Annotated in this window: 55 protein-coding genes, 1 rRNA gene and 3 pseudogenes; 27 read left to right on the top strand and 32 right to left on the bottom strand. The window is 56.5% G+C overall.

Annotation, left to right across the window (positions count from 1 at the left end):
- Positions 1 to 50: 50 nt before the first annotated feature.
- Both N5098_RS00295 and hemE read right to left on the bottom strand, forming a co-directional pair.
- Positions 51 to 1,100, bottom strand: coding sequence for a PAS domain-containing sensor histidine kinase (locus tag N5098_RS00295; protein WP_267635674.1), 1,050 nt, complete (start codon positions 1,098 to 1,100; stop codon positions 51 to 53).
- A gap of 95 nt (positions 1,101 to 1,195) precedes the next feature.
- Positions 1,196 to 2,203 carry a uroporphyrinogen decarboxylase gene (hemE, locus tag N5098_RS00290; protein ID WP_267635673.1) on the bottom strand — a complete coding sequence of 336 codons (1,008 nt, stop codon included), beginning with the start codon at positions 2,201 to 2,203 and terminating at the stop codon, positions 1,196 to 1,198.
- Positions 2,204 to 2,367: 164 nt separating this feature from the next.
- Between hemE and N5098_RS00285 the strand changes: the two genes are divergently transcribed.
- The 6 genes from N5098_RS00285 (at position 2,368) to N5098_RS00260 (ending at position 7,442) form a co-directional block, all read left to right on the top strand.
- Positions 2,368 to 2,796: a universal stress protein gene (locus N5098_RS00285; protein WP_267635672.1), complete on the top strand. Its 429-nt coding sequence runs from the start codon at positions 2,368 to 2,370 to the stop codon at positions 2,794 to 2,796.
- A gap of 62 nt (positions 2,797 to 2,858) precedes the next feature.
- The gene (locus tag N5098_RS00280; RefSeq protein WP_267635671.1) at positions 2,859 to 3,710 is read left to right on the top strand and encodes a CBS domain-containing protein; all 852 of its coding nucleotides are present in this window, start codon (positions 2,859 to 2,861) and stop codon (positions 3,708 to 3,710) included.
- Positions 3,707 to 5,452 carry a glycine--tRNA ligase gene (glyS, locus tag N5098_RS00275; protein WP_267635670.1) on the top strand — a complete coding sequence of 582 codons (1,746 nt, stop codon included), beginning with the start codon at positions 3,707 to 3,709 and terminating at the stop codon, positions 5,450 to 5,452. Before N5098_RS00280 ends, glyS begins: the two co-directional genes overlap by 4 nt.
- Positions 5,424 to 6,074, top strand: coding sequence for a dolichol kinase (locus tag N5098_RS00270; protein WP_368407975.1), 651 nt, complete (start codon positions 5,424 to 5,426; stop codon positions 6,072 to 6,074). Before glyS ends, N5098_RS00270 begins: the two co-directional genes overlap by 29 nt.
- Positions 6,075 to 6,186: 112 nt before the next feature.
- Positions 6,187 to 6,531 (top strand): hypothetical protein, encoded by a 345-nt coding sequence (locus N5098_RS00265; RefSeq protein ID WP_267635669.1) that lies wholly within the window; start codon positions 6,187 to 6,189, stop codon positions 6,529 to 6,531.
- Between the two features lie 113 nt (positions 6,532 to 6,644).
- Positions 6,645 to 7,442, top strand: coding sequence for a M14 family metallopeptidase (locus N5098_RS00260; RefSeq protein WP_267635668.1), 798 nt, complete (start codon positions 6,645 to 6,647; stop codon positions 7,440 to 7,442).
- 127 nt (positions 7,443 to 7,569) lie between these two features.
- On the opposite strand, the gene N5098_RS00255 is transcribed toward N5098_RS00260, so the two are convergent.
- The 3 genes from N5098_RS00255 to N5098_RS00245 all read right to left on the bottom strand — a co-directional run bounded on the left by N5098_RS00255 (position 7,570) and on the right by N5098_RS00245 (position 9,540).
- On the bottom strand, positions 7,570 to 7,701 hold the full coding sequence (locus N5098_RS00255) for a hypothetical protein (RefSeq protein WP_267635667.1): 132 nt from the start codon (positions 7,699 to 7,701) through the stop codon (positions 7,570 to 7,572).
- 203 nt (positions 7,702 to 7,904) lie between these two features.
- Positions 7,905 to 8,498: a DJ-1/PfpI family protein gene (locus N5098_RS00250; protein WP_267635666.1), complete on the bottom strand. Its 594-nt coding sequence runs from the start codon at positions 8,496 to 8,498 to the stop codon at positions 7,905 to 7,907.
- 76 nt (positions 8,499 to 8,574) lie between these two features.
- Positions 8,575 to 9,540 (bottom strand): PLP-dependent cysteine synthase family protein, encoded by a 966-nt coding sequence (locus N5098_RS00245; protein ID WP_267635665.1) that lies wholly within the window; start codon positions 9,538 to 9,540, stop codon positions 8,575 to 8,577.
- Between the two features lie 93 nt (positions 9,541 to 9,633).
- Here N5098_RS00245 and N5098_RS00240 point away from each other — a divergent pair, with 93 nt between their 5' ends.
- Both N5098_RS00240 and N5098_RS00235 read left to right on the top strand, forming a co-directional pair.
- Complete coding sequence (locus N5098_RS00240; protein WP_267635664.1) at positions 9,634 to 10,155, top strand: hypothetical protein; 522 nt, start codon at positions 9,634 to 9,636, stop codon at positions 10,153 to 10,155.
- A gap of 61 nt (positions 10,156 to 10,216) precedes the next feature.
- Positions 10,217 to 12,745, top strand: coding sequence for a DEAD/DEAH box helicase (locus N5098_RS00235; RefSeq protein WP_267635663.1), 2,529 nt, complete (start codon positions 10,217 to 10,219; stop codon positions 12,743 to 12,745).
- A gap of 180 nt (positions 12,746 to 12,925) precedes the next feature.
- Here N5098_RS00235 and N5098_RS00230 read toward each other — a convergent pair whose 3' ends face one another.
- Positions 12,926 to 13,126 carry a hypothetical protein gene (locus N5098_RS00230; RefSeq protein ID WP_267635662.1) on the bottom strand — a complete coding sequence of 67 codons (201 nt, stop codon included), beginning with the start codon at positions 13,124 to 13,126 and terminating at the stop codon, positions 12,926 to 12,928.
- Positions 13,127 to 13,518: 392 nt separating this feature from the next.
- Here N5098_RS00230 and N5098_RS00225 point away from each other — a divergent pair, with 392 nt between their 5' ends.
- From N5098_RS00225 to N5098_RS00215, 3 genes are all read left to right on the top strand, one after another.
- Entirely contained in the window at positions 13,519 to 14,574 is a 1,056-nt protein-coding gene (locus tag N5098_RS00225; RefSeq protein WP_382230442.1) for a complex I subunit 1/NuoH family protein, read from the top strand.
- A 64-nt stretch (positions 14,575 to 14,638) separates the two neighbouring features.
- A complete protein-coding gene (locus N5098_RS00220) occupies positions 14,639 to 15,295 on the top strand; it encodes a helix-turn-helix domain-containing protein (protein ID WP_267635660.1) in 657 nt (218 codons plus the stop codon).
- 232 nt (positions 15,296 to 15,527) lie between these two features.
- On the top strand, positions 15,528 to 17,318 hold the full coding sequence (locus tag N5098_RS00215) for a M3 family oligoendopeptidase (RefSeq protein WP_267635659.1): 1,791 nt from the start codon (positions 15,528 to 15,530) through the stop codon (positions 17,316 to 17,318).
- Here N5098_RS00215 and N5098_RS00210 read toward each other — a convergent pair.
- Positions 17,315 to 18,085 carry an Sjogren's syndrome/scleroderma autoantigen 1 family protein gene (locus N5098_RS00210; RefSeq protein ID WP_267635658.1) on the bottom strand — a complete coding sequence of 257 codons (771 nt, stop codon included), beginning with the start codon at positions 18,083 to 18,085 and terminating at the stop codon, positions 17,315 to 17,317. The genes N5098_RS00215 and N5098_RS00210 overlap by 4 nt on opposite strands.
- Before the next feature lie 127 nt (positions 18,086 to 18,212).
- On the opposite strand from N5098_RS00210, the gene N5098_RS00205 reads away from it, so the two are divergent.
- Both N5098_RS00205 and mdh read left to right on the top strand, forming a co-directional pair.
- Entirely contained in the window at positions 18,213 to 18,500 is a 288-nt protein-coding gene (locus N5098_RS00205; protein WP_267635657.1) for a hypothetical protein, read from the top strand.
- On the top strand, positions 18,488 to 19,402 hold the full coding sequence (gene mdh / locus N5098_RS00200) for a malate dehydrogenase (protein ID WP_267635656.1): 915 nt from the start codon (positions 18,488 to 18,490) through the stop codon (positions 19,400 to 19,402). The genes N5098_RS00205 and mdh overlap by 13 nt, the downstream gene beginning before the upstream one ends.
- 11 nt (positions 19,403 to 19,413) lie before the next feature.
- On the opposite strand, the gene N5098_RS00195 is transcribed toward mdh, so the two are convergent.
- The 4 genes from N5098_RS00195 to N5098_RS00180 form a co-directional block, all read right to left on the bottom strand.
- Positions 19,414 to 19,920, bottom strand: a complete 507-nt coding sequence (locus N5098_RS00195; protein ID WP_267635655.1) for an NUDIX hydrolase — start codon at positions 19,918 to 19,920, stop codon at positions 19,414 to 19,416.
- 342 nt (positions 19,921 to 20,262) lie between these two features.
- Positions 20,263 to 20,961: a Zn-ribbon domain-containing protein gene (locus N5098_RS00190; protein ID WP_267635654.1), complete on the bottom strand. Its 699-nt coding sequence runs from the start codon at positions 20,959 to 20,961 to the stop codon at positions 20,263 to 20,265.
- 2 nt (positions 20,962 to 20,963) lie between these two features.
- The gene (locus N5098_RS00185) at positions 20,964 to 21,344 is read right to left on the bottom strand and encodes a DUF2073 domain-containing protein (RefSeq protein ID WP_267635653.1); all 381 of its coding nucleotides are present in this window, start codon (positions 21,342 to 21,344) and stop codon (positions 20,964 to 20,966) included.
- 4 nt (positions 21,345 to 21,348) lie between these two features.
- Positions 21,349 to 21,996: an Era-like GTP-binding protein gene (locus tag N5098_RS00180; RefSeq protein WP_267635652.1), complete on the bottom strand. Its 648-nt coding sequence runs from the start codon at positions 21,994 to 21,996 to the stop codon at positions 21,349 to 21,351.
- 1,015 nt (positions 21,997 to 23,011) lie between these two features.
- Here N5098_RS00180 and N5098_RS00175 point away from each other — a divergent pair.
- On the top strand, positions 23,012 to 24,595 hold the full coding sequence (locus tag N5098_RS00175) for a Cdc6/Cdc18 family protein (protein ID WP_267635651.1): 1,584 nt from the start codon (positions 23,012 to 23,014) through the stop codon (positions 24,593 to 24,595).
- Positions 24,596 to 24,619: 24 nt separating this feature from the next.
- Here N5098_RS00175 and N5098_RS00170 read toward each other — a convergent pair whose 3' ends face one another.
- The 5 genes from N5098_RS00170 to N5098_RS00150 all read right to left on the bottom strand — a co-directional run bounded on the left by N5098_RS00170 (position 24,620) and on the right by N5098_RS00150 (position 28,146).
- A complete protein-coding gene (locus tag N5098_RS00170; RefSeq protein ID WP_267635650.1) occupies positions 24,620 to 24,754 on the bottom strand; it encodes a hypothetical protein in 135 nt (44 codons plus the stop codon).
- A gap of 74 nt (positions 24,755 to 24,828) precedes the next feature.
- Positions 24,829 to 25,881 carry a M42 family metallopeptidase gene (locus N5098_RS00165; protein WP_267635649.1) on the bottom strand — a complete coding sequence of 351 codons (1,053 nt, stop codon included), beginning with the start codon at positions 25,879 to 25,881 and terminating at the stop codon, positions 24,829 to 24,831.
- Between the two features lie 94 nt (positions 25,882 to 25,975).
- Positions 25,976 to 27,085 (bottom strand): guanosine monophosphate reductase, encoded by a 1,110-nt coding sequence (locus tag N5098_RS00160; RefSeq protein WP_267635648.1) that lies wholly within the window; start codon positions 27,083 to 27,085, stop codon positions 25,976 to 25,978.
- A gap of 196 nt (positions 27,086 to 27,281) precedes the next feature.
- On the bottom strand, positions 27,282 to 27,488 hold the full coding sequence (locus tag N5098_RS00155) for a hypothetical protein (RefSeq protein ID WP_267635647.1): 207 nt from the start codon (positions 27,486 to 27,488) through the stop codon (positions 27,282 to 27,284).
- Positions 27,489 to 27,624: 136 nt separating this feature from the next.
- The gene (locus N5098_RS00150) at positions 27,625 to 28,146 is read right to left on the bottom strand and encodes an archaemetzincin family Zn-dependent metalloprotease (protein ID WP_267635646.1); all 522 of its coding nucleotides are present in this window, start codon (positions 28,144 to 28,146) and stop codon (positions 27,625 to 27,627) included.
- A 36-nt stretch (positions 28,147 to 28,182) separates the two neighbouring features.
- Here N5098_RS00150 and N5098_RS00145 point away from each other — a divergent pair, with 36 nt between their 5' ends.
- The 3 genes from N5098_RS00145 (at position 28,183) to endA (ending at position 30,753) form a co-directional block, all read left to right on the top strand.
- Entirely contained in the window at positions 28,183 to 28,575 is a 393-nt protein-coding gene (locus N5098_RS00145; protein WP_267635645.1) for a UPF0146 family protein, read from the top strand.
- Between the two features lie 78 nt (positions 28,576 to 28,653).
- Positions 28,654 to 29,613, top strand: a complete 960-nt coding sequence (locus tag N5098_RS00140) for a nucleotidyltransferase family protein (RefSeq protein WP_267635644.1) — start codon at positions 28,654 to 28,656, stop codon at positions 29,611 to 29,613.
- 48 nt (positions 29,614 to 29,661) lie between these two features.
- A complete protein-coding gene (gene endA / locus N5098_RS00135; protein WP_267635643.1) occupies positions 29,662 to 30,753 on the top strand; it encodes a tRNA-intron lyase in 1,092 nt (363 codons plus the stop codon).
- Between the two features lie 9 nt (positions 30,754 to 30,762).
- On the opposite strand, the gene N5098_RS00130 is transcribed toward endA, so the two are convergent.
- The 13 genes and pseudogenes from N5098_RS00130 to N5098_RS00070 form a co-directional block, all read right to left on the bottom strand.
- Positions 30,763 to 31,257 carry a GNAT family N-acetyltransferase gene (locus tag N5098_RS00130; protein WP_267635642.1) on the bottom strand — a complete coding sequence of 165 codons (495 nt, stop codon included), beginning with the start codon at positions 31,255 to 31,257 and terminating at the stop codon, positions 30,763 to 30,765.
- A gap of 84 nt (positions 31,258 to 31,341) precedes the next feature.
- Positions 31,342 to 31,500: a hypothetical protein gene (locus tag N5098_RS00125; protein WP_267635641.1), complete on the bottom strand. Its 159-nt coding sequence runs from the start codon at positions 31,498 to 31,500 to the stop codon at positions 31,342 to 31,344.
- A gap of 151 nt (positions 31,501 to 31,651) precedes the next feature.
- On the bottom strand, positions 31,652 to 32,263 hold the full coding sequence (locus N5098_RS00120) for a class I SAM-dependent methyltransferase (protein ID WP_267635640.1): 612 nt from the start codon (positions 32,261 to 32,263) through the stop codon (positions 31,652 to 31,654).
- Between the two features lie 83 nt (positions 32,264 to 32,346).
- A pseudogene (locus tag N5098_RS00115) lies at positions 32,347 to 32,666 on the bottom strand (2Fe-2S iron-sulfur cluster-binding protein).
- 75 nt (positions 32,667 to 32,741) lie between these two features.
- On the bottom strand, positions 32,742 to 34,364 hold the full coding sequence (locus N5098_RS00110; RefSeq protein WP_267635638.1) for a tryptophan--tRNA ligase: 1,623 nt from the start codon (positions 34,362 to 34,364) through the stop codon (positions 32,742 to 32,744).
- 61 nt (positions 34,365 to 34,425) lie between these two features.
- The gene (gene htpX, locus N5098_RS00105) at positions 34,426 to 35,292 is read right to left on the bottom strand and encodes a zinc metalloprotease HtpX (RefSeq protein WP_267635637.1); all 867 of its coding nucleotides are present in this window, start codon (positions 35,290 to 35,292) and stop codon (positions 34,426 to 34,428) included.
- A gap of 137 nt (positions 35,293 to 35,429) precedes the next feature.
- On the bottom strand, positions 35,430 to 36,350 hold the full coding sequence (locus N5098_RS00100) for a cobalamin-binding protein (RefSeq protein ID WP_267635636.1): 921 nt from the start codon (positions 36,348 to 36,350) through the stop codon (positions 35,430 to 35,432).
- 47 nt (positions 36,351 to 36,397) lie between these two features.
- Positions 36,398 to 37,087, bottom strand: a complete 690-nt coding sequence (locus tag N5098_RS00095; protein ID WP_267635635.1) for a YqjF family protein — start codon at positions 37,085 to 37,087, stop codon at positions 36,398 to 36,400.
- A 48-nt stretch (positions 37,088 to 37,135) separates the two neighbouring features.
- Positions 37,136 to 37,270: pseudogene (locus N5098_RS00090) on the bottom strand (IS5/IS1182 family transposase); the annotation flags it as partial.
- Between the two features lie 167 nt (positions 37,271 to 37,437).
- On the bottom strand, positions 37,438 to 37,671 hold the full coding sequence (locus N5098_RS00085; RefSeq protein ID WP_464379767.1) for a DUF8028 family protein: 234 nt from the start codon (positions 37,669 to 37,671) through the stop codon (positions 37,438 to 37,440).
- A 243-nt stretch (positions 37,672 to 37,914) separates the two neighbouring features.
- Positions 37,915 to 40,287, bottom strand: a complete 2,373-nt coding sequence (locus tag N5098_RS00080; protein ID WP_267636066.1) for a DEAD/DEAH box helicase — start codon at positions 40,285 to 40,287, stop codon at positions 37,915 to 37,917.
- A gap of 112 nt (positions 40,288 to 40,399) precedes the next feature.
- Positions 40,400 to 40,852 (bottom strand): hypothetical protein, encoded by a 453-nt coding sequence (locus N5098_RS00075; RefSeq protein ID WP_267635633.1) that lies wholly within the window; start codon positions 40,850 to 40,852, stop codon positions 40,400 to 40,402.
- Between the two features lie 93 nt (positions 40,853 to 40,945).
- Positions 40,946 to 41,926, bottom strand: a complete 981-nt coding sequence (locus N5098_RS00070; RefSeq protein WP_267635632.1) for a hypothetical protein — start codon at positions 41,924 to 41,926, stop codon at positions 40,946 to 40,948.
- A gap of 142 nt (positions 41,927 to 42,068) precedes the next feature.
- On the opposite strand from N5098_RS00070, the pseudogene lipA reads away from it, so the two are divergent.
- Both lipA and N5098_RS00060 read left to right on the top strand, forming a co-directional pair.
- Positions 42,069 to 43,004: pseudogene (lipA, locus tag N5098_RS00065) on the top strand (lipoyl synthase); the annotation flags it as partial.
- 150 nt (positions 43,005 to 43,154) lie between these two features.
- Positions 43,155 to 44,528: a UDP-N-acetyl glucosamine 2-epimerase gene (locus N5098_RS00060; protein ID WP_267635631.1), complete on the top strand. Its 1,374-nt coding sequence runs from the start codon at positions 43,155 to 43,157 to the stop codon at positions 44,526 to 44,528.
- Here N5098_RS00060 and N5098_RS00055 read toward each other — a convergent pair.
- Entirely contained in the window at positions 44,519 to 44,686 is a 168-nt protein-coding gene (locus N5098_RS00055) for a hypothetical protein (protein WP_267635630.1), read from the bottom strand. The two genes, N5098_RS00060 and N5098_RS00055, sit on opposite strands and share 10 nt — an antisense overlap.
- Before the next feature lie 176 nt (positions 44,687 to 44,862).
- On the opposite strand from N5098_RS00055, the gene pdhA reads away from it, so the two are divergent.
- The 5 genes from pdhA (at position 44,863) to N5098_RS00030 (ending at position 50,568) form a co-directional block, all read left to right on the top strand.
- Positions 44,863 to 45,987, top strand: coding sequence for a pyruvate dehydrogenase (acetyl-transferring) E1 component subunit alpha (pdhA, locus tag N5098_RS00050; protein ID WP_267635629.1), 1,125 nt, complete (start codon positions 44,863 to 44,865; stop codon positions 45,985 to 45,987).
- Positions 45,984 to 46,994 carry an alpha-ketoacid dehydrogenase subunit beta gene (locus N5098_RS00045; RefSeq protein ID WP_267635628.1) on the top strand — a complete coding sequence of 337 codons (1,011 nt, stop codon included), beginning with the start codon at positions 45,984 to 45,986 and terminating at the stop codon, positions 46,992 to 46,994. Before pdhA ends, N5098_RS00045 begins: the two co-directional genes overlap by 4 nt.
- Before the next feature lie 2 nt (positions 46,995 to 46,996).
- Positions 46,997 to 48,580, top strand: coding sequence for a dihydrolipoamide acetyltransferase family protein (locus N5098_RS00040; RefSeq protein WP_267635626.1), 1,584 nt, complete (start codon positions 46,997 to 46,999; stop codon positions 48,578 to 48,580).
- 2 nt (positions 48,581 to 48,582) lie between these two features.
- Entirely contained in the window at positions 48,583 to 49,998 is a 1,416-nt protein-coding gene (gene lpdA / locus N5098_RS00035; RefSeq protein ID WP_267635625.1) for a dihydrolipoyl dehydrogenase, read from the top strand.
- A gap of 132 nt (positions 49,999 to 50,130) precedes the next feature.
- Complete coding sequence (locus tag N5098_RS00030; RefSeq protein WP_267635624.1) at positions 50,131 to 50,568, top strand: hypothetical protein; 438 nt, start codon at positions 50,131 to 50,133, stop codon at positions 50,566 to 50,568.
- A gap of 40 nt (positions 50,569 to 50,608) precedes the next feature.
- Here the strand turns inward: N5098_RS00030 and N5098_RS00025 are convergent, their stop codons facing one another.
- Complete coding sequence (locus N5098_RS00025; RefSeq protein ID WP_267635623.1) at positions 50,609 to 51,796, bottom strand: redox-regulated ATPase YchF; 1,188 nt, start codon at positions 51,794 to 51,796, stop codon at positions 50,609 to 50,611.
- Between the two features lie 155 nt (positions 51,797 to 51,951).
- Between N5098_RS00025 and N5098_RS00020 the strand changes: the two genes are divergently transcribed.
- A complete protein-coding gene (locus N5098_RS00020; RefSeq protein ID WP_267635622.1) occupies positions 51,952 to 52,323 on the top strand; it encodes a hypothetical protein in 372 nt (123 codons plus the stop codon).
- A 68-nt stretch (positions 52,324 to 52,391) separates the two neighbouring features.
- On the opposite strand, the gene N5098_RS00015 is transcribed toward N5098_RS00020, so the two are convergent.
- Complete coding sequence (locus N5098_RS00015) at positions 52,392 to 53,927, bottom strand: oligosaccharide flippase family protein (protein WP_267635620.1); 1,536 nt, start codon at positions 53,925 to 53,927, stop codon at positions 52,392 to 52,394.
- 180 nt (positions 53,928 to 54,107) lie between these two features.
- Here N5098_RS00015 and N5098_RS00010 point away from each other — a divergent pair, with 180 nt between their 5' ends.
- Entirely contained in the window at positions 54,108 to 55,427 is a 1,320-nt protein-coding gene (locus N5098_RS00010; protein WP_267635619.1) for a metallophosphoesterase, read from the top strand.
- 811 nt (positions 55,428 to 56,238) lie between these two features.
- Positions 56,239 to 56,415, top strand: a 16S ribosomal RNA gene (locus tag N5098_RS00005); the annotation flags it as partial.

Here is a 56,415-nt window from a genome sequence, read left to right as displayed (position 1 = left end):
CGCTCAGACACTCATGTTGTCACTCACCGTGAGCTCAAGGCGCGGGTCGGTCACGTCACGTCGGCTGGCGGGTCCTTTGGTGGCAGATACAGACGGACGACGTTTCCCGGGTCACATCGCTCGAATTCGAGTTCGCCCCCAAGCGATTCGATACACCACTTCATCACGAACAGTCCGACACCAGTTCCGTGAGACGTACTCGACACCTCCGCAAACTCGTCAAGCGCATCGGTTTCAACCTCCGGAATGGAGTCGTTTTGGTCGGCAATAGAAATTTCGACACGCCCGGTGTTCGGTGATGGCCCGACGATGATATCGACTCGTGGCGACTGGTCGTCACTGTGGCGAACGGCGTTCTCGACGGCGTGGCTGAGCGCGTGGTCGAACGCAGTATCGACGTGTACCCACATCGGTTCACGCTCCTCGACAGTGATTGTAGCCTGTGGATACTCGGTCTGGATATCGGCGACGACATCACGGACGGCAGCTGTTGTCTGTCTGTACGAGCGTTGTCGTGTGGACTCGGTTGCTGCCTGCTGAATCTCTTTGACTGATTTCGCAACGTTACCCAGCTCCATTGCTGTGGACTGGACAGCCTCAGCTGCCTCCCGTATGTCGGTTCTATTGGCACCCGATAAGATAGTCTGGGCGTAGCCGGCGATTTTCGTTGTCTCGTTTCGCAAGTTGTGTCGAAGTACGCGCCAGAACAGCGCCTCTCTCCGGCTGGCTGTATAATACTCAGTAACGTCACGTACCTCCCCAAGAACGTACCCTTCGCCGTCATCGGGGCGACACGAGAGGTGGATGCGTACCCAGACAAGCGACCCGTCAGACCGCTTAATCCGCCACGCAAACTGCTGTGGAGTGCCGTCATCGGTCGCACGTAACCGGTTGACAAAGTCAGCTTCTGAAAAGCGGTACGTGTTTGCGGTGTACCGGTCAATTGGCATCCCACGTAGTTCCTTGTTAGAGTAACCAAGCAACTCCACCAGTCGCTCGTTTGCGCTCACCACCGTCGCTGTCGCAGGGTCGAAAAGAGCGATACCGACCTGCAGTGTATCGTATTGGGGCGACAGCTCAGGGGAGTCTTTCCGCGACATTTCAAATTAATATACGTTCGATTACCCAAAAAAGCCTAGTAATAGTGATATATAGCCCTACATGGTCGTCAGTGCTCTCTGGTCGGGGCGTCCCGTCACCACTCCCAATCCTTGGCCGTCTCGACAAACGCCTCAACCGATTCGACGGGCGTGTCCTTGTGAACACCGTGGCCGAGGTTCAGGATGTGTCCCTCGGGTCCTGCCGCCTCGATAATGTTACGAGTTTGGTCTCGTACAAACGCGGGGTCACTGTACAGGTAAGAGGGGTCGAGGTTGCCTTGGACCGGCGTCTCGCCCAGTTGGTCACGGGCCGCATCCATCTCGACAGTCCAGTCCAGTCCCACCACGTTTGCCCCGCTCTTTTCGAGCAGGTTGAGGCGACCGTTCATCTTGCGAGCGAAGACGATTGTCGGCACGTCAAGGTCGGCGAGAATCTCTTGATGAAGTGGGAGCAGGAACTCGCGGTAGTCTTCGGTTGTCAGCGTCCCGGCGTAGGTGTCAAACAGTTGGAGCACGTCCGCGCCGTTATCGACTTGGAACTGGAGATACTCACGCACGACTTCGGCAAACGACGAAAGCAGGTCACGGAACGCTTCGGGATGGCGGGCACGCAGTTTTCGAAGGGGGAGATGTGTCCGGCTGGGTTCCCCTGCAACCGCATAAGAGGCGAGCGTGAACGGCCCGCCAGCGAAGCCGATAAGTGCAGTCTCGTCGCCGACACTATCGTCGAGTCGGCGGAGCAACGCGCCGACGTACTCAAGCTCTTCGCGGACGTCGTCGAACGTCCGGTCAGTGTCCTCAGGCCCGTTGACTGGGTTCTCGACGACGGGACCGACGCCGCTTTCGATGTGGTAGGAGAACCCAAGTGGCTCCAACACTGTCAGGATATCTGAGAACATCACCAGCCCGTCGGGCTGATAATACTTCCAGGGAAGAAGCGTAATCTCTGTGGCCACTTCCGGCGTCTTGATGGCTTCGAGAAAGCTGTACTCCTCGCGAATGTCACGGTACTCGGGGATATGTCGGCCAGCCTGTCGCATCAGCCAGACGGGGGGCCGTTCTGTTCGCTCCCCGCGGGCCGCACGAGCGAGCAGTGTGTCCATTGTACCTGTGTTCGGCCAGCAGGCGTTAAGCGTTTGCGAACCGCGCCTAGGCGGATACCGGTCTTCGAGTGTAGCGCCACGGCGGGTGATTTACTCTCACCCAATACGAGCGGAAGGGTTTGCTAGCCCGAAGCTTCAAACAATAGTGTGTGTAAATAACAAACATGGTTGAACGGGTACTACTGCCACTTGATGGTAATGAACACGGCAGGCGTGCCTACAAATCAGGGGCGTCGCTGTTTCCGGAGAGTACGTTTGTACTGTTACACGTCATCAACCCCGCCGACGCGAGCGTCTCACTCGACGGCGCCATGCCCAGCTTTCCCGATAGCTGGTACGAACAACAGCAAGCCCACGCAGAGAAATCCTTTGTCGAGATCGAAAAAATGGCTGCTGAGGACGGTATTGAGACCGAACAGGTCGTCGAAATCGGCAAGCCGGCTCGGAAGATAACCGATAGTATCGAAGAAGTAGACATCGACCATATCGTGATGGCGACCCACGGGAGACAGGGGTTTTCGCGTCTGTTACTGGGGAGTACCGCCGAAACAGTCGTTCGCTGCTCATCGGTTCCAGTTACAATTGCGCCGTGAGAGGAGACGACAGGGCGAAATGTGTAAGGACTTAGTAGATGGGCAGCGGAACTTATGTCAATATGAACGTTGAAGACGTCATGACGAGCAGCGAAGATGTCGTCACCGTCGAGGTGCCGGGTACGCGCGATGATGCTCTTGAATACCTACAGGAGCGAGAATTTTCTTCGGTTCCAGCCGTTAAAGATACTGACAACGGCGAACAGTTCCGTGGTATCGTCTCGCGGAGCTCGCTTATCAAGCGGCCAGACGAAGACCAGCTTGCGCTTCTCGCCGAAGATGTCCCGTCGGCGGCAGCCGAGGAATCGGTCTCGACTGTCGCCGACCGCATGCTCAGTGAGTCCGAGCGTCGAGTTCCGGTCCTTGACGACGAAGCATTCGTCGGTATCGTAACGATAACCGATATCGTCCGCGCAATCGCTCGTGGTGCGGTCGATGACGGTATCGAAGTCAGCTCCGTCGCCGGGGAAACGGTCAACTGTGTCTACAGCGAAACGCCGCTCCACGTCGCCGAGCGCGAACTCGCTCATGCAAGTGTCCCCTATGGGGTTGTTCTCGATGATGACGGCGAGATGACGGGGATGCTCACCGAAGTCGACATCATCGAAGTTGCACGTGTTGTCGAAGGCGAGGAAGATGTCGGCGAATCTATCGCCAATCAAGACGATGAGTGGGCCTGGGAGGGCATCAAGGCCGTCGGCAACAGCTACATGCCCACGCGAAATGTCGAGATTCCAAACGGTCCCGTTGAGGCGTTCATGACTGATGATATCATCTCCGTCAGTAACAGACGCCCAGTCTGTGAGGCAGCACAGCTCATGATCGAACACGATATCGAACAGATACCCATCGCCAGCGGCGGCCGTCTGGCAGGCATCGTACAGGATATGGACCTGCTGGAGGCGATACGATGACCAGCGAGGGTGACCGTCTCGCAGAACTCGCAAAGCGGCGTGGGTTTTTCAACCAGAGCGCCGAGGCGTACGGCGGCGTCGCTGGCTTCTATACGTTTGGCCCACAAGGAGCGGCTCTCAAAGATAACGTCGAAGCTGCGTGGCGTGACCGCTATGTCACCCGTGAGGGCCATATGGAAATCGACGCTCCAACCATCCTTCCTGAGTCGGTTTTCGAGGCGTCAGGCCACCTCGAAACGTTTAACGACATGCTCGTCGAGTGCGCGGAGTGTGAAGAAAGTCACCGTGCCGACCATCTTGTTGAGGACCACCCCGACGCAGACATCGAGGACGCCGAAGCGCTTCCAAACGAAGAAGTAGGCACTCTCATCGGGAAATTCGATATTGCCTGCCCGAACTGTGGGACTGCGCTGGCAGAGGAGCCGGTCGACGATTTCAACCTCATGTTCGGGACAAACATCGGTCCCGGTAGTTCTTCGCCGGGCTATCTGCGACCGGAGACAGCACAGGGCATCTTCGTCGACTTTCCGCAGTGGGCTGAGTACGCCCGTAACCAGCTCCCGTTCGGCGTCGCACAGATTGGGACAGCCTACCGAAACGAGATTAGCCCCCGAAAATCAATTATCCGCGTTCGAGAGTTTACGCAGGCAGAACTCGAACACTTCATCGATCCCGACACAGACGAGCCGCCACTGGAGCGTGTCGAAGACGTGGTGATTCCGCTGTATTCGGTGACAGAACAGCAGTCCGACGACGGCGGCGTTCAGGAGATGACGGTGCGTGAGGCTGTCGACGAGGGCATCATCGAGACGGACTGGCTGGCCTACTACCTCGGCCTCTCCAAACGGTGGTACGAACGCATCGGCGTCGACATGGACCGCTTTCGCTACCGACAGCACCTCTCTGGCGAACTCTCACATTATGCATCAGAGTGTTGGGATGCCGAGGGCGAACTCGGTGGTGACTGGGCCGAGCTAACTGGCTTTGCCACGCGTGGGTCGTATGACCTCGATAAGCACGCTGAGTACACCGGCGAAGAATTCTCCGTGTTCCAGCAGTACGACGAGCCTGTGACGGTCGAACGGCCGACTGTCGACCCGGAGATGAGCTTCTTCGGGCCGGAGTTTGGCGGCGCAGCCGGCGATATCGTCGACGAGCTTGCGTCGCTGGCCGAGCGCAACCCCGACGCCTTCGACAGCAGTACGGTTACTCTCGACGTCGACGGTGAGACCTACGAGGTGCCGACAGAGAAAACTGGCTTTACAATCGAGGAAGTGACCGAGTCCGGTGAGCAGGTAACGCCTCACATCATTGAACCGTCATTCGGCGTCGGTCGGCTCGTCTACACGGTGCTGGCTCACAGCTACCAACAAGACAAAATCGACGGCGAAGAACGCACGCGGCTGGCACTCCCGCCCGAAGTCGCCCCGACAACAGTCGGCGTCTTCCCACTCATGGACAAGGACGGTCTCGGTGAACGAGCCCGCGAGTTGGCCAACGATCTCCGAGAGGCCGGGCTAGAGGTAACCTACGACGACTCAGGAGCCATCGGCCGACGGTACCGCCGACAGGACGAAGTTGGGACGCCATTCTGTGTTACGGTCGACTACGACACACTCGACGAATCGACAGTGACAGTTCGAGAGCGGGACAGCACAGAGCAGGTACGAGTCCCCATTTCGGAGTTGGCGGAGACGCTTTGCACACTCCGTGATGGCAACGTTGCCTTTAGAGAACTCTGAACGAATGGGGGCAGCTAGCGCCGAACAAGGAGAATCGCTGTTACTGAAAGGCGAGATTGCTCGACGGATTGTCCATGCTAGTGGAAGCACCGTCCCGGCTCCGTATCTCATCGGTATCGCGACATGGCTCCAGACACAGGCGTTGTTCGTCCTCGGCGCGGCCATCGCACTTTCGTTGGAAGGACTCAGACACACTGGGATAATTGACTGGCGGATATACGACTACCTCACCCGTGAGTACGAGCAAGACAATATTGCCGGCTATGCGCTGTACATGTTATCGAGTGCGGCCGTTGTCCTTATTTTCGAGCCACGGGTTGCAGTTCCGGCGGTACTGATGCTTACAATCGGCGACCCGATAAGCGGGCTCGTGGCTTCAGATGAGTTTCGACAGGTGAAACGGCCCCGTGCCCTCGCTACGATGTTCCTTATCAGCGCCACACTCGCGTGGCCATTTCTCCACGAGTATCCCCTCGCCGTCATCCTCGGGGCTGTCGCTGCGACTGTCGCTGACGGTTACACGCTCGTGGTGTGGACATACGTTATCGACGATAATCTCACCATCACGACAGCAGGGGCTACGGCGATGGTGATTGGAATCGAGCTAACTGCTTTCATCTGAAAGCAGTTTTATCTCTGTGCCTCCGTCGTGTCTCAGACCCAACAACCAAACGAACTGCCGACTTGGATATATCTCAGATAGCCAGACATGAAGACGACGCGCCGTTCTCGTTTTGGTCGAGACAGCAAGCGCTGGTGTCCTTGCCGGTTGTCTTGGTAACAGAACAGACAACGACCAATCAGACAGCACAACGAAGTCATCACCTGTGGAAGCTGCCGACTCGCCGACCGCTGCTCTGTCGACAATGGAGACGCCCGGGTCGGACGACGACGTGGCGACGCTGCCAAGCTCATCGAGTAGCGACTCTGAGACAGGCGAGAAGTCACAGACACAACGGACAGAGGACCAGCCAGTCACCGACGAGTTACGTACCGAACTCGAACAGGTTGGCGGAAACAGCGAGTCGCCAGTTGACGGCCAGTACATCCGAATTAACGGCACAGTCGAGCTAGAGTGACTGCCGAACCGCCTCGACAACCAAACAGTTCCCCCAACACAAGTACTGTCTCAACAGCGACGAGAGAGGGAGACGCTGAGGCTTATATATCGTCGGATACGCTAGGGTGATATATGAGGCTGATAGAGCGCGGGTCAGGGTACCCCCGAATTGCCGTTATTGGCGGAATCCATGGCGATGAGCCGGCCGGTGAGCGTATTGTCGAGCGGCTCAGCGAGACAGTAACCGTCGAAAGCGGAACACTCCAGTTGATTGTTGCAAACGAGCCGGCACTTGCCGCAGAGACACGATATACAGACGCGGACCTCAACAGGACATTTCCCGGCGACGTGACGGCAAACGATTACGAGACTGCCCTTGCACCACGAATCAGCGCTGTACTCGAGGGCGCAGACGCAATTCTCGCACTCCATACATCACATAGCGCCCCGCCACCGTTTGCCATCTACAGCAACTGTACGGAGACAGTCCGAAAGAGCATCACCGGGATGCCAGTTGACTACGTTGTTGATTCAAGCAACCTTCGGGGGTCAACACTCGACTCGACACATCCCAACACCATTAGCCTCGAAACCGGAAAGCAAGGGAGCGACGAGGCCGTCGAGTTCGGGCTAGATGCAGCCCGTGATTTCCTTGGTGTCCACGGAATCCTTGGGGAGCGAAACCCAGCCTATACTGAAACTACCGTCGTCACTGCCGAAGAAGAAGTCCCGAAAGGGGACGGTGAACCCGAAGTCTTCTACCGAAACTTTGAGGAAATTCCTGCGGGTGAAATCTTTGCCCGGGACGACGAGTACACCCATCGGGTGACAACTGCGGGGAAAGTGCCTGTCCTTGCCAGTGAACACGGTTACGACGATATTTTCGGCCTCTACGGACGAATCACGGGCAGTATTGAGCCGCCAGCGTAGCTCGTGCTTTGCATCGTTTCGCCGTACTGGGTGGTCGACGGAGAGTTAGCCCTGGCGGTACTTCCTCGGCTTATGAATCCCCATTCAGCCACGAACAAACCGGCCAACTCGACAGGGCCGTCTCCAGTCAGGCAGTCTCGTGCCAGTAATCGACAGTGCGATAGAGAAGATAGAGGAGCACATTGAGAATCCCCGTCAGCGCAAAGAGACCGCCAAGCTGTGGCCAAACCCGTTCAAACGGAAGATCGAACTCGGTCACACCGTATGTCAAAAGTGCAGCAATTACTCCCCAAACAAGGAGGATTGCCGCGATACGTGCGCCGTCTGCGATGTAATCTGTTACCGACTAGGTTTCTGGGGTAGAGGGCATTGTGGATACAGATGTATCTGTGACAACAGAATCGTAAAATACCATTGATACATGGCTTGCCTGTAGTGGACGGTCCAAAAGCGGTGGCTCGGTCAGTCGTCAGCGGCGACGACCGGTTCGCCGTGGCTTACGTCATCGCCAAGCAGGTCCATGAACTCCGCGAGCCACTCTGGGTGGTCGGGCCAGGCCTGGCCGGTGACGAGGTTGCCGTCCCGGACCACGCCGTCGACCCACGAACAGCCAGCGGCCTCAACCTCCGCGCGGCAGGCGGGATAGGCGGTCATCTCGTAGCCCTGCAGTACGTCCGCAGCGGCGAGAATCTGTGGCCCGTGACACAGCGCCGCGACGGGCTTTTCGGCCTCGAAGAAATGTTGTACTGCCTCGATAACGTCGTCATAGGTCCGGAGATACTCTGGTGCCCGACCGCCGGGGACGACAAGGGCGTCGTACTCTGTCGAGTCAATCTTGTCCATCGTCGCCGTCAATTCGAAGTTGTGGCCGCGCTCTTCGAGGTACGTCTGGTCACCCCGGAAGTCATGGATGGCAGTCTTGATTGTCTCACCGGCTTCTTTCTCCGGGCATACTGCGTCAACGCTGTGGCCCACCATCTCAAGGGCCTGGAACGGGACCATTATCTCGTAGTCTTCCCCGAAGTCACCGACTATCATCAGGATGTCTTTTCCCATATGGTAACACCACTCTAGGGTATGACCCTCTCGGCAATAAAACAGTAGGCTGAGTGGTTGGTTCGGGCTACTCGACCTAGCAGAGACAGAACGTCGAGCCTTCGAGCCCTTCGTAGAGGCCGTCCGAGAGATATTTCAGACCAGTGTCACAGGCAATCGTGACGACCGTGTCGTCAGGGTCACGTTCGGCCGCAATCCGCTTGGCTGCAGCGACATTCATTCCAGTACTGGTCCCGACAAGCAGTCCCTCAGTTTGTGCAATCTCACGGACACACTCGATACCCTCTTCGCTTGGGATGGTGAACACCCGGTCGTAAGCGTCGTCATCGACGAGTGGCGGAGATTCAACAATCGCCGTTCCCTGCACGCTGTGTTCGCCGGCTGTCCCGTCCGTGAGCACCGGCGACTCTGCTGGTTCGACAACCGAGATGGTCACGTCAGTGTCGGCCTCACGGAGCACGCGTGCGGTCCCCATGGCACAGCCGCCGGTCCCGACAATCATGACGAACTCATCGACCTCGGGTTGCTGGTCGAGAATCTCCTCGGCAAGGGGCCGGTACCCCTCAAGTTGGTCGGGGTTCTCGAACTGGTTGGTGAAGTACGCACCCGTCTCGTCACGGACCTGTAGCGCTCGCTCTCGGAGGTCCTCAAACAGGCCGTCGTAGGATACGCCGTTTGGTGTCTCTAGCGTCTCTATCCGTGCGCCTAGGGCACGCATAGAGCTAATCTTCTCTTCGGCGACGCAGTCGGCAGTGACCACATGAAACGGATGGCCCAAGACCGCACAGACGAACGCGAGGCTCGATCCCGTGCTCCCGCCGGTAAACTCCACGACTGGCTCGCCCGCTTCGAGGTCGCCGCGTCGTCGTGCTGCGTCTATCATCGCAAGCGCCATCCTGTCTTTGAGGCTTCCGGTTGGGTTGACTCCCTCCCATTTCACATGAATTGACGCACCGTTGTCCGGGCGAAGCGAAGAAAAGTCAACCATCGGCGAATCACCAATCGCTGCAAGCGAGTTTGTGTTCGTCTTGGGGGTTTGCATGATCGCCAGTTTGTATTCGACCCGCTTATAGCCATCTTCTCGTAGTTTGAATGACCGTTCAATTTATCTAGATAGTCATTGAATACCGAGTCGATGGATCGACCAATCACCACAGTGGCCGGTGTTTTCGTGGTCGGCGTGTTGATTGGAGCGTCGGTCGCGGGTGCGTTCGGGATGTACTTCTTCGAGGTGGACATGGACCTGAGTGGGGAGCAAGATGTAGCGGATGTCGAGGCATACCCAGAGCCGCCCGAGCGACCCACAGCACTGACCAACGAAACGGCCACAGAGTACACGATTTCCTTCGAGGAACGCCGCCTGTACAACGAGATACTCGGCGCTCACAGCTCCCAGTTGGTAGGCGAAGAACGCGTCGTCAACGTCTGTCGGACGCGGTCGGTACGCGAGACTGGAGAGGGGTTTCGGGTCGAACTGTCGTGTGCCGGCGGGATAGACAATAGAGACGATACCGACAGACAGGCAGGCTTCGAGTACAGCGTGACCTACCGGGTCACCGAGACGACGACCGAACAGGTCGGGATTGAACGGTTCCCCTACGAGGAACAAAGTTGGTTCATCGACCGTCCGGCCACCACCAGCGAGAGTGAAACGTGATGTCAGTTTTATTCTGGCATACGAACGCTTAACGTCGGGGACGGCTAATTCAGAGACACGAATGGCAGCGACGGACGCCGACGCTATCGACCGCCCGCTTATCACATCGGGGGTGCTGGAGCGCCGCGAGTACCAGACGACTCTGGCCGAACGAGCGCTCGGGGAACATACGCTGGTCTGTCTCCCCACCGGTCTAGGGAAAACGACCGTCTCACTACTCGTAACCGCACACCGACTCCACGAGGTCGGCGGGAAATCCCTCCTGCTCGCGCCCACCAAACCGCTGGTCACCCAGCACGCCGAGTTCTACCGCGAGGCCCTGGAAATTCCGGATGACGAAATCGTCGTCTTCACGGGCGAAGTTCGCCCCGACGACCGGGCCGCTCTCTGGGAGGATTCACAGATCGTCATCGCCACGCCACAGGTCGTCGAAAACGACCTCGTTGGCAACCGAGTCTCGCTCGCCGACGTGGCCCACTGCACGTTCGATGAGTGTCACCGTGCGACCGGTAACTACGCCTACAACTACATCGCGAAACGCTACCACGAAGACGCCGATACCCCGCTCGCGACAGGGATGAGCGCCTCACCCGGTGACGACGAAGAGGCAATCCTACAGGTGTGTGCCAACCTCGGTATCGAAAACGTCGACGTGATGACCGAAGATGATGCCGACGTCGAGGCGTACACCCACGACACGAGCGTCGAGTGGAAGCGCATCGAACTGCCAGACACTGTCGAAGAGATTCGTGACGCCATCGAGGAGGTCATCAAGGACCGGATGACGAAGCTCAAAGAGTTGGGCGTGACGCGGTCGACCGACCCCAGCGTCTCCGAGCGCGAGATACAGAAGATACAGGGGAAAGTCCAGGAGTTGATGAACAGCGACGACTCCGCTGGCTACAAGGGGATGAGCGTTCTCGCCGAGGTACGCAAACTTCGGACCGCCCTGACCTACGTGGAGACCCAGAGTGTCGAATCCTTTCGGCGGTACATGGACCGCCAACGTGAGGCCGCCCGCTCCTCGGGGGCCTCTAAGGCCGACCAGCGGATGGTTTCTGACCCGAATGTCAAAAAGGCCGTCCGAGTCGCTGAGGAGTACACCGACCTCCACCCGAAATTCAGACGTTCGCGGATGCTCATCGCCGAGACACTCGGCATCAACGACGGTGAGCGCGTCATCGTCTTCACTGAATCACGGGATACTGCCGAGACATTGACCGACTTCCTCGGCGAGCATTTCTCTGTCAAGCGCTTCGTCGGACAGAGCGATACCGAGGGCAGCGACGGGATGACCCAGACCCAACAACAGGACACTCTCGAACGGTTCCGCGCCGGCGAGTTTGAGGTACTCGTCTCCACGTCCGTCGCCGAGGAGGGACTGGATGTACCTGAGGTCGACCTCGTGCTCTTTTATGAGCCAGTGCCAACGGCAATTCGCTCCATCCAGCGCAAGGGCCGGACCGGCCGCCAGACAGAGGGTCGCGTGACCGTCCTCCTTGCCGAAGACACCCGCGACGAGGCGTACTTCTGGAAGGCCAGACAGGACGAAAAGAAGATGGAAGACGAACTCCGCCTGCTGAAAAACGCTGCCGGCGACATCGAATCACGCCTCCGGAGACAGATGGGGCTAGATGAAGTTCCAGACGAAACGGAGGGGTCAGGCGGCGGGCAGACCGAAAAAGTAGAGGAAAACGGCGGGTCAGACAGCGATTCCGGTACCGGCGACGCCAACGAGCAAACGGCAGAGACAAACAGTGACGAAGACACTGAAAACGGGCAGGCAGGTCTCGAAGCTTTCTCCGGGGATGCAAGTGAAACTGAGGCTGTCGAAACTGACGGCAGTAACGCCTCAAGCGATGCGAGCGAGACAACTGATGAAGAAACCGTCGTCGCAGAGGCTGGCGTCGACGGAGACAGCGACGAGGAGACCGGACTGACCGAAGTCGTCGTCGACCAGCGGGAACTCGACTCGACAATTGCACGAGACCTCTCGACGCGGGAGGGAATCGAAACCCGACTGGAGACACTGGAAGTCGGCGACTACGTGCTCTCGGACCGCGTCGCCGTCGAGCGCAAGGAAGTCGAGGACTTTCTGGAGACGCTCGTCGGCGGCGACCGCTCGATGTTCGAGCAGGTCGGCGATGCCAGCCGACACTACGGCCGTCCCGTCGTTATCATCGAGGGCGAGAACCTCTATGGCCGCCGGAACGTCCACCCGAAGGCTATCGGCGGTGCGCTCGCCTCGCTCGCGGTTGATTTCGGCGTCAGCGTGATGCAAACTGCAGGCGAAGAAGAGACCGCCGACCTGCTGGAGGTAATTGCGACCCGCGAACAGGAAGAGGGCAAGCGGGAGGTCAGCGTCCACGGCGAGAAACAATCAAAGACACTGGCCGAACAACAGGAGTACGTCGTTGCCTCCATCGCCGAGGTCGGTCCCGTCACGGCGCGGTCGCTCCTCGAAGCGTTTGGCAGTGTCGAGGACGTGATGACCGCAGAAACTGAGGACCTGATGGACGCCGAAGGCGTCGGAAAAGTGACTGCCGAGCGGATTCGTGAAGTCGTGACGAGTTCCTACACTGGGGAGTGACAATCGAGTGTCGGCTACTGCCCGTCGATTTCAGTTTGGAGCGTGGCGGCGGTCTCTTCATGGATTATCTTGACTCGGTTCCCTCTCAAAAAATACTATATATACATATATAACAAATGTAGTTAATTATAAATGATAAAACCGAATCGATGTCACGATTTTTAATACACCAAAAAAGATTTAAACATATATAAAAATAATAACAAACATGGCATCGGAAGCATCAGAGAACCACTCGTCTTTAGCAAACCTATTCTGGCTTATCGGTGCAATATTTGTCAGTGCCCTTGTTGCAAATATGGTTGCTCCAATGGCACCAGCAGGACAACTCGTGAAGAATGCCGTCGGAATTATTGCATTTGTGAGCGTGTTTTTAGTCATTATGCTACTCTACAACAGTACCACTAGTTGAAAGAGGAATCTGGACACTGGGTAGCGGCGAACGCTAATTTATTACATTTGGGTAGGTGACAAAGGGCCAGCAGTCGTCGGAAATCGTAGCGGGTGGAGTTGACACAGCCACGTTATTCGACGAGCGATATTCCGAATCAGCGTGTTCGCCTTGAAGTATCGTGTGCCACCCAGTTACAACAAGTTCGCAGCGAGGGCTATCGCAACGGTCTCTGTCGCACCTGGCTTATAAATCACCGAACATACCCGGCAACAACCAAGAGAGCAGGTGGCCCGAATCAACTAGTAATGATTGTAGAGTGGCACGTAACTCGGAGTACAGGTATCGGCAGTTCAGAACCGACACACAGGAGTGGTCGCCCGTGACGACACTGCTTCCCGAAGGGCTGGCCGAGTGGTTGCTTGGGTCGAGTGACCCGCCGGCGCTCGTCTTCGGCGCGTTTCTCGGCGCGGCCCTGCTGGGGACCGGCATCATGACGAACGCGGCGGTTGTCGTCTGGATGAAACGGAAGGTACTCGCGTCCTACTGGGAAAAACTCGGACCGACGAAACTCGGACCCGGCGGCATCTTCATCATCCTCGCCGATGCGGTCCGGCTGCTCTCGAAGGAGCTCATCATCCCCGAGGATGTCGACCGACCGGCCTGGGACCTCGCGCCGCTCGTCCTCGTGGTCCCCATCATCGTCGGCTTCGCCGTGATTCCGATGGGCGCGGTCGGCAACGTGCGGATACAGCTCGCCGACCCGGAGGTCGGGCTTGCCTTCGTCTTTGCCGTCTCCTCAGTCTCCGCCGCAGGCCTCGTCATGGCCGGCTACGCCTCCGCGAACAAGTTCTCGCTCATTGGCGGCCTTCGTGCGGTCGCACAGACGCTGGCCTACGAGATTCCGCTTGTCGTCTCTGGATTATCTGTCGTCCTCATGGCCGGGAGCCTCCGAACCAGCGAAATCGTCGCCGCACAGGAAGGAACCCTGCTCGCGCTCGGCCCGCTCTCGATTCCGGCGTGGTACGGCTTCCTCAACCCCCTCGCCTTTATTCTCTTTTTGGTGGCGACGTTCGCCGAGGTCGGGCGCAATCCCTTCGACATGGCCGAAGCGCCCCAAGAGATTATCGCCGGCCACCAGACGGAGTACGGCGGTGTCTACTTCGCCCTGCTGTACGTCGGGGAGTTCCTTCACATCTTCCTCGGCGGCGCATTGATTGCGACGCTCTTTCTTGGCGGTCCTGCCGGTCCCCTCTTTCCCGGGTTCGTCTGGTTCGTCCTGAAATGCTGGGCTGTGTTTCTGTTCACGCAGTGGGCGCGCGCATCGATTCCCCGTCTGCGAATCGACCAGCTTATCGACCTCGGCTGGAAGGTGTTGCTGGTCCTTTCCTTTGGAACCCTTCTCGTGACTGCCATCGCCGTCGGACTCACTGCCTGATACGACCAACAATGGCCGCATCAGCAACGGCCATTACGGTAGACCTGGTAGGTCGGGACAACACATGCGATATGTCAAGGTACGAACGGCGCCCGCGGACGGACAGGCCTTTCACCCGCTGGGGCAGGCACTCGTCGAAGAGTCCTCTGTCGAACGCGGGAACATCACTTGGGTCGAGATGCTTGATGACGGGACCGCGATACTCATCGGCAAAGCTTGGGGGGATGAGAGTCGATACCGCGAGATTCTCCGAGAGTCGCCCTATGTACTGGATTTCAACGTCACCAGCGGCGAGGACCAGTGGTACTCCTATACCCACTTTGAACCGACCGACACCACCCAAGAGATGCTCGCAACGAAGTACGAATCGGGCCTCGTGATGGAGATGCCGATTATCGTTAACCCCGACGGCTCAATGGAGGTCACCCTCGTCGGCCCTGAAGAGACATTCCAGCAGGAGTTCGAAGAATCCGGTTCGGACGGATACAAGTTCGAAATTATCGAAACTGGGCCGTATCACCCCGACCTGAACGACCTCTACGTCTCGCTGACCGGACGCCAGCGTGAAGTCCTCGATACGGCACTCGAACTGGGCTACTACGAAACACCTCGCGAGGCGACCCACGAGGACATCGCACAGGTGGTAGATATCTCACCAAGCACTGTCGGCGAGCATCTCCAGAAAATCGAAGCGTGCGTTTTCGGGCAGTTGGGAGACTGATTCGACACGGACGGGTCATGGGTTCGTCGTCGACTATACTCATTGACGGCCCGATTCCGATAGCATTATTATCTGTCACGGCGAGATTCGGTCAACGGAAGTCGACCGATGCTCCGCTAACACACTTTTCGTCATCGTTATTTTGTCCCGCCGGCCAGTCGCGGGATTATCCAGTAACAACAGTTCATCAGCGAGGCTGTCAATGCCTCTCCCATCGCAGTACAGACAACACATGAGTCTACCAGCACGCACCGATATCGACCCGGAGTATCGATTCGACCTGACCGCTATCTACGCGTCGCCCACAGAGTGGGAAGACGCCTACGAGCAGTTGTGTAGCCGCCTTTCGGAGCTTCAATCGCTCGTGGTTGACCCGGTTTCGGCGGCGGCAGAACTCGAAACCCTGCTCGACGCCGTGGCTGACTGTTTCCGTCGTAAACAGCGCATCGAACTCTACGCGACGCTGGCGGCGAACGTCGCTACCGATAGTGACGACGCGGCCGACCGGAAACGCCGCTCCGAGCGGCTCACCGAAACGTTCGAGCCGGCAGTGACCGCCGCGCTCCGGCGGATAGGCGAGGCCAAAGAGTACATCGACGACCTACCCGAATCCGACCGCCGGTACGCCAGAAATCTCCGCGCACAGGCCCGCCATGTCCGGAGCGCGGACGTCGAGGAGGCCATCGCGGCCTTCGAGGAACCGCTGGGGGCATCCTCCCGCATCGTCCGGGCCGCGAGACTGGAGGACTTCGAGCCACCGGTCGTCGAACGGCCTGACGGCAAGAGCGTGGAGGTGCGGTACGGCAACCGGCGAACCGAACTTTCCCATCCGGACCGCGAGTATCGCCGCCGCGTCTTTGAGGCCTACCACGGCCGTATGGACCGGTACGAGCATACACTCACCCGAGCGTTCGGGGAGAAACTGCAGGCCGCCCACGCGGAGGCGTCAGTCCGTGGCTACGACTCGATTCGCCAGCGGGCGTTGAACCAGCGCTGTTACCCAGAGTCCGGCCTGCGTGCTTCCCTCCCCGAGAAGGTCCACGACGCCATGCTCGAGGCGGTTCGGGGGAACCTCGACCCCTTCCACGACGCGCTCTCTCTGCGGAAGCGACGCCTTGGTGTCGACCGGCTCCGCCCGTGGGACCTGCAGGTCTCCATCGCCGAAAGCGATCCCCCGGAACTCGACTTCGAGAGTGCGAGAGACCACATCCTCGCGGCGCTCGAACCGCTGGGCGAGGATTACGTCGAGCGCGCCAAACAGTTCTTCACACAGCGACGCATCGACGTCTACCCCACGCAGGACAAACGGACCGACATTCCCGCCTACTGTCCCTCTTCTGCCAAAGACGGGGCGTACATCCTCGCCAACTTCGAGGGAGACCTGCGGACGGCGTTTTTCATCTGTCACGAACTCGGCCACGCGATGCACGTCGAATACGAGCGGGAGGGAGCGACCCGGTACGCGAATGCCCCGCGCCCCGTCGAGGAGGTTCCCTCAATTTTGCACGAACTGCTCCTGGTCGACCACCTGCTCGACGAGGGTGGGGCGCTCGCCGACGGGGCCCAGAACCGCCTGCTCGAATGTATCGGCGGAAACTTCTACGGCGCGGCCCGCTCGGCGGCATTTACCCACGCGCTGGCCCAGCATGTCGAAGACGGCGAGGAAATTACCGTCGACCGGGCACGCGATATCGCGGCGTCCCTCCGAGAGGAGTTCTACGCGCCAGTCGAGTTTGGCGACCATCCCGGCAGGAGACTTCCGGTGAGTGGTATCCGGGAGGCCTACAGCAACTACCAGTACGTCCTCGGCGCAATGGGGGCACTTTCGGTACACAGCCAGCTCCGGAACGGCGACTTCACACCCGAGAGCTACCGCGATTTCCTCCGTTCGACGGGCAGGCAAGAGTCCGTTGTGCTGTTCGAGACGCTGGGCTGTGACGTGTGGACGGCAGAGCCGTTCGAGATGGCCGCCGGGACGTTCGGCGAGTATGTCTCGGCGTTCGACGAGGAGAAAGAGAACTAACGCCGGAGCGCTTCGAGCGTCTCGGCTGCCTCCCTTGCGGCGGCGAGGTACTCGCGTGCTCGCTGTGGATCCTCACACGTCTCGGCCTGCTCGCTGAACCGGCCCAGTGTTTGGACAAGCGACTCCCGAACTGCTCCGATATCGGCATCAGACCCACCAGCACGGGATGGCTTCCGACCGGGTGCCTGTGATGACTGACTCGTGGGCTGGCGGCGGTTCGAACTGGGTTGCTGAGCACCCTCGGCGGTTGCCTGATTTTGTCGAGGTGCGTTGTTCCCATGGTCAGTGGCCGGCTGGTTGTGTCGAGATTGACCCCTAGCATCGGACGTGGGCTGGTCTCGCCGGCCCGTTGACTGGCGGCCAGCGTCGTCGCTCGCACCTCTCTGCTGGGTTTGTGGACTCACTGCCTGTTCTTGGCTTTCAGCCGCGTTACTCGCCTCAGCTCTGCTGGCGTCAGCTGTCTCGTCATCTCCACCAAACTTGACGTGGGCCTCATCGCTGGGTGACGTTACCTCGATTGCACTGCCACTCTGACTGCCTTCTTCATCACCCGTGTCGCGGTCGACTGGTCTCTCACAGGTTGCACAGAACTCCTGGCCGTCGTACCGGAAGATGGGATCGTTACACTCCGAACAGTGGGCGTTGGTCATCGTCGCCCCCTGGAGGAGTAGTTCGCTCATCTGTTCGGTTGCCTCGCGCTTTTCTTGGTCGCGTTCGTATTTTTCACGGAGTCGCTCGCGCTCGGCCTCCTTGTCGAAGTCGCTCATACACGAATGGAGACGATGAGCGCAAAAATGCGTTGCGGGCTGGAACAGACAGTGTAGGCTTTCACTCCCCAGACCCACTCGCCGAGAGATGAACTGATTTTATCGGGTCGTCTCGCAAGAATGATATATGCCAGAGACTCCAGATGAGGTCGACGAGAACAGCCTTATGGACGCCCTCTCGGCGTCGATGACACCGCTTGCCGCCGTTGACTCCGAAGCCGCGTTCGACGACCTCGATTCGGTTGCCGAGGCTGTCAGCGACGTGGACATCGTTCCCGACGCAGTTCGACGGTCTCACGTTCCTCAGAGAGACGACCGCAACCCAGAGCGTCGACGACATGCGCGACTGACGAAGCGAGGCGATTCGATATTTTTAACGGTAGTGCGGGGGAAGTTTGAGGTATGGCAAAAGTAAGCATCGTCGGTGCCGCGGGCACTGTAGGTGCGGCCGCAGGGTATAGCATCGCGCTTCAGGACATCGCTGACGAAGTTGTCTTCGTTGATATCCCCGAGCAAGAAGATGTGACCGTCGGGCAGGCTGCCGACGCCAACCACGGCATCGCCTACGATTCGAATACCGAGGTCCGTCAGGGTGGCTACGAGGCGACCGCCGACTCTGATGTGGTCGTCATCACCGCGGGCCTGCCACGCCAGCCCGGTGACTCCCGTCTTGACCTGGCTGACGATAATGCACCCATTATGGAGGACATTCAGTCCTCACTGGCCGAGCACAACGACGAGTTCATCACCGTCACCACGTCGAACCCAGTGGATCTGCTCAACCGCCACCTCTACGAGAGTGGCGACCGCCCCCGCGGGCACGTCATCGGCTTCGGTGGCCGACTCGACTCCGCTCGCTTCCGGTATGTTCTCTCCCAGCGCTTTGATGTCCCAGTCGAGAACGTCGAGGCAACAATTCTCGGTGAACACGGTGACTCTCAAGTCCCTGTCTTCTCGAAAGTCCGCATCGACGGTCGTGACCTCGAATTTACCGAAGATGACAGAAAAGAAATTCTTGAAGACCTCCAACAAAGCGCAATGAACGTCATCGAACGCAAAGGCGCGACAGAGTGGGGCCCAGCACAGGGTGTTGCCCACCTTGTTGACGCGATTCTCAACGATACTGGAGAAGTCTTGCCCTGCTCGATTCCGCTTGGCGGCGAGTTCGGCTACGAGGACGTCGGGTTCGGTGTTCCTGCCCGACTTGGCTCCGACGGCGTCGAGGAAGTCGTCGAGTGGGACCTCGACGAGTTTGAACAGGAACAGATGGCTGAAGCCGCCGAGAAACTGGGCGAGCAATACGAGAAAATTAGCTAAACCAGAAAACACTAGTCGTGTGCGAGATACGGTCGAAGCAGTTCCTCGTCGTGGAGGTTTTCAGGCACTGACTCGAACCACCGTGCGGCCTTGATTTCATCTGCGGACATCCCTAGTTCTGTGACCGGTGGAATATCCACAGTACCGGTGACAGTGGCCGTATACACCACGTAGCGGGCCGAAAACCGTTCCTCGCCGGTTGGACGAGAAACGTAGGTTTGGTCGAGAACGACGAGTGGGTCGTGGACCGAGACAGTTAAGTTGGTTTCTTCGTTTACCTCGCGTCGTGCCGCCTCAACAGGAGACTCTCCTCTTTCAACTGCGCCACCGGGGAGAAACCAGCCATCTGTCCAGCAGTTTTTGATGAGCGCGATTCGGTTCGAATCGTCTTCGACACGTGCCGCGGCCGTCAGAGCGGTTCCCTCAGTGGCCCACGGTTCGAGTGATTCGAGTTTCGACGGGGAGAGGGTGAGCCGTTGTGTTTCGTGTGGAACTGACTGGAAAGACCCTACAGTCATAGCTCTGCAATTCGGACCACAGTACTAAATTTCGGTGGTCTTCAAGTTACACGAGTAATTATTGGTGTGGTTATGTACAAAAGCTGAGCCACAGTTGCTGTATTGCCACGTATTTGCTCTAATCTGTTCGTACTCGTTCCGTGGCTGGATTCTACGCAAAACTATGTATCCGACTTCACAATCTAGCTATGTGTCGGGACAGCCGACAGTATCGGATAGAGTCGTATTTTTCGCGTCTTCAGCGACAAGACGGTGTTTGGGGTCTCCTTACATTGAGAGCTTCCGATGGAGATTCCTAGCAAAGTAGCCGGAGATGCGATTCAAGTTAAGATGGTGCGTGTCTCACTCACTCCAGCGTTCAGGCACCTGAATGGTGTATTTACCGTCTTCTTGGAGCGCGACAATGTACTCTTCGCGGTCGTACAGCTCCATAAGATTGAGCTCGTACTGACCAGGAGCGACGACACGAATCGACTCAAACTGCTCGTTGAGTTGCTCACGGAGCTCGTCAAGGTCTGGTCGGTCCTCATCTGCCGGCTGTTGACTACTCTCGTCGACAGCAGGCGTGGAACGTTCTCTGGTCGGCGTTTCTGGTGAGTCAGGCAGATTATCAGACGAGACAACCTCGGTCCGGGCGCTCGTCTGGGCAGCGTCTTCCTGTGTGGTCGTATCTGCAGTGATTGCTCCCGTGCTGGGCGTCTGTGAAGAGCGGTCCTGCTCGGCGGTCGTCCGTGTAGATGGAGAATCTCGACCGGAAACAGAGGGGTCCGGTTCATCAGGATACCCCGGAGAAGAATTACCTCTTCCGACAAGGTCACGCACCGCTGTCGCTGCGTTACCGACTGTCCGGGCGACAGTGCTGTTGACTTCGGGTTCCGGTGGCTCTGGCGGAGCCGTCTCTTCAGGTTCTTCAGAGTCGTCGTCTTCACCCCCGCCCGGACGGAACTGAAAGGTATTTCCTCCACACTCTGGACAGCCAGAAAGCATCTCTTTGGACCCGTTTTCGAACGGTCGGCCACAGTCGGTACACTGGTGTGGCATCCTTAGGTTCTGGAGACCAATGTCTGGATGAGTGTTTCGTCCTTGTGGAGTGTTTCGATACGATTAGCCGGCCCGATGACCGTGAGCTTCTTGTTCGAATCGTTACCCATTAACCGGTCGAATAGTCCCGAACTACCCGATTCAGAACTGGGATAGGTCTCGATTTCGATGCCGTTGAACTCGTCGGGGCTGATTTCGGTCATTGTTACCTCGATGAGTCGAGACTCTTCTTCAGGGGAAAGTCCTTCTTCGAGTATAACGATGTTGCCATCACGGACACCATCGAGAATCATCCGAATCTTTTCCATACTGGCCAGCCCGTCCATTCGCTCGCCACTAATCAGGTCAATCTGAACGCCGTCCGGTTGTTTCACTTCTGCCATGATATCACCCAAAGTACTCCGCTATCTTGTCGTAGACCTCGTCCATGTTATCGCCTTCGAGTGCTGACAGCGGAATCGTCTCGTGCTGTGGAAACGCGTTTCGGATGCGCTGGACACTCGATTCGTCGAGGTCAATCTTGTTCGCGAGAATCAACACCGGGAGGTCTTGACTCTCGATGATGCCGATAAGCATCGTGTTGACTTGCGTGAACGGGTCCGTCGAGGCGTCGAGTACGTAGATGACACCATCAACATCCTCACGGAGCCAGTGCATAGCTTCGGCGACGCCCTCGGTGGCCTCACGCGACCGGCGGACAGCGTCGTCCTCTTCCATGTCGTGTTCGAGAAACTCCGTATAGTCAACCTTCGTCGTCACACCCGGTGTGTCCACAACGTCAATAGAGACAGTCTTGCCGTCGCGCTCTATCTCGACGTTTTCTTTCCTGCGTGCGCGCCGTGTTTCGTGTGGAATATGGCTCTCTGGACCGACCGCGTCGCCATGTTCCGTCCAGTCCCGAACGATTCGGTTGGCCAATGTTGTCTTTCCCGCATTGGGCGGCCCGTAGATACCGATTCGCTTGGACTCCTCTTCGGAGAACAGTGTCGATGCTGCCCGCGATATGCTTGATCTGAGGTTTTTGAGCAGTCCCATCCTTAACTCCCGGCCCTTACGCAGGGCTTGTCCGAACGAGACAACGCAACTCACTTAAATATGTGTCAGACAAATATAAAATATTTGAGGAGTGAGGGATATCAAACGGTAACCGATACAGAATGGTTCCGAAACCCCCCACCCCTTCGTTTCAACTGGAACGGTCCGATACCCCAACCCCAGACAACAGAGTTACCAGTGCTTCAAGGAGTTATCTAGTTTTCCGTACCTAACAAATAGACAAACCGGTAAGAGACTAATCTGATTCATCTAGTTTTATCTAGTAGATAACTAGATGAAATAAGGAAAGTAGCTACTAGAATGTATTTTTCCCACTGCGGGTATGGTTTTTTCTATTTATACTTAAATCATTCTGTCTCTAGACGCACTATCTGCTTCTCTCGTGACCCCCCGGCCCCTGTTTTGGTTGTTCCACCTGAAACAAAGGGGTGGGGGGGATGCCCCCCGCAATCCACAAACACCCCTATTTCACCTCGAACTCCATCATTGATTGTTGCGTTGTCTGGATTAACACAGAGCTTACGAAACCGAACATCCTGTGAGCAACAGTAGACCATCCCTGTTATACTGTCGGCTATAATATTTCAATCGTTGTCTCATAAAAACCAGAGCCATCATCTCACTGGTAGACTCCTTTTTTAGGTCATTACTGCCAGTCGTATTCGACCTCGCTCAACAAATATTGATACTTCTCTCTTTCTCACCCGGAACTCCATTTTACTCTATTATCTCGCTTCCAGCTTTCTTGTCTTCTCTTCGGCGTGAGTAACAAGGTATAAACGACGCGCGAAATTCCGTCGCTAGACGAAGAAACGTAATGCACATCATATCTTTAACCGAAATCTTTAATAGAAACACAACCGCCATTTCATTTGGTTCAAGTGGAATGGCCTGAGGCATGCCTACCTCAAATTCGGCGTATACAGAATCTCTACCGTACTGTTCTGCGTGCGCCGTAGAATCTCCAGTGGAAATAGGGGGGATCGAATAGACTATGGCTGATCAGAATGAATCGACTGAGGACGACAAGCAAGGGTCTAGCACTGAGGATATCGTGACTGACAGTACCAACCGCGAAGACGGTATCTCAGACGTCGAGCAGCCGGCACAGGATGATAGCGAGAGTTTTGCCCCACGCACTGAGGACCGGACATCTTCGCTTGATGACCTTCTGGAAGATGATACTGAAGAGTCTTCTGCCGGCTTGTTCGATGACCTCCTCAGTGGCGAGCCGATTTTCGAGAATAAGGAAGTGCTTCGGCCCTCTTACACGCCTCGGAAACTCCCACACCGCGAAGAACAAATTAACAACATCGCAACCATCCTCGTCTCGGCGCTCCGTGGCGATACTCCCTCGAATATACTCATTTATGGGAAGACTGGGACCGGAAAAACCGCGAGTGCGAAGTTCGTCAGCGAGGAACTCGAGTCAACATCCCAGAAGTATGAGGTTCCCTGTGAGGTTCAGTACATCAACTGCGAAGTAACTGACACGCAGTATCGCGTGCTTGCTCAACTCGCCAACACATTTATTGAGCAAAACAAATCGGTTATCGAGGACGAACTTGACGACCTCAAATCGCTGCTTGAGCGCGCTCAAGACGACGCTGATACACTCGCTGAGACGCAGTTTTCCTCCGTAACAGCTGTTGAAGAGTATATCGATCAACTTGAGTCGAAACGAGACTCTTTCGAGGAGGTACCGATGACCGGCTGGCCCACCGACCGGGTGTATAACTCCTTTTTCGAAGCGGTTGATTTCCGCGAGCGTGTGGTTGTCATCATGCTCGACGAAATCGACAAGCTCGTCGAGAAGTCGGGTGACGACACCCTCTATAACCTCTCACGGATGAACTCTGAACTCGAACGCTCCCGGGTCTCTATCATGGGTATCTCGAATGACCTGAAGTTCACTGACTTTCTCGACCCGCGCGTCAAATCGAGCCTCGGTGAGGAGGAAATCGTCTTCCCACCCTACGACGCCAATCAGCTCCGAGACATCCTCCAGCACCGAGCTGAGGTTGCGTTCAAACAGGGTGCACTAACCGAGGACGTTATCCCGCTTTGTTCGGCGTTTGCCGCACAGGAACACGGTGACGCTCGTCGGGCGCTTGACCTGCTCCGAACAGCCGGCGAACTCGCCGAACGAGACCAAACTGACGATGTCCAAGAAGACCACGTCAGGCAGGCCCAGGAGAAAATCGAACTCGACCGAGTTATCGAAGTCGTCCGAACGCTTCCCCAACAGTCCAAACTCGTCCTCTTTGCTATCATCTTACTCGAAAAACAAGGGGTTCACAATATCAACACCGGCGAAGTGTACAACATCTACAAACGTCTCTGTAAGGAGATTGACGCCGACGTGCTGACACAACGCCGTGTAACAGACTTGATAAGTGAACTCGATATGTTAGGCATCGTCAACGCAGTCGTCGTCTCAAAGGGCCGCTATGGTCGGACAAAAGAAATCAGTGTCTCAGTTCCAGTCGAAGAAACGGAGAGTGTTCTTGTCTCAGATTCTCGATTGGGTGACATTGAGGATGCACAACCATTCGTTCAGGCGCGGTTTGATAACTAACTCTGCTGGCTGACCAAACTGCTCTCAGCTCTCTGAATCCCTGTCGTCGTCTCGCTGTTCACGAGTCATTCCGCCGTTGGCCGGGTGGTCCATCGCCCCGCCCGCAGCAATGAGTCCGACGAGTCGTCTGAGTGAGCGTGTGACCTTTTTCAGCAACATACGCTTCTTTGAGGAGTCTGATAAATAAGTGTGGGGTAGTTACCGGCTTCAAATCCGAGAAAACGCGGCTTTAGTTATAGCGTGTAGTCGTGGCCGCCAGTCTCACTTTCGAGGAACGCCGTCAGAAGGTCGATTGTTGCTGCGATATCGTCGACGTGAGCGCTTTCAGTGACGGTGTGGAGATAGCGCGTCGGAATCGAAATCGCTCCTGCAGGAACTGCGCCGCCGGCACGCTGGAAACCTGCGGTATCGGTCCCACCCGCTGGCAGGACTTCAAGCTGGAAGTCTATTTCTGCCTCATCGGCGACGGACTGAAGTCGTTGATGGATTTTCGGGTTCGCGATGACACTCGAATCTTTGAGCTTGATTGCTGTACCTTCGCCGAGTTCGGTGACGTGGTCAGCCGCCTCAAAGCCCGGCACATCGTTGGCGACAGTCACATCTAGCGCGAGCGCCAGGTCCGGGTCAAGGTCTACACCAAGCGCTCGTGCCCCACGAATCCCAACTTCTTCTTGAACCGTTGCAGCGAAGTGAATCGTCACGTCGGGGTCTTCGATACGACGAGCCGCTTCAATTATCGTGAACAGACAGGACCGGTCATCGAGTGCTTTCCCAGTGACGTTATCGCCGACACGCTCAGTGGTCTGGTTGAGAGTAACGAGATCACCTCGTGAAATTCGCTCGTTTGCCGTTTGACCGTCGAGGCCAGTGTCGACATGCAGGTCCGAAACGTCAGGTGTTGACTCACGCTCGGCCTCGTCAAGCGTGTGTGGCGGAACTGACCCGATAAGTCCAGTGATATCCTCGTCGTCAGTGTGAATTGTCACACGCTGAGCTTTCAGGACACGCGGGTCCCATCCGCCAAGAGCGTCAAGCTGGACGAATCCATCATCGGTGACGTGGCGGACCATGAAGCCAATCTCGTCCATATGGGCTGCGACGACGACAGAGTAGTCGCTGTTCCCGTTGAGAGTCCCGACGACATTTCCCATTCCGTCAGTCTGTAGCTCGTCGACTTCCGGTTCGAGTTCTCGGCGGACGACTTCACGAATACGATCTTCGTAGCCAGGAACGCCACTTGTCTCTGTCAACTCCTGTAGCAGGTCAAAATCAAATGGGGCTGCCATGTTATATTATATTCCCAAGACCGTTAAGAAACTGTCTGATACCGAACCGATGTATCACTGTGCGTTAAAATCATTTTCCAGACTGTGGGGCCGTTTAGCTGTCGCCCTCGGCAGCCGCTTCACCGCTAACCTCGTCTCTTTCTATCACTTTACTGTCAGCATTGATGCCTTCCCAGTCGTGGTCCGTATGGAATCCCTCACGTTCCCGCGCACTCTGTGCTACGCGGATAAACTCAGCGCGTTCACGAGATTCTTGGATTGTATGCCCACCACAGTAGGAAAGTCCTGACCGGATACCAGCACAGAACTCCTCGGAAACAGCTGTTACCGAGCCTTTGTACGGTGTCAGTGCTTCGACGCCTTCGTCAGTACTCACGTTGTTTTGCTTATCTTCACGCTCTCGGGCTGCGGCAGTTGTCGCCATCCCGCGTGACTGTTTGTACTGCGCCCCGTCAACCTCTACAACTGCGCCAGGAGCTTCGTCGGTGCCAGCAAAGAGGCTCCCAAGCATAACGGTGTCTGCCCCGGCCATTAGCGCCTTCACCGCATCACCTGAAGTCCGGATTCCCCCATCTGCACACACTGTCACATCAAGGTTGGCAGCTGGCGTTGCACAGTCATCAACGGCGGTTAGTTGGGGAACGCCAGCACCAGCAACTTTTCGGGTCGTACAGTGAGAGCCGGGGCCAATACCGACTTTCACGCAGTCGGCACCGACAGCAGCAAGATCTTCGACGCCTGCTGGAGTAGCCACATTGCCAGCGACAATGTCGGTTGCAGGGAATGTCTCAGTAAGGGTTTCGACGGCGTCTAAGGTTCGTTCGAGGTGGCCATGGGCAACATCGACAACCAGTGCATCTGCACCCGCTTCGACGACCTGACTGCTCCGTCCAACGTAATCTTCGTCGATGCCTATTGCCGCGCCGACCTGCTCGCCTGTCTGTTTTACCTGTCGGACCTGCACAGCTTGCTCTTTGGGGGACAGAAACCGATGAATGACCCCAAATCCACCTGACCGCGAAAGTTCAACTGCTAGCTCTGTTTCAGTCACGGTATCCATTGCGGCCGAGACAAGCGGCGTGTCGAGTTCGATACTCGGCGTAAGCTGTGTCGAAAGGTCAACTTCACTTCGACTGTCGACAGGCGACCGCTTTGGAACCAACAACACATCACCGTAGCTCAAACCAGTGCGTAACTCATTCATAACCTTCCTAACGGAATGGCTACTCTATTATAACGGTTTTGCCACAGATCGATGTTGGTCCCCCGAGCCTCTTACCTGGTGATGGTGTCGAGTGGCGCGGCTGGCTACTCTCTAAACACGTGATAAAAAAGACAGCGGACACGAGTACTAACTTAGTCGCTGCCGTTTGATTCCCCACATGAACGCAGTTGGAGTCTCAGCCACCCGGGTCGCCTGTGTCAGCCTCTGCACCGTCGATTGCGTCATCTAACCCGTCTTCAACTGCTTTTTCAATACGATTCTCGCCACGCACGTCGCGCCTGTTGCTATCGCTTTCTTGCTGTTCGGTCACCGATTCGTTCCCCGTGACGGACACGAAGATGTCGCCGAGTTCTTCGGTCCGGTTGGTTTGTGATTGGCTCATTCGACATATGTCTATTGTCGGTCGATGGTGTTAGTCAATATGCCTAACTAGTTTTGTAGTTTACTTTGTATAATTAACTGGCCGATAACTTGACATACTGTTATTAGTAATACAAAATACGTCGGCTTCGTCGCTATTATAGAACCTCTCGTTGACAAGTCCCACAGAGGGTTTGTTCTTTCACGTCGACTTCACGGACTGTCGGCGAGAAGTTCATCACACAGCGCTTGTTATCGCAGTGTTCGAGTCCGAGTGTGTGGCCGATTTCATGGACGACTTCCTTTCGGACGCGGTCGGAGAAAATATCTGATGCTGAGCGATTCGAGAAGCCACCGTCGGAACTGGTCCGCAGGCGGTACGTCGAGATGACGCTGCCACTACCGCCCAGATAGGCGAGCCCGAACACATAGTTACGGCGGTGATAGAAGAGGTCCTTGGGAGTAATAGCGATTGTTTTGGTGCCGGTGCCGACTCGTTTGGCGAGGTCAATAAACTCCTCGGCACGGTACTGTTCTCTAGAGGCATCGAGTGCTCCGGAGGGAACCGGCTCGGCGTCGTGGACCGTGACATCACACTCATAGACCGAGCGGAGTCCAGTGGACGCCTCGCGTTTGACCACTGGGTCGACGTCTCCGACCGGCACGATGTCGACGTGCATATACACCTTTAGGAACCCCGTCCAATAAAAATCTGCGTGCTCGGACCTGCTCGTCGCGCACTCGTCGAACGCCTTTCGCAGTTCGACAGCGTGGTGGAAATCGGCATCGGACAGCGTGTCGCAGTAGCGCGCGAACTCGCGGCTACTGAGATAGATGTGACCGCGGTTGATATTGTTGAACGGGATGTTCCCCCCGGCGTCACGTTTGTCCTTGATGACATTACCAACCCTGATGAAACGCTCTATGCCGACGCTGACGCACTCTATGCCTGTAACTTTCCGCCAGAACTCCATCAACCAGCGCTCACCCTCGCAGAGTCTGTCGATGCCACGCTTGTGTTTACAACTCTCGGGGGCGACCCGCCAGTGGTGCCAGTAGAGCGAAACACTGTGCGTGGCGGGACGCTCTATCTTGCACGGGAACGCTAGCCTCCCTGAAACTGTCGTCTACCTTCCCGATTGGCACGCTTCACAAGGATTTTAACCATTCCATGGGTCAAAACCGGTATGAAAGCAGTCGTACTCGCTGGTGGCTATGCGACCCGGTTGTGGCCAGTAACGCGAAACCGACCGAAAATGTTTCTGCCGGTTGGAGAGTCCACTGTTATTGACCGGGTTCTCAAAGAACTCGAAGACGACGACCGCATTAATGATGTTTTTGTCAGCACAAACGAGCGATTTGCTGATGCATTCGAGTCACACCTTGCGGACGCTGACTTCGAGAAACCGCAGCTGAGTGTCGAGGAAACTGTCGACGAGGACGAAAAATTGGGAGTTATCGGTGCGCTTGGCCAACTTGTTGATCGCGAGGGTATCGCTGACGAAGATCTGCTCGTGGTGGCAGGCGATAACCTCATCAGCTTTGACCTCTCTACGTTTCTGGATTTCTACGAGCAAAACGAGACGACGACGCTAGCGGCCTACGACGTTGGTTCACATGAGAAGGCAACCCAGTACGGGCTAGTCGATCTCGATGGGACGACCGTAGTCGACTTCCAAGAGAAACCGGACGACCCACCGAGCACGCTTGTCTCTATTGCGTGCTATGCGTTCCCCGCCGACGAGGTCCGGTTCGAGGAGTACCTCAATGCCGACAACAACCCAGACGAGCCCGGCTGGTTCATCCAGTGGCTCCAGTCTCGCAGTACAGTAAATGCGTTCACATTTGAGGAGGCGTGGTTCGATATTGGCACGCCCGAGAGCTATCTTGAGGCTGTTGAGTGGGCGCTTGATGGTGACTCGATTGTTGCTGAGGACGCAACTATCGAGAACAGTACAATCGGCAAAAACGTCCACGTCATGCCTGGGGCAACTGTCACTGATTCTACGCTTGAGCGCTCGCTTGTCTTTCCTGAGGCGACACTTGACGACTGCGATCTCGTCGACTCAATTATCGATACGGAGTCGCTGGTCCGGGATCTTGACCTCACCGGTGCACGCATCGGTGCGCACACGCATCTCCCCTGACAACTAGACACCGCAGTCCCTTTGCGTTCTCACCGTTGACTGACTGGTATGAACTTAACGTTCGACGGGACCTCTGTCCAGGGAGGCAACGAGGCCCGAGAGCGATTCTACGACGCCCGAGGGTACGGGAGACCCCACGACGGCGGTGTCGACCTCGCACCGGTTGAGGTCGCCCACCTCCTCTTTCGGGGCGATATCGAGAGTATCCACGACAGTCGGCCTGACTCGGATGACGACGTTGATTTTGAGTCGTTGCTCGCGTCGACGGCTGTCTCGGAAGTTGAGTTTTTCGTCTACAAGGAACTCCGTGACCGCGGATTCTACCTTTCTCCCGTACGGAACACTCTCAATAGCACGTCTGGGGCCGCCCAAACGCCTGTCCAGTTCCAGGTTTACCCGCGGGGAGACGGACCCTGGGACGATACTATCGCCTACCGTGTCACGGCGGTGAGCGAACGGGCTACGGTCGATGCGACGACACTGTGCCGGCTTGCGTACGACTCAAACGGCGACACTGGGGGGACAGCAGTTCTCGCAGTTGTCGACGAGGAGAGTGAAGTGACTTATCTTGAACTCACGGAGCCAACAGTTACTGGCTCGACTGACCACGACTTCCCACCGTTTGCTGGTCGCCTCCTTTCAGACCGAGTTCTCGTTCCAGAGCCACCGACCGAACTCCACGAACGTGCCTTCTATGGGCAACCCCTCGACCGCGATGACGAGCCAGTCCAACTCTCGCTTATCGAAGCGGCGTCCCTGAGCAACCGAGGCCTACTGTCGCTTGACGCCGACGGCCCCGCCGAGGACTCTGCTGAAATTATCGACCGTGGCCGCGAGGTTGAGGGCGAGCGCTTTGATCGCCGACTGTGTGTTTACAATGCACTCCGGACTGCTGATATTGTCCCAAAAACTGGGTTCAAATTCGGGGCAGACTTTCGGACCTACGCCAACGTCGAGTCGGTCGACAACCTCGGCCACTCGGAGTTTCTCGTCCGTGCGCTTCCACCTGCTCACTCGTTTGTCCCGCGGGACCTCTCGCTTGACGTGCGACTCGCCCACGGCGTCCGCAAGCGGATGCTCTTTGCATTCACGTCTGACGACGATATTGACTGGCTCTCTGTCGAACGGTTGACCCCATAACGGGACCGGTCACACAGATTTGGTGTAGACGTAGGCGTCTGTTTCAATGGTCTCGTCGTATATTCGTTTGTTTCGCTCGTATCCTGTCGATTCATAGAACCCAACCGCTCGCTCGTTTTCGGCCATAACTTGCAGGGAGAGACAACTTGCTCCCCGCTCGGTTGCCTGTCGCTCGAATACTGCAAGCAACTGGCCACCGATACCGTTGCCCCACTGTTTGGGTGCGATATATAACCGGCCCAGGTGGAACAAGGTGGGGTCCTCGTCGCTGGGACCGCCAGAAACAAAGCCAGTCACTGCCCCGTCCGCATCTGCGACGTGCGTAATCCACCTTTCTCTGTTGATGACCTCGTGTAATGAATCAACGTCATAGTACGTATCGAGGAAGTCTCTAGTACGGTCTTCCCCGATTATCGGGGAATGCGCTGCTTCCCACGCGCGCTCTGCAACGTCTCTCATTGCCTCAGCATCCTCCGGTGTTGCTGGTCGGATGTCGGCAGCCATAGCTGGTTGTCATTCTCGTAATAGAAAATAGCTACCTATCCCACACGACAACGCACATAATGCGACTGAAACCGTTCCCAGCAGTCACGAACTGACGAGCAGCCAGTAACGGAAACAGAGATAGACGATTACGATGCCAAACGTCACGGCGACGACCAACTGGCCTGCTGTCGCTGCGGCCACCAGTGCGAAGATATTGAGTACAAGTCCTGCCAGATACACCAGCTTTAATCGGTTACTCATACCTCTCTCTCAGCAATCCTGTTGGGTCCGGTCATCTGTCTTACCCGTTCGTTTGCGACAGCCCTCAAAAGCCTCCCGATATCAACGATACGGACGCAACGAACACACAGTACCAGTACCGCGACTCTCCCGCGGTCTGTCACCTCGTCTGTTAGTGACTGTCTGGTATCTCGAATGCACGAATCGTGTCTGGCGTACTCTGATGACTGAGCAACTGTGTGAGGCCACGGTCAGTAAACACGTCTTTCCAGTTACGCACATACAGAGGAAACTCACCGTCGATAAACTGGACGGAGTCGTCGGTATCCTCTCCCTCACTCTCGATTGTCACAAGCAAGCTATCGGTGATGCGAACTAGCTCATCAAATACCCATTTCTCGTCTGGGTGGATATGTTGAAGTGTCTCAACAGAGTAGACGACATCGAACGCGTTGTCGGCAACCTCGGGAACAAACGCCTCGATTGCTTTCTGGTGGAACGACCCTGCCTCAGCAAGAAGCGGATAGGCATCAGCCACTACCGCCAGCGCCTCCTCGTTGATATCGACGCCAGTGAGGTCCTCGTACCCGTGCTCGTGAAGGTGTGACAGATGTCGCCCCGAGCCATACCCAAGCTCAAGGATAGCCGCCGCCTCAGTACTGTACTGATCGAGCAGTGTTACGAGACTGTTGCTCACCTTGTTCGGTCCGACTTCTGCATAAAACGCTGGCGAGAACTTGCCCATCCGCTTAGCCCACCCGCGACGGTTGGTCGACGGGTCCATACGGAAACGAAGCGGGCAGGAAAGTAAACCCCATCGCCGCGACGGACAAGCAGAAAGCTTCGCGCTTTCGGGCGGAACGAATGTTACTGGTCGGTGTGTTGGCCCCAAAATCCCGGATATTTCTCGACGGTAACATCTCCCTGAATCCGGGTCTGACAGGCGAGACGGAGACCGGAATCCGCGTCGTGTGTGGCACTGACAACCGTGCCTTTTCACGACGGCTGTGGCGACTCACATCACCACTGACGGTGACTGCACAGGTGCCACATGAACCATGGCCGCGACAGTTGAGTATGGTCGCCCGACCATTATGTGCTGAAAGGTCTGCCTCACGGAGAACGTCCCGCAAAATTGCGCCAGTTTCGCATTCGATTTCTTTATCTCGAAACGTGACAGTTGGCATGTGCTGTGTTGTCGTGTCAGATACAAAACCGCACCGGTCTTTCGGGTCGTAAAATGCTAGAAAATTAACGTTTCTCTACCGTCGGGCGGAGTCAAAGTCAATATCGAGGTCGTCTAATTTTGCCTCCCACTCCTCGCGTTTCTCTTGGTGCTCTTCGAGGAATTCTTGCATTAGCTCTGCGGCTTCTTCCTTACAGCCTCCACAGAGGCGCTCGCCGCCAACACACTCCTCGTAGACCTCGGTCGCGAACTCGTCGTCGTCACCGCTAAGCAGGTAGGCGTACAGCTCGTATACCGGACATTCGTCGGCTTTTCCGCCCTTTTCGCGCTGTTCTTCGGCTGTGGAACGACCGCCTGTCGTCGCAGACTTGACCTTGTCGTACCCGTCCTCGGGGTCATCAAGCAGGCTGATGTGTGAAGCAGGAACCGACGAGGACATCTTTCCGCCGGTCAGCCCAGTCATGAAGCGATGATATATTGATGTGGGCGCGCGGAATCCGTAGCCGCCGTGGTCGATTGCGACCTCCCGTGCCAGCTCTGTGGCCTCCTCGTGGGTAAGGTCGAACGTGTCGATGTGGGCATCATAAACACGCTTCTCGCTATCGATAGCCTCGATGAGTGCTTCGAATGCTTCCTCAGTAGCGTTCCGGTCAACGATTCGGACACGTGGCCGGAGGGGCTCTTTGCCCGCTTCCCGAAGCATTGTCACGGTACTATCGAGCGTTGTCGCTGCGTCGTCGGTTGCGCCTGATTCACGTTTCCCCTCTAGGTGGTTTGCCGCGTCGACACACCGTACCGTCTCGTCAGGGTGGCGGTCACTAAGCGTCTCGTGCGCCTCGGCGACGAGTGCGTGTTCTTTCGGCCCGGTCTCGAAGCTTGCATACGCCTCTGTGACACCGAAGTACTGGACCCGGGCGGCCAGGTCACGGGCCAGCCGAACGTGGGGGTCTTGGTCTGGGCCGACGGGAATAACTGTTGGCTTCGGGCCGTCGACTTGTGGATAGAGGATATCGGCCATCTGTGTGATAACTGACTGCATGTGTGATACGTCAGTTTCCCCGTCGAAGTCGTAGATTGCACCTAGTTCCGAGAAGTTCGCTTCGATTCCCAGCTCGAACGCGAGGTCTTGTACCTCACGGTTTGTCGACTGACGGTACAAGTTCCCTTCCTCAGGGTCGAACCCGAGTGCGAGTAACGAGAGAATATAGTTTCGGGCGTGTTCGTCGATTTCGTCCCACGACAGGCCACGGGCGCTGTGGGCTTCGAGGTCGGCAATCAGCCCGTATGCATCTCCCCCCTGCTGTTGGTGCCAAATAATTTCGTCGAAGACAAGCTTGTGACCGATGTGAGGATCACCAGTCGGCATGAACCCTGAGAGGACTGCGAAGGGGTCATCGTTGCGCATCGCTGTTGCCACATCGCGGTAGTCACGGTGACCGAAGATGACGCCCCGTCGCATCAGATAGTGTGGCGTTGGTACTTCCTCGATTATCTCGTCAAATGTTCCAATACCGAACTGGTCGAACAGTTTTTTGTAGTCCGACACCGTCGAGGAACCCCATGGGTCGAGCGTGACCGAATCTGCGCCCGCTGTTTCCGTCCCACCGTCGGTTACTGCTGGACTTTCCTCCCCGTTGTCCGTCATCGTCGACGAACCTGTGGGTGCTGTGGAGTCATCCGTTGGTGATTCACGTGTCATTGAATACCGCCATTTCGGACCGACACCCGCAAAAAGCGTTCGCTTCCACCGGACGTTTTAGCTATAGGTCCTGTTGGAGAGCGAGTAGGCTGTCGATTCGCTGCTCGGTCGGCGGGTGTGTGCTGGCGAGTTTCCCGATAAACCCTGACTTTATGGGTAAGACAAAAAACGCGTTCATTTCTGCCTGCTCTCGGAGGTCGTCTTGTGGAACCTGCTCCATGTCGTCCGATATCGATCGGAGTGCGGATGCGAGCGCGGCGGGGTCGCCTGTCATCTGTGCCGCGCCCCGGTCGGCCGCGTACTCTCGGTACCGGGAGAGTGCACGGATGAGGAAGAAACTCACTACCCAGACCACAAGCGAGACCAGAATAGCCACCCAGATTGGTGCTCCGTCCCGGTTGCGCCCACCGCCGAGCAGCCAGCCCCACCTCACGACGAGGAATGCGATAGAGGCAAAGAACGAGGCAATCGTCATCACCGCTACATCCCGGTTTTTGATGTGTGCAAGTTCGTGGGCGAGCACACCCTCTAACTCTTCTTGATTAAGCGTCGAGAGTAGTCCTGTCGTCACGCAGATTGTCGCTGCACTTGGTGACCGTCCCGCAGCGAAGGCGTTGGGTACACCTGTGTCGGCAACGGCGACGCTTGGCTGTGGCGTGTCCGTCTGCTGGGCCAACTGCGTGACCATTCGGTGAAGTTCGGGATATTCTTCAGCCGATACTTCCGTTGCGCCCATACTCCGGAGTGCAAGTGTCCCACTGAAGTAGTACTGGGCAAACGAGAGACCACCGAGTATTAGCCCGGTAAACAGCAGCCCACCGCCAAGCACCTCGATGAGGACGACTGCCAGCGCCAGATACGCGATTAGTAACAGTAGGCTGACAAGGACCATTCGTCCCCGGAGACCCCAATCTGTCCGTAATTTCATTACCACACATTGAGGCGTCCTGAGCTATAAACGCCGCGGCCGCGGAACTGCCCGTTTATTGCCTTGTCGCCGTCACAAACATTGGCGATTAAAAACGCGACTACCCATCGCCGGTCCGGCCGTTTCTACTGGCAATGTTACTCCCTGCCGACTGTTGCCGGACGGAACGGTGCCACCGTCGTCCCTACTGTTTCAGGTCGACGGACTGTCTTCGGATGGAGCACTGACGCAAATAGTTCGAGTGTCTCGATGAGTCGAGGACCCGGTCGATTCACGTAGTGGTTTCCATCAACGAGATACACGTCGCCATTTTTGACAGCAGTCAGCTCAGCCCATCCCTCGCGCCCGGTGACAGCATCGATATTCGCCCGCGCTTGGTCGACTCCGAACCCACACGGCGACAGCATAAGCACCTCTGGGTCGTACGCTCGAATTTCGGTCCACTCGCGGGGCCGCGACCGCTCTCCTGGCTCCGCAATCCCGTAGTCGGCTCCGGAGCGCTCGATCATCTCAGGCACCCAGTGACCGGCGACCATCACTGGGTCAAGCCAGTCAAGCACTGCAACTCGAGGGCCGGAAGCCGGCGTCGCATGCTCGACGTGCTCGATGCGTGCTTCGAATGAGGCAACGAGCGACGCAGCGCGTTTCTCCCGGTTGAACACCGCTCCGAGGCGCTCAATATCGGCGAGGAGGTCCGCGAGAGTATGAGGGTCACTCGTCACCACTTCGGCGTCGAGCGAGAGCTCCTCAACTGCTTGTCGAATTCGGGAGTCGTCGACCGCACAGACATCACAGATTCCCTGAGAGACGACAATATCTGGGTCAAGGTTCGCCAGCAACTCACGGTCTATCTCGTAGACACCGCCGTTGTCAGTCGCCTCGGCGACCTGCTCGTTAATTTCTTCACTCGATGCGTCGGCATCGACTCGTGTCTCGATGACTGACGGTAACTCGGCCGCCTCGGGGGGGTAGTCACACTCGTGTGAGACGCCGACCGGCTCGACGCCGAGGGCATACAGCATCTCCGTCGCTGATGGGAGCAATGAAACGGCGCGCATACGACAATGTTAGCCCGTATCCTCTTAAGCGCTCGTTCGGAAGCGGCCTACCACTGCTGGCTGCTGGAGGCGTACACGTCGACGTAGTCGCCATACAGCAGCGACGGCTCACCTGCCGGGCGTTCGAATCCGTTTGCTTGGAACAGCTCGTTTTCTTCGGTTTCCCACAACCCCTGTCGAAGCGTCCACGTCTCATGTTCAATGTCGGCATACCGGATACTCCCGTCGCTTCCCTCTGTAAAGTAGCGGTACCGCTCGGCCAAAAAGTGCTCTCGAGTGCCGGGCTCGGGCTCGAATCGCTCGCTATTCCGGGCAGGGCCGTACCGGGCGTCGAACCGTGTGGCTCGGGCTCCCGGTGTTGTACGGCGACTTTGGAACTCAACTGGAGGGTCGCCATCGTAGGTGATATCCGCCAGATAGTACGGGAGACGGTTGAACAGCCGTGCCCCGATGACCCCGAGGATGTCGTCGGCATCGAGGGTGAAAAAGTAAATTCCCGGCGCGCCGTCACAGGTAACGTAGGTCCGGAGGTTCAGCTCGGCTGTTGAGAGGCCCACGGCCGTCGGAAATCCTGCTGGTCTGATGTCCTCGATGGCGAAGGGAACGACCGAAAGGTAGGCGTCGCCGTCGAAGGTGTCGACCGTCAGGCGTTCGGGAATGCGCGGTGTGACTAGCTCAGAGTCGACGGGCCAACTGGCAAAAAAGGTGTCTCGCCATCCCATCTCGAATGCAGGCATTGATTAGATTTAGTCGCCGAGACAAACAGGGATTGTGGCTCGTCCGGAGTCGCTGGCCATTCGGTAAGACATATCGAGGGAGAGATGGAGACAATCCAGGGAAACGAGCGCATAGTCGGCGAATCTGCCGCTTTCCGGGACGGCGGCTCCGTCTTTATTGCCTGTAACGATTTTCGGTCCCAATTGAAACCGGGACGCTTTGGCTAGCCAGACATTTGGGTCAGGAACAATTGAAATATCCTGGCTCAACCACTTCTATTTAGCGAATGATTCTGCCATCGTCTGGCGATTCAACAGAGCCAACGAGGGTGGCGGATTCGGCTGGGAGGGCTGGCTGTTGTTGAGTCCGTTTATCGTTTGTAGTCTCGGCCGACGACGAGGCCGACAAGGTTGGCTCCGAGCAACGCGGCGAACAGCTGAGGGGCCTGTAACACCGCGCCGCTGACAATCAGGGCCAGCAGGACGAACGGGACGAACACGGCCGTCCAGAAACCGATGAATTTCACGGGAACTCCGAGCACTCGCCGTGGCGCTGCTTGGGCCCTGTGACGCGACTGAGATTTGGTAGGGGACGCATTTGACATGGGTTGACTCCTTGATTACACGTACAACCGTATCCAACATATAATAGGCCAAACGCTAGCGCAATTTCGCCTCGTTTTGTCTATTTCCATCCACGTACGTCTCCATTTGATTACCCACTCGAACGTTTTAATACTCTCTCAAATTTGTTTAGATTGTTTATAACAGCTCGAAAACTGCTGAACTGTCTAGCCTTCTATTTTACATCGAACGGTCATCCGACCACAGCGACGTCGGCCACGCACTCAAGAGTCGACGACACGGACCTCACGAGTCTGGACAACGGGGGTAAGCGGCAGGTCGGGAAAAGAGACGCGCACAGCGAACGTAAGTACGTCGGCTGTCCCTCCGAAGACGCCGACAGGGAGCGTTGTCTCTCCCAGATACGCCGCCTTGCTGGTCATCGCTTTGCCGTTGACGGTCACAGACAGCGCCCCACGGGCGTCTCCCTGACTGGTCTGGACGGTCACCTCACACATTTCGCGTGCGCCCCGTTCGATGCGATCCGGGAACGCTCCCCAGTCGATGTCGAGCGCCGGGAGTTCGGTCGCGCTCTCGTGAACGCGCTTGGCGACACCGTCGGTCAGTCCGGCGGCCGCGAGTTCGGTCGGGGTCGCCGCGGCTATCTCTGTCGGACTGCTGTACCCTGCGGCGGCTAGGGACGTGGCCCGGCTTGACCCGATACCGTCTACCGCAGTCAACCCGACCGCATCCTCGCTGATGCCGGTCTCGACGCGGGCCTCGATGCGCCGGACTAGGTTCGCGGCATGGCCATCGGCGAGGCGATCAACGATTGCGCGCAGTGCCGCAAGCAGGCGGAGCGCGTTCTGGCGGATAACCCAGGCGTCGCTTTGCAACTCCGCGGGCGTCGTTCCGTTCATGCCCGCCCGCAGGATAGCGAGTACCTTGCGCGCACCCGGGTCAAGGTCCTCGCGTCGGTTTCCGAGAACGGCGTCGATGGCGTCTTCTTCGTCCGAACGGGCGCTGACGCTGTCGAACTCCTCGGCTGTTGCCACCGCTGTAAGCACGTCTCCTGTTGATAAATCCTCGCTCTCGGCGAGGTCAGCACACGTTCTGGCAGTCTGTAAATCAAGATAAAACTCCGAGGCCAGACGTCCGAGCGCAGTCGGCTCGACAGCGAGTCCATCCATCTCAATGAAGCCAGCATCAACAAGCCAAGAGAGTGTCTCACTGACGCGGTCACGCAGCTCTGACCCGGTGACGTAGGCATCGGCACGCTGTGCACGCGCGTAATAAAACGTCGTTTCGAGCCAGTCCATTGCGTCGTCAATATCTTTTACGGTTTCGAGGACTATTTCTGCGGTCAGGTGAACGGCGAGGTCAGCCGCTGCCGGTCCGCTACCGCTGTCGGATTCGGTTGCGAGCTGTGAGTCGATTGTCTTCCCGTCTTCAAGCAGTTCTCGGTAGCGATCTGAGGCGGCACTATCGCAGATGACCCATGCATACCCTTTGTCATCGTAGCCCGGGCGTCCGGCCCGGCCAAGCATCTGGAGCACGTCTAGTGGACTCATCTCGACTTCGCCTTCGAGGGGGTCATGATAGCGGGTATCTCGGATAACGACACACCGTGCTGGTAGATTGACGCCCCACGCAAGCGTGGAAGTTGAAAAGAGGAGCTTGATACGGCCCTCTCGGAACCACTTCTCGATACGGTTCCGGTCGCTTCGCGAGAGGCCAGCGTGGTGAAACCCAACGCCGTCCAACGCAGACTTGCGAAGCGTATCGTTGTCGAGGTCTTCGGTTTCGGTGTGATACTCAAAATCACCGCGTGCATCGACAGGGATATCACGCGAGGCGAGTTCGTCGCGGGCCTTTTTTGCGGCCTGTACAGTGTCTTGCCGCGAGGAGACGAACACGAGTGCTTGTCCTTCCTCTCGGATATGCTGTTCCGCCAAGTCGAGTGCTCGGTAGAGCCGACGGTACTTGTCAGCGAATGCGTTCTCGCCGTGGCTATAAGTCGCCACCCGTGCATCGAGTGGAACCGGACGGGATTTTTCGTCGAACGAAAACGTCGTCTCGTCGGGGGCATCAAGCCACGCCCCAACGTCGTCGCTGTTTGGCATTGTCGCCGACAGTGCGATAACTCGCAGGTCACAGAGTCGCCGTAGCCGCGAGATAGTCACTTCAAGAACACTCCCACGCTCGTCGGAGTCAAGCAGGTGTACCTCGTCGATGATACAACAATCCACGTCGGTCACGAATGAGTAGCGCCGTGAGTCGTGTTTCCTGGTTGCGGAGTCGGCCTTTTCGGGCGTCATCACCAGCACGTCAGCCCGTTCTGCTTTCCGGGGGTTCAGGTCGCGCTCGCCGGTGACGACGTAGACCGAGTATCCCAGCTCCTCGAAGCGTTCCCACTCGCGTTCTTTCTCATCAGTGAGTGCCCGCAGCGGAGCGAGAAAGAGTGCCGTCCCGCCTGCATCGAGGGTGCGACAGATTGCGACCTCGGCGATTGCGGTCTTGCCGCTGGCGGTGGGAGCACTGACCACGACGTTCTCGTCGGTGTCGAGCAACGCCGGGAGCACCGCCGACTGCATAGCGTTGAAGCGCTCGAACGGAAACGCGTCCGCAAAGTCGGGCAGTACCTCCTTGACGGCGATTTCCGTTCTGGTGTCGGCGCTCTGTGTCACATGCGAAGAGAGTGGTCCGCGCACATAGGCGTTTCTGTCGGCTATTCAGCCGAGCAACTGGGGAGTGGCTATTGCCGTTTGGTCACGGGCACGTAACGGCACCCTCTATCAGCCCTCCGACAGCTATGTCGATTATCTCTCTCCCATCATCGTAAGTATCGATACTGGCAGCAATACTCCAGCACCCGCTTCCCGTGAAATCTTCTTCGTGTTTTTCACTGGAATATGTGCTCTTTCCTACACTTGGTACGTCGAACGTAGCTGTGTAGTTAACGGTATCGCCCATCCAGGGCTCTTGGATGGTGACCAGCTCAGGATGGTCGTGTTCTTCTTCCTTGTACGCTCTAAGTTGATACTCTGCAGTGTGACGCGTTTCCCCTTCTTTTTCGATGGTCACTGTTACTGTTACAGGGCGCCTCAGGAAGTTATCGACACTGACCTTGCCGAGGGGTTCAGTTGGGTCGGCATCTGAACTGAGACATCCTGTCAGTCCCGCTATCGGGAGAAGTCCGAGGTAGCGACGTCGTGAAATCATGGTACAATATTACCTTTTGAAAGTGATGAATTGTTATCTGTTTAGTTTATTGCTGACTATGCCTGCTGTGACTCCTCTTCTCTACCCGATGTATTAACGTTTTATTGACATTGGGTTCTTCGTCATCACATATTCTGGGGACGGTTCTTCATTATCGGCCGTTTTTGGAATATCGGCATCCTTGGGAACGCGTTTTATTCCCAAGGCCTCTCGTTGTTCCTTGGTCATGTCTTCTGGGTGGCTTGGCGTATTTTGTGGTAGATTTCCATCTGAATTTATAACCACGTCCCCCTGATCACCGGTAAATCGTAGATTAAACTCCTCTTCTGCCCAACCATCCTTCTCCAGAAAACCTGCCTTGACTTGAACTCCTGAAGCTGGATGGTTTGCTATATATGTAGCATGTCTAAAGAAACAACACTCTTCCCAACCGGTCTCTATCAGACCACCTATCTCGTGTTTATATTTAAACCCTCTTTCTATACTATCATCGAGGTTATCTTTATCAACTTTCATCATTTCTGCCAACTCTGTGGCTCCTGAAAACACTGTTCCAGCACCGTTCTTTATTCCATCGGCTACAGCCCCCATGACAGGGTTTGCTAGCCAACTAGGAACGCCTGGATGATCCTTTGGTCCAGGATAACTTCCGAACTTGTCGTTATATGTGCTTGCTTGTAAATTCTCCCCATAGTCCAGTCCTTGCACTTTATATCGTTTCCCCCACAGTGCTGCCGGACTTTCGGCTGCTGCACCACCTGACAAAATAAAATTGTGGCGCCATCCTTCATACTCATCATCCCCATTATGGGATGAGCCATCCCAATGGACGGTTAAACTCCCATCTCTCTCGAAAGTTCGGTGATCAGGACTTTCATTTGGGATGTCGACTTCAACTGTATCAACGTATTCGGGCTCATCAGAGAGTACCGAAGGGTCGGCTGTTTCGATCTCTTCAGCAGAGCCAATCCTGGTTCCTATAGCACTAAACACACCGCAACCAACAGTGAGTGCGCCAGTTGTTTGGAGGGCTTTTCGGCGGCTAATCTTTCGACTTTCGTTGGTATCTGGCATACCAATTTGATGAACAAGCCTATCTGATTTATATTTTTTTAATTGATACGTGTGATATTATAGAAGTATATTCTCTGTAGTACATGCGTCCACTGCTCACGAACACGAGAGCCGCAGTTTTTAGTCATCACGCGCTAAGACTAAGGCAATGAGCAAGACTCGAAAGCCCGAGTGGCTGAAGATGCGGCCGCCATCGGGTGAGCGCTTCACCGAAATCAAACAGACTCTCCGTGACCACGACCTGCACACGGTCTGTGAGGAAGCCTCGTGCCCGAACATGGGTGAGTGTTGGAGTGGCCGGGACGGCCCTGGCACTGCAACCTTCATGCTCATGGGCGACCGATGTTCGCGGGGCTGTAACTTCTGTGACGTCGAAACCGGCGGGATGGACCCGCTGGACGAGGATGAACCCGCAAATGTCGCCAGTGCTGTCACTGAAATTGGGCTTGACTACGTTGTTCTCACCTCTGTAGACCGCGACGACCTCCCTGATCAAGGGGCAGGTCACTTTGCCGAGACGATTCGAGAAATCAAGAAACGCGACTCAGATATTCTTGTTGAAGTCCTTATTCCTGACTTTCAGGGCGACGACGAACTTGTTCGAAAGATTATCGACGCCGAACCCGACGTCATCGCCCACAATATTGAGACTGTCGAACGCCTCCAGTGGCCGGTTCGAGACCGCCGAGCGGGCTACGAACAGTCTCTTTCAGTACTGCAACAAGTCGCCGAGGAGTCCGACGCCTTCGCCAAGACATCTGTCATGCTCGGGGTTGGAGAGTATCACCACGAGGTCTATCAGACACTCCGTGACCTGAAAACGGTCGGCGTCGACGTGGTAACCTTCGGACAGTACCTCCAGCCCTCGCGGTCACATCTTGAAGTAACTGAGTTTGTCCATCCCGACGTCTTCGATACCTGGCAACAAGTTGCCGAAAAAGAGCTTGATTTCGGTTACTGTGCTAGTGGCCCGATGGTCCGGTCGTCGTATCGCGCCGGGGAGTTGTTCGTCGAGAACGTGCTCAAAGGCGACGGAGATATTACCGAGGCCCGGGAACAGGCTCGGACTGAAGCCTGAGTTTGCCATCCCCGAAATTGGGCCACGCTTGATTCTGAAGGGAGGCTCTCTGACGGGGCGAAACGTTTTGAATGGTCACACCAAGCCAGTGGGGAACGAATATACTAGCCAAACGAAGCCTTTAGTTGTCGGCGAAAAAACGACTCGCCAGTGACGCAGTTCAACATTTACGGGGAGCGTCTTCGACAGGAAATCGAAGGTGAGTCGTTCGCGATTGCCGTCGTCACGGCGACTAAGCCCGACTTTTACAAGCAGGCACCGGTCGTCACTGCGGCAAACGAGTACGGCTTGCCGTGTTTTATTATTCACACCGGACAGCATTACGACGACGTGCTCGGGCACGGGCTGGCCGAGTACGACCTCGAATCCCACATCGCCGCCGACATGGGAATTCGCGGCGGTCTCTCCGAGAAGAGCGCGGCCCTGATGACTCGCACGAAAACGCTTGCCGAGTACTTCGAAGAGGAGTTTCCAGACACGACTATCCTTCCCATCGTCCACGGTGACACACACGCCGCAGGCATCTTCCCGCAGGCGTGGGCATTCGCGACCAACCAGTTCGTGGCTCACAACGAGGCAGGACTTCGGGGGATGATGCCCTCCTTTGACAACCTCGGAGAACCTGAAACGTTCGTCACAGACCAGTTTGAGGGCGAGTGGACGCTCAACCGCGCCGAGCCGTTCCCCGAGCAGTACGACACCTTCGTAGGGAGTGCGGCTTCGATGTATCAGTTTGCGCCGGTCGAACTCAACCGAAAGCACCTCCTGAACGAGGGGTATCCCGGCGAGTCGAACGGAGTTGAACGCATCCCTGTTGTCGGTAATTCGATTGTCGACGCAATCGAGATGAAGCGCGACCACGACCTTGAGGAGTCCATCTTCGACATCTACCCGGTCTTGGAGGAGCGCGACGACTGGATTCGCGTCGACATCCACCGCCGGGCGAACCTGCTTGAGGAGCGGTTTTCGAGCATCGTCGAAGGCGTCATCGCGCTCGTCGAGGAGGGCTACAACGTCAACTTCGTCGAACTGAATGCAACCAGAGAGGCTCTTGAGAACTACGGCTACCGTGAGCGACTCCTTGACCTCGAAGCGGACCGAGAGAACTTCCTGTTCACCGGCCTCTGGAAGAAACACGCCCACGTCTATGAGTTTCTCACCTCGGGGCAGTGTTTCGCCGAGTACACTGACTCCGGGAGCATGCAGGAGGAACTCAACGTCATCGACGAGGCGCTGTGTCTCACTGCCCGGTTCAACACCGACCGCCCGGAAACCGTCATGAACGCCGAGTCCAACCTGCTTGTCCCGCCAACCTCGGCCGAACACGTCCACGACATGATAGAGTTCGTCTACGAAACCGAGAGCCTCCGCGACCGACTCGCCACCAACGAAAACCTCTATGGCGAAAACGTCGGCCAGCGAATCGTGGAGTTCCTTGATGCCCGCCGCGACGACCCGGTGTTCGAATGGGCGTCCGGCAGGGCCGGGTTCGACGGAGCCAGCAAGGACTTCGACTATCTGTAGCGCTCCGGGAAGCTCAGCGAGGGTCCAACTCTCCGACGGGCAAGGCGTGCGTCCTCATCCGGTCCATTCGCTCCGAAATCGAGTTCACACAGCGTACTCTTTTCTAACCTTCCTTCGTATGAACCAACACGCTCTGCGGTCAGTTTCGGGGTGGACATACGTTCAATTATTACCCCAGAATCAAATATGAAGTGACCATTCCAACACCGTCTGTTCGGTGATATGGTTGAGAGACAGCCACAAATATTTGAATAGTGTGAGGTTCTATCACGAAAACAATAAATCATCGGCAATTGAATGATGCACGTATGCACCCAGAGAGGTGGCCTTTTCGATGAGCGTGTTACAGCGCGAGCCAGATGACATGGTACAGGTACTCGACGACGAGGGCAACGTCCGAGAGGGAGCCGAGGTGCCGGACTTGGACGACGAGACACTCGTCGAGATGTTCCGACAGCTGAAAGTCGCCCGTCATTTCGACGAGCGAGCAGTCAGCCTCCAGCGGCAGGGCCGCATGGGAACATACCCACCGCTGTCAGGGCAGGAAGCTGCCCAGATTGGAAGCGTCCACGCGTTGGACGACGAGGACTGGGTGTTTCCGAGCTATCGGGAACATGCCGTTGGCTACGTGCTTGGCTGGGAGTTGTACCAGGTTCTGCTTTACTGGATGGGTCACACTGAAGGGAAAGTTGCCGACGACGACGTGAACATGTTTACACCTGCAGTTCCGATTGCGACACAGATTCCCCACGCAACGGGAGCGGCGTGGGCTTCGGATCTGCAAGACGAGGACCGCGCATTCCTCTGTTATTTCGGTGATGGCGCGACAAGCGAGGGTGACTTCCACGAGGGACTGAACTTCGCAGGCGTCTACGATACGCCGAATGTCTTCTTTTGTAACAACAATCAGTGGGCAATTTCGGTGCCACGCGAGAAACAGACCGCGAGCAAGACAATTGCCCAGAAGGCCCATGCCTATGGTTTCACGGGCATTCAGGTCGACGGTATGGACCCGCTGGCCGTCTACAAGGTCACAAAAGAAGCCGTCGACAAAGCCAAAAACGACCCGCAAGCCAACGAAGATATTGGCCGAGCGAGCCGGCCGACACTGATAGAGGCCGTCCAGTATCGATTTGGCGCACACACGACCGCGGACGACCCTAGCGTCTACCGTGACGATGACGAGGTCGAACGGTGGAAGCAAAAAGACCCCATTCCGCGCATGGAGACGTTCCTGCGCAACCGGGGGCTTATTGATGACGAGGCTATCGCGGCCCTTGACGCTGAAATCAAAGAAGAGGTCGCCGACGCTATCGACACGGCCGAAGAGTACGACCGCCCTGACCCGGCAGAGATGTTCAACGACGTGTACGCAGATATGCCACAGCGACTACAGGAACAACTCGACTACCTCGAGACCATTCGTGACCGCCACGGCGACGAGGTGCTACTAGAATGAGCCAGGAAGCAACCGATAAAGAGCAAACCCAGAGTCTGACACTCGTCCAGGCTGTCCGTGACGGCCTTCATACCGAGATGAGTCAGGACGACAGCGTCGTCGTCATGGGAGAAGATGTTGGTGAAAACGGCGGTGTCTTCCGTGCGACACAGGACCTCCTCGACGAGTTTGGGGAAGACCGTGTTATTGACACGCCGCTTTCGGAGTCCGGTATCGCGGGCACGGCCGTCGGGATGGCCGCCTACGGAATGCGACCGGTAGCCGAATTTCAGTTCCTTGGTTTCATCTACCCGGGGTTCGACCAGATTGTGAGTCACGCAGCCCGACTCCGAACCCGGAGTAATAGTCGGTTCAACTGTCCGGCCGTATTCCGTGCACCCTACGGCGGTGGTATCCACGCGCCTGAACATCACTCCGAATCAAGTGAAGCCTTTTTCAGCCATCAGCCCGGGCTGAAAGTGGCAATCCCCTCGACACCGTACGACACCAAGGGGATGCTTATTCAGGCAATTCGTGACCCCGACCCAGTTGTCTTCCTTGAGCCAAAGCTCATCTATCGTGCGTTCCGTGAAGACGTGCCAGAAGGTGAGTACACTGTGCCACTGGACGAGGCGGCGGTTCGCCGCGAAGGAAGTGATGTGTCGGTGTTCACTTGGGGTGCAATGGCCCCTGCGACGCTGGACGCTGCCGAGGAACTGGCCGAGGAAGAAGGCATCGACGCCGAGGTTATTGACCTCCGGAGCCTCTCACCGATTGACGAGGAAACGATCAAAGAGTCGTTCAAAAAAACAGGACGGGCAACCATTGTCCACGAAGCCCCACAATCAGGTGGGGTCGGCAGCGAGATTGCCACAGTAATTCAAGAGGACATCCTCCTCTACCAGGAAGCACCGATTAACCGCGTAACCGGCTTCGATGTGCCGTTCCCGCTGTACGCACTCGAAGAGTACTATCTACCGGAAGCTGCGCGCATCAAGGACGGCATCCGTGAGACTGTCGAGTTCTAACCATGGCATTCGAATTCGAACTCCCTGACGTTGGCGAAGGTATCGCAGAAGGAGAGATTGTCGCCTGGCATGTCAGCGCCGGCGACACGGTCGAAGAAGACCAAGTAATGGCTGATGTCGAGACAGACAAAGCTGTCGTTGATCTGCCAGCACCCGTCACAGGGGTTATCACCGACCTCCACGCCGAGGAAGGTGAGATGGTTCCTGTCGGTGATGTCGTCGCTACCATCAATGTAGACGGCGAAACCGAGGATACGGACACTGGCGCTACGGACAGTCCACAGGACACCTCCGAGACATCGTCTACGGACACCGACAGTGAGGACACTGTTGACGACGCAAACAGCACAGACGACCAGGACGCTGTCGACGCAGGAACCGGTGACGGTCGTGTCTTCGCCCCGCCAAACGTCCGGCAACTTGCTCGTGAACTGGGCGTCGATATTACGGCTGTCGACGGTACTGGCCCGAGCGGCCGGATTACTGATTCGGACGTTCGTGCTGCCGCTGAGCCTGACGAGGACGAGACCGAAACCAAGGCTGCCGTAACGAAACGTGACAACGGTGACGGCGCGGACGCTGAGACCACCGCGAAGACACAGACGACAACGACGACTGCCAAAGCGGCCAACCGCGATGAGACGTTGGCAGCGCCGGCGACTCGCGGCCTCGCCGACGAGTTGGGTGTCAGCATCCACGCGGTCCCCACAGAGAAGTCCCGCGATGGGAAGGCATTCATTGAGGAAGAAGACGTTCGCGCGTTCGTCGAGGCTGAGGAAACGACAACGGCAGAGCCAGCCAAGACGTCTGCCGAGGCTGAATCGACGAGCACAACGGCTGGAGCAGAGACTGCACAGCCGACCCCAACTGCTGGCGGGGCTGGCGAGCAGCCTGTCGAAACTGAGGCATATCGCGGCGTTCGCCGGACTATCGGCGAGCAGATGCAGGAATCGAAGTACACCGCACCCCACGTCACGCACCACGATATGGCCGACGTGTCGGCACTGGTTGAGGCGCGCGAAGAGCTCAAACCGCGGGCGGATGACCGCGGTATCAATATGACGTATATGCCGTTTGTCATCAAGGCCATCATCGCGGCGCTCAAAGAGTATCCGGTACTCAACACCGAACTTGACGAGGATAACGAGGAAATCCTCTACAAACACTACTACAATATCGGTATCGCAGTCGCAACCGACGCTGGGTTGATGGTGCCGGTCGTCAAAGACGCTGACGAGAAGGGAATGCTACAGGTTGCCACAGAAGTCAACGAACTCGCCACAAAGGCGAGAGAGCGGAAAGTGAGTCCCGACGAGTTGCAGGGAAGTACCTTCTCAATCACCAACTTTGGCGCCTTTGGTGGCGAGTATGCCACACCGATAATCAACTACCCCGAGACAGCAATTCTCGGGCTGGGCGCAATCAAACAGCGGCCTGTTGTTGAGGACGGTGAAGTCGTCGCGAAACACACGCTTCCGCTTTCACTGACAATTGACCACCGGGTCATCGACGGGGCGGAGGCCGCACAGTTCTGTAACACGGTCATGGAGTACCTCGAAAACCCCACCTTGCTGTTGCTAGAGTAACAATGGTTGTTGGAGATATCACCTCATCGACGGACGTACTGATAATCGGCGGCGGCCCCGGCGGCTACGTGGCCGCGATTCGGGCCGGACAGCTAAACCTTGACGTGACGCTCGTCGAGATGGACGCCTACGGTGGGACGTGCCTCAACCGAGGCTGTATCCCTTCGAAGGCGATGATTTCCGCCACTGACGTGGCCCACACAGCCACGGAAGCAGAAGATATGGGCGTTTATGCTGACCCTGCAGTCGACCTCCAAGGGATGGTCTCTTGGAAAGACCGTCTGGTGACGAAACTGACCAAAGGCGTCGAATCTCTCACCGAGCGCGCCGGCGCACACCTCGTGGAAGGACGTGCTGAGTTTGCCTCCAGTAATAGGGCTCGCGTCGTCTCGTCTGGTGAAGGACAGGGTGCCGAATCGTTCGAGTTTGAGCACGCTATCGTCGCTACCGGGAGTCGCCCAATCGAGGTACCTGGCTTTGAGTTTGACGGCGAACATATCCTTGCCTCGGAACATGCGCTCTCGCTCGAATCCGTCCCCGACAGTATGGTTGTCGTCGGTGCGGGGTACATCGGAATGGAGTTGGCGACAGTCTATCAGAAACTTGGCTGTGACGTGACTATCGTCGAGATGCTCGATAGCCCGCTTCCACAGTACGAGGATGACGTAACATCAGTTGTCCAAGACCGCGCCGAGGAACTGGGTATTGAGTTCCATTTCGGCGAGCTTGCATCCGACTGGGAGAAACAAGACGGCAGTATCACTGTCACAACCGAAGACGACGACGGCAATGTCTCCGCGTTCGATGCCGAGAAATGTCTCGTCGCTGTTGGACGGGAACCTGTGACCGATACGCTGAACCTCGAAGCAGTTGACGTCGAAACCGACGATAATGGTTTCATCAAGACTGATGGACAGGCACGGTCGACGGAAGATAACATCTTTGCAGTCGGTGACGTAGCTGGCCAGCCAATGCTTGCACACAAGGCTTTCAAAGAAGGCGAAGTTGCCGCAGAGGTCGCTGCTGGCGAGCCTTCAGCGCTAGATTATCAGTCGGTTCCGGCGGCGGTGTTTACTGACCCCGAAATCGGGACAGTCGGAATGACCGAAAGCGAAGCGGTTGAAGCCGGCTTCGACCCGGTCACGGGACAGATGCCGCTTCGAGCGTCTGGCCGCGCGCTTTCGCTTGCCGAGACCAACGGATTCGTTCGTGTTGTTGCCGACGATGAGAGCGGTTTCATTCTCGGCGCACAGATTGTCGGTCCCGAGGCCTCTGAACTAGTGGGCGAACTCACACTCGCCATCGAGATGGGTGCGACACTCGAAGATGTTGCACAAACGATTCACGTGCATCCGACCCTCTCAGAGGCTGTCCACGAGGCTATCAAGGGTGCAAGAGACGAGAGCATCCACTACTAAGCGTTACCTGTAACGACGTGGCAAACTCGCTCTGTTTTTTGCGCGGTCGACTAGTTGCTGATTACGTACAGAATGCCACAATTATTGCTGGTATATTGCTTATAATGTGTGCACAATGTAATATGTTACCACATGGCAAATCCGTGGGATATCGACCCAGAAAATATCCCTGCGGATAGTCGCACGCAGCGACGCAGACGACGACTCCAGGTTGTCGGGCTCGGTCTCTGGGGATTGTTTGCCGGGAGTATCACCGTCTTGTTGGTTTCTAGCACTGAGAGTTTGACCACCGCCGAGACCGCGTCGTTGCTCGGATTGACCCTTGGAACGGCTGTCGTCGCTGTTGTCCTTGGTGTCCTTGCGTTGCTCGTTCTCCAGTACCTTCCCTCGATTATCGCGAAGTTTGTGTTTCTGTTCGTCTTTCTGGCTATCTTTTCTCTGGTGTTGCCACAGCTCGTCACATTGGCACTTGACCAGCTATCGCTGTTCGAAGGTGTTCCCGTTGATACCAAGCAACCGCTATTGGACCTAATTGATTCGCTTCTAAACGAGAATCCCCGTTCGCGCTGATGGGGCTCATTGAGTGGTGCCACTGTGTTTTTCGACCGCCTTACTGGTTTGTCGAGATAATCTCGACGACATCACGGTGGTCAAGAACAGTATCAGCTCCAACCTGTCGGTCTGTACGACAGTCAATGCCATGTAGGAACCCGTCACCGATGTCTGAATGGAGGTGGTAGGCAAACTCTTCTGCGGTCGCATCCTTCGGAAGCAAGAAACAGTCACGGAACGGCCCGTTTGACCAGTTCCCAGATGCCGAACCGGGGAAGACGGCCTTCAGGTTAAGTACGTCGAACACCGCTGTTTCGAGTGCACGCTGGACCCCACTCCCATCGAACTCGTTGATGAATGTCCGAATCTGTTCGAGACCTGCTTCTTTTTGTTCGGGCAACTCCGTCGTAATCTCGAAGCCGCCTTCGCCCGGAATATAGTTGATTGCAGCCTGCTCGTCTGCGTTCTTCAGTGCTTTCTCGGCGTGAGCGGATACCGGGACAAACGACAGGTGTTCGTAGTCGGGGTCGGTTGTGATTTCGTCCCAGTTCTCCTGTGCTTCTGGTGTGTCCATCTTGTTCGCTGCGATGACCATCGGCTTCGTTCGCTTGCGGATGGCACGAGCGAGAGCCTCTGTTGTTTTGGTGTCCCATTCTAATGGGGTCACTTCGTATCCCTCTGAGAGAATAACTTGCTTGATTTCGGCGGCCGAGATACCAAAGGCCGAGAGCTGTTCGGCCAGAATATCTTCTGGGTCCGGGTCAGAGAGTTGCTTGCTCTCATAGCGTTCGATTCCCTTTGTCAGAATATCGAGATACCACGCGTCGAGTTCTTCTTCGAGGAAGTCGATATCCTCTCGCGGGTCGTGCCCCTCAGTTGTCTCGCCTTCTGAGTCTGTTGTCCCCGAGAAATCCACCACGTGAATAAGTACATCCGTTTCATTGAGGTCGGTCAGAAACTGATTTCCCAGTCCTCTCCCCTCGTGGGCACCGGGAACGAGCCCAGCAATATCAACCAGTTTCACCGGGACAAACCGTGACCCGTCTCTACATGCTCCCACTGATGGCTCGCAACTCTTGTCGAACTCTGGGGCAGCACACTCTGTTCGGACGTATGCCTCACCGATACTGGGGTCAATAGTCGTGAACGGAAAGGCTCCTTCGGGCACATCGTTCATCGTCGCCGCGTTGAACAGTGTCGACTTACCCACTGAGGGCTTGCCAACAAGACCGATTCGATAGCTCATTATCGGGGTGAGCCGCTGGTAGCCTAAACGGGTTTCTACCCAACCTCTTTGTGACTTATGTAAACATGTGACATTATTTTTCGGCTCGCCATCTATTTGCTACTACTGCTTGTTTAATGATACCATTTATCATTGTTAGAATATAATAGAAAAGTATGCCCCATTCAGAGAAACCGTGGTCGTACAAGATTACGGATAACGTCGTCATCTGGGACGTTACGGACTGGGTTGATCCGAACGAAGACGAGCTGGACCAAGTCACAAAAGAACTCAAATCTGTGGCCAATCGAGATGAGATCACAGCTTCAGTGACAGAACTTGAGGCAAACGTTACACTGGACAAGAAGACGCTTTCCTATATTAAACAGAACAATCTACTATATGCTAAGCTTGGTCTTGAGAAAGTTGGATGGGTGTCCGATGGTATTCAGGGACTTGCTCTCAAGTCGAAGATTGACGGAACCGTCGGTGTAGACGTCGAAGCATTCGACAGCGTTGATGTGGCTGTCTCTTGGGCAACAGAGTAAAACACGGTAGCCGTGGGTGTTTGGTGCCGGTGCAGACAATCATAAGTGGGGGACGTACATTTCTCTGATTAGAACGGCCACCGAGTGGCAAAACGGGAACGAACTGTTGTACTGAGTTCTTGGGCAACAAACCGGTCACTGGGTGCAACACCGATGAACTTCAGGGAGGCAATGTAAAGAGGGAGGCCAACGGCTATTCCAAGACCGAGCGATAGCAGGCCCCCGGCCACAGAACGTATCCCAGACATGGCAATCACCATCACAACACCCGCAGCCAGCGGTGTCAGAAACGTCCGATCGAACGGCCATAGTCCCTCAAAACGCCTGAGCAATAGCACCTGTAATCCGTTCTGAACACTGGTGGCCAGTGCAGTTCCGAGGGCCGCCCCAACTAGACCGAACGTCTGGATGAAGATATACGTCAAGATGACATTCGAGACGGCCAGCAGCCAGTCAAGGCCCATCCGTGCGTACTGATGGTCTGTCATCATAAGTAGCCAGCCGGTCGCCCCGACTGCGCTTCCGACGAAGACGCCGCCGAGATAAACGACAAGCGCTAGGTATCCCTCAGTGTAGGTCGGCCCGAAAAGCGCCAGTAACTCCCGTCCAAACACAAATTGGACAGCAAGAATTGGGATGACCGTCGTCACAATCAAGCGGGTCACAGAGGCATAAACCGCATTGAGTGTCTCTATCTGGTTGCTTGCGTGGAGATCGGAGGCAACGGGGGGAAGCAATTGGTTAAACGAAAGGAGTGGAATCCACGCAATCGCCACAAGAACCAGAATAACATTGTAGATGCCAGTTGCAACAGTCGTCAGCAGCGCCGCAACCAGTAATACGTCGACTCGATTCTGGAATATCTTACCGAGACTGCTCATTGCCACCGGTGCCGCGTGATTGTAGAACTGGCTGACCGCATGCCGGCTGACACGCAGAGACGGCCGAATCCCTGTTAGCCGTTCTGTTATTGGGTAGCCTACGATAACGAGCAGTGCCATACAGACGACGATTGTTCCGGCGACGCCGACAACCGAGTAACCAACTGTGAGTGCCACGACGGCACCCAGCAGGCGCATCGCGGGACGGAGTAGCTTGTTAAACAACACTTCTCCCCGTGCTGATCCGACTGCACGAAAGGTCCCGGCGTAAATCATCACGAAACCAATGAGCAAGATGAGACCACCGAACAACCGCATTGCTGGTGGAAACGCAGCGTCGTCGACGGTGTGCTCGTTTATCCATGGTGCGAGCACCAGCAACCCGACTCCCATCAGCAGCCCGAACCCGACGGTGGTTGCATAGGCTAGTCCGACAACCCGGGATTGGCGTTTGGGTTCAGACTCATACGCTGGCAGATATCGCTGGAGGGCTGGGACACTCCCGAAGGTAACGAGTCGAACCAACACCTGTGCGATTCGCCACGTGAGAGCGTATACCCCATACGCCATCGGCCCGAGTCCCCGCGCCAGAACGTACTCAGCAGCGGTAATCAGTATGCGTTGGCCAGATACACCACCTGCTGTCACAGCGGCACCACGCGCGATTGTGAGGAGCGCGTCACGCTCATCACCTGTCACTGCTTCCTCGTCGCGTCCACTCATCAACTGTTCATCTACGGCCTTCTTCGGTCTGGAGTTAAGTGACTCGATACGCTAAAGACGTGTAAGTCCCAGCAAGAATTGACTCATAGCACTCCCCGTGGGCAACCAGTGTCGATGACTGCTTGCCGTCACCGCTCAGGGTATAACTGTTATACGCTCCAAGAGCGATAGGTCTACCAGATGCGACCCGAAGCCGACGACCGCGTCTACTACGTCATCAGTGATCTCCACATTGGCGGTGACGAACAACTCGAAGCGGTCCCGTTCCTCGATGAACTCCTTGGCTTTCTCAAGAAACTGGAGACAACCGACGAGGACGTTGAACTTGTGATCAACGGCGATGCTTTCGGACTCTGGGAACTCACATCGCTTGCGGGTACAGAGAAGTTCGACGCCCTCGTTGAGACGTATCCGGAGCTGTTTGAGCAGCTTCGAGCGACCGGGGAAACCGTCGACATCACGCTCTTGCCCGGTAATCACGACTATGAGCTGGCGGCCTATGACGAGTTTGTCGACCGGTTCAAGAGATACAACGTCGACCTCACGCAGGAACCGTCGATGACCCGTCCGATTGGCGACCAAGCGATTCATTTCGAGCATGGCCACCAGCAGGACCCGAACAACCAGTTGAAAGACTGGGGGAACCCTCATGTAACCCCTCTTGGATATCATTACACAACGCAAATAATCAGCCGTGCCGGCCAACTCTCTGACCGTGGGAAGTTCAACTGGCTAAAAGACGTACAGGCGGTCACGCCAACCGAACGGATGCCTATCTGGCTTGTCTCGAAATACTTCTATCGAGAGATGAACCCTCTGCTTCGATACTCTCTGCTTCCTTTCTTATTGCTGTTCAATATCAGTGCCCTGCTGGCGGTATTTGCGGGTCTTGATCTCGCCGGTATCTGGTCGGCACCAGTCGAACAGATGCAGTCGCTTTTCCAGATTTTTGGGTCTGCTGGGACGGCGGCCTGGGTGTTCCTTGGCGCAAATGTTGCGGTTACGGGGCTGGTTTTAATTGTTGCAGTCCCGCTGTATTTCCTTCGCCGCGATGTTCGGAAAACGATTGCTCGTTTTGGTATCTTCGAAACTCCCCTTACCGTCGACGCGGAGTCTCCCTACGAAGAGGCCGCACGCAAGGTCTTCGAGTCTGACGCTGAGACGACGATTTTCTGTTACGGCCATACCCACCGGCCGACGCTACGCGAGGTAGATGGCGGACTCCTCGTCAACAGTGGGACGTGGCTGAAACGCCTCCACCGCCGTGATGGTGTTATCGGCGTGTTACCACCCGTATTTTACCCGTCCTACCAGCTTGCTGCCGTCCGTATCGCTGCCGAATCCGAGGGCATCGCCGTTGAGTTTGTCGAAACAGAAAAGCCAAGTCCGAGTCCTGAGGAACTCACGCGTACCGAGCGGCTCCTTACTCTCGGGCGGAAACCGGACCCATCTCTTCCTGAGCGAACAGTGATTGACCCGACTAACTCCACAATGGACTGAGGTAACATCGGTCCCATTGGGTCTTAGACGCCGATGTGTCCCACGCGTCGGAACGTAACGACTCACGTGTGCTTCCCTGACTAAGGGCTTGGTCCGCGCGCGCACACGAGCACGAGCAAAGTAAGAGGGTTTAGGTAGTAGTATCCCGACCCCTCGAACGCGTGGCTCTCACCCGGCCCGACCAAACGCAGGCCGCGTGGGATGATTGGCTGGCCTCCGGCCACGCAACATTTTCATCCGAGTCTGTCTCCAACAGCAACTGCATCGTCGCGCTATGGGCACATGATGCGTCTCTGCATACCATTCCTGTGGTGTGACTCCATGCCGAAGCGCCACCGGTTCGACGGCCTTAAACAATCCCACCTCCTCGGTATAGATACGAAGCAGCGCGGGGCGACGTTCCCCGCCGAACCCGTCTGTCGTTCGACGCCCTTAAGTGATACTGGGCACTCGTGACAGACTGTAAATCGCCTTACTCCGGGACGACCCGGGGCAAGGCAATCCGATGCCCTTAAGTGGAAACGGGCATTCCGGGTGAATACAACGAGGTTCGGTCGGGGTCGACAACGCCCGACTGCACTGGACACGATTCGATGGCAACTCGAAGGGTTTATACCCTTCACCGCCAAACAATCTGGTCCGAAGGAAATGAGGATTCCACCCCTGCGGTCCGCCGTATAGATGGGATCTGATGTTAGCTCTGGTAGTTCGGTGACACTCGGTCGGTTCTCGAGTGTCCCGATAGTCGATAGCAAGTTAGCAACACATATCGTATGTGTTCCCGCCTAACCGCCTCCCTCTGGGAGGCAACATTCCGGTTGATCCTGCCGGAGGCCATTGCTATCGGAGTCCGATTTAGCCATGCTAGTCGCACGGGTTTAGGCCCGTGGCATATAGCTCAGTAACACGTGGCCAAACTACCCTATGGATGAGAATACTCTCGGGAAACTGAGGCTAATTCTCAATACAGCTTCCATGCTGGAGTGCA

Origin of the sequence: Halovenus rubra (assembly GCF_026586665.1) — an archaeon.
Lineage (GTDB): Archaea > Halobacteriota > Halobacteria > Halobacteriales > Haloarculaceae > Halovenus > Halovenus rubra.
Note: the sequence above shows the minus strand (reverse complement) of the source record. Positions and strands in the feature narration are given on the sequence as shown.

What these genes read in the sequence shown, in the direction of transcription:
- N5098_RS00295 (WP_267635674.1), bottom strand. Translation starts at nt 1,100, where the DNA reads ATGTCGCGGAAAGACTCCCCTGAGCTGTCGCCCCAATACGATACACTG.
- hemE (WP_267635673.1), bottom strand. Translation starts at nt 2,203, where the DNA reads ATGGACACACTGCTCGCTCGTGCGGCCCGCGGGGAGCGAACAGAACGG.
- N5098_RS00285 (WP_267635672.1), top strand. Translation starts at nt 2,368, where the DNA reads ATGGTTGAACGGGTACTACTGCCACTTGATGGTAATGAACACGGCAGG.
- N5098_RS00280 (WP_267635671.1), top strand. Translation starts at nt 2,859, where the DNA reads ATGAACGTTGAAGACGTCATGACGAGCAGCGAAGATGTCGTCACCGTC.
- glyS (WP_267635670.1), top strand. Translation starts at nt 3,707, where the DNA reads ATGACCAGCGAGGGTGACCGTCTCGCAGAACTCGCAAAGCGGCGTGGG.
- N5098_RS00270 (WP_368407975.1), top strand. Translation starts at nt 5,424, where the DNA reads ATGGCAACGTTGCCTTTAGAGAACTCTGAACGAATGGGGGCAGCTAGC.
- N5098_RS00260 (WP_267635668.1), top strand. Translation starts at nt 6,645, where the DNA reads ATGAGGCTGATAGAGCGCGGGTCAGGGTACCCCCGAATTGCCGTTATT.
- N5098_RS00250 (WP_267635666.1), bottom strand. Translation starts at nt 8,498, where the DNA reads ATGGGAAAAGACATCCTGATGATAGTCGGTGACTTCGGGGAAGACTAC.
- N5098_RS00245 (WP_267635665.1), bottom strand. Translation starts at nt 9,540, where the DNA reads ATGCAAACCCCCAAGACGAACACAAACTCGCTTGCAGCGATTGGTGAT.
- N5098_RS00240 (WP_267635664.1), top strand. Translation starts at nt 9,634, where the DNA reads ATGGATCGACCAATCACCACAGTGGCCGGTGTTTTCGTGGTCGGCGTG.
- N5098_RS00235 (WP_267635663.1), top strand. Translation starts at nt 10,217, where the DNA reads ATGGCAGCGACGGACGCCGACGCTATCGACCGCCCGCTTATCACATCG.
- N5098_RS00230 (WP_267635662.1), bottom strand. Translation starts at nt 13,126, where the DNA reads ATGACTAAAAACACGCTCACAAATGCAATAATTCCGACGGCATTCTTC.
- N5098_RS00220 (WP_267635660.1), top strand. Translation starts at nt 14,639, where the DNA reads ATGCGATATGTCAAGGTACGAACGGCGCCCGCGGACGGACAGGCCTTT.
- N5098_RS00215 (WP_267635659.1), top strand. Translation starts at nt 15,528, where the DNA reads ATGAGTCTACCAGCACGCACCGATATCGACCCGGAGTATCGATTCGAC.
- N5098_RS00210 (WP_267635658.1), bottom strand. Translation starts at nt 18,085, where the DNA reads ATGAGCGACTTCGACAAGGAGGCCGAGCGCGAGCGACTCCGTGAAAAA.
- N5098_RS00205 (WP_267635657.1), top strand. Translation starts at nt 18,213, where the DNA reads ATGCCAGAGACTCCAGATGAGGTCGACGAGAACAGCCTTATGGACGCC.
- mdh (WP_267635656.1), top strand. Translation starts at nt 18,488, where the DNA reads ATGGCAAAAGTAAGCATCGTCGGTGCCGCGGGCACTGTAGGTGCGGCC.
- N5098_RS00195 (WP_267635655.1), bottom strand. Translation starts at nt 19,920, where the DNA reads ATGACTGTAGGGTCTTTCCAGTCAGTTCCACACGAAACACAACGGCTC.
- N5098_RS00190 (WP_267635654.1), bottom strand. Translation starts at nt 20,961, where the DNA reads ATGCCACACCAGTGTACCGACTGTGGCCGACCGTTCGAAAACGGGTCC.
- N5098_RS00185 (WP_267635653.1), bottom strand. Translation starts at nt 21,344, where the DNA reads ATGGCAGAAGTGAAACAACCGGACGGCGTTCAGATTGACCTGATTAGT.
- N5098_RS00180 (WP_267635652.1), bottom strand. Translation starts at nt 21,996, where the DNA reads ATGGGACTGCTCAAAAACCTCAGATCAAGCATATCGCGGGCAGCATCG.
- N5098_RS00175 (WP_267635651.1), top strand. Translation starts at nt 23,012, where the DNA reads ATGGCTGATCAGAATGAATCGACTGAGGACGACAAGCAAGGGTCTAGC.
- N5098_RS00170 (WP_267635650.1), bottom strand. Translation starts at nt 24,754, where the DNA reads ATGTTGCTGAAAAAGGTCACACGCTCACTCAGACGACTCGTCGGACTC.
- N5098_RS00165 (WP_267635649.1), bottom strand. Translation starts at nt 25,881, where the DNA reads ATGGCAGCCCCATTTGATTTTGACCTGCTACAGGAGTTGACAGAGACA.
- N5098_RS00160 (WP_267635648.1), bottom strand. Translation starts at nt 27,085, where the DNA reads ATGAATGAGTTACGCACTGGTTTGAGCTACGGTGATGTGTTGTTGGTT.
- N5098_RS00155 (WP_267635647.1), bottom strand. Translation starts at nt 27,488, where the DNA reads ATGAGCCAATCACAAACCAACCGGACCGAAGAACTCGGCGACATCTTC.
- N5098_RS00150 (WP_267635646.1), bottom strand. Translation starts at nt 28,146, where the DNA reads ATGCACGTCGACATCGTGCCGGTCGGAGACGTCGACCCAGTGGTCAAA.
- N5098_RS00140 (WP_267635644.1), top strand. Translation starts at nt 28,654, where the DNA reads ATGAAAGCAGTCGTACTCGCTGGTGGCTATGCGACCCGGTTGTGGCCA.
- endA (WP_267635643.1), top strand. Translation starts at nt 29,662, where the DNA reads ATGAACTTAACGTTCGACGGGACCTCTGTCCAGGGAGGCAACGAGGCC.
- N5098_RS00130 (WP_267635642.1), bottom strand. Translation starts at nt 31,257, where the DNA reads ATGGCTGCCGACATCCGACCAGCAACACCGGAGGATGCTGAGGCAATG.
- N5098_RS00125 (WP_267635641.1), bottom strand. Translation starts at nt 31,500, where the DNA reads ATGAGTAACCGATTAAAGCTGGTGTATCTGGCAGGACTTGTACTCAAT.
- N5098_RS00120 (WP_267635640.1), bottom strand. Translation starts at nt 32,263, where the DNA reads ATGGACCCGTCGACCAACCGTCGCGGGTGGGCTAAGCGGATGGGCAAG.
- N5098_RS00110 (WP_267635638.1), bottom strand. Translation starts at nt 34,364, where the DNA reads ATGACACGTGAATCACCAACGGATGACTCCACAGCACCCACAGGTTCG.
- htpX (WP_267635637.1), bottom strand. Translation starts at nt 35,292, where the DNA reads ATGAAATTACGGACAGATTGGGGTCTCCGGGGACGAATGGTCCTTGTC.
- N5098_RS00100 (WP_267635636.1), bottom strand. Translation starts at nt 36,350, where the DNA reads ATGCGCGCCGTTTCATTGCTCCCATCAGCGACGGAGATGCTGTATGCC.
- N5098_RS00095 (WP_267635635.1), bottom strand. Translation starts at nt 37,087, where the DNA reads ATGCCTGCATTCGAGATGGGATGGCGAGACACCTTTTTTGCCAGTTGG.
- N5098_RS00085 (WP_464379767.1), bottom strand. Translation starts at nt 37,671, where the DNA reads ATGTCAAATGCGTCCCCTACCAAATCTCAGTCGCGTCACAGGGCCCAA.
- N5098_RS00075 (WP_267635633.1), bottom strand. Translation starts at nt 40,852, where the DNA reads ATGATTTCACGACGTCGCTACCTCGGACTTCTCCCGATAGCGGGACTG.
- N5098_RS00070 (WP_267635632.1), bottom strand. Translation starts at nt 41,926, where the DNA reads ATGCCAGATACCAACGAAAGTCGAAAGATTAGCCGCCGAAAAGCCCTC.
- N5098_RS00055 (WP_267635630.1), bottom strand. Translation starts at nt 44,686, where the DNA reads ATGTCCACCCCGAAACTGACCGCAGAGCGTGTTGGTTCATACGAAGGA.
- pdhA (WP_267635629.1), top strand. Translation starts at nt 44,863, where the DNA reads ATGAGCGTGTTACAGCGCGAGCCAGATGACATGGTACAGGTACTCGAC.
- N5098_RS00045 (WP_267635628.1), top strand. Translation starts at nt 45,984, where the DNA reads ATGAGCCAGGAAGCAACCGATAAAGAGCAAACCCAGAGTCTGACACTC.
- N5098_RS00040 (WP_267635626.1), top strand. Translation starts at nt 46,997, where the DNA reads ATGGCATTCGAATTCGAACTCCCTGACGTTGGCGAAGGTATCGCAGAA.
- lpdA (WP_267635625.1), top strand. Translation starts at nt 48,583, where the DNA reads ATGGTTGTTGGAGATATCACCTCATCGACGGACGTACTGATAATCGGC.
- N5098_RS00030 (WP_267635624.1), top strand. Translation starts at nt 50,131, where the DNA reads ATGGCAAATCCGTGGGATATCGACCCAGAAAATATCCCTGCGGATAGT.
- N5098_RS00025 (WP_267635623.1), bottom strand. Translation starts at nt 51,796, where the DNA reads ATGAGCTATCGAATCGGTCTTGTTGGCAAGCCCTCAGTGGGTAAGTCG.
- N5098_RS00020 (WP_267635622.1), top strand. Translation starts at nt 51,952, where the DNA reads ATGCCCCATTCAGAGAAACCGTGGTCGTACAAGATTACGGATAACGTC.
- N5098_RS00015 (WP_267635620.1), bottom strand. Translation starts at nt 53,927, where the DNA reads ATGAGTGGACGCGACGAGGAAGCAGTGACAGGTGATGAGCGTGACGCG.
- N5098_RS00010 (WP_267635619.1), top strand. Translation starts at nt 54,108, where the DNA reads ATGCGACCCGAAGCCGACGACCGCGTCTACTACGTCATCAGTGATCTC.